The organism is Gluconacetobacter diazotrophicus PA1 5, from assembly GCF_000021325.1.
Classification (GTDB): Bacteria; Pseudomonadota; Alphaproteobacteria; order Acetobacterales; family Acetobacteraceae; genus Gluconacetobacter; species Gluconacetobacter diazotrophicus.
The window spans coordinates 742,837-800,223 of record NC_011365.1 but is presented as its reverse complement, the minus strand read 5'-3'; the positions used below and the strand labels follow the sequence as shown (position 1 = coordinate 800,223).

At 63.3% G+C, this 57,387-nt stretch carries 49 protein-coding genes, 4 pseudogenes and 1 riboswitch (2 of these 54 cut by a window edge); of the genes and pseudogenes, 33 read left to right on the top strand and 20 right to left on the bottom strand.

Annotated elements, in window-relative coordinates; genetic code table 11:
- The 5 genes from GDIA_RS03465 to GDIA_RS03445 all read left to right on the top strand — a co-directional run.
- A protein-coding gene (locus GDIA_RS03465; RefSeq protein ID WP_043458659.1) for a flavin monoamine oxidase family protein crosses the window boundary here: on the top strand, positions 1-1,182 show its 3' portion. It extends 420 nt beyond the left edge of the window; only the last 1,182 of its 1,602 coding nucleotides appear in the window; the start codon falls outside the window, past its left edge; the stop codon is at positions 1,180-1,182.
- A complete protein-coding gene (locus GDIA_RS03460; protein WP_012553301.1) occupies positions 1,182-1,601 on the top strand; it encodes a c-type cytochrome in 420 nt (139 codons plus the stop codon). Before GDIA_RS03465 ends, GDIA_RS03460 begins: the two co-directional genes overlap by 1 nt.
- Positions 1,602-1,612: 11 nt before the next feature.
- The gene (locus GDIA_RS03455; protein WP_012226461.1) at positions 1,613-2,113 is read left to right on the top strand and encodes a RidA family protein; all 501 of its coding nucleotides are present in this window, start codon (positions 1,613-1,615) and stop codon (positions 2,111-2,113) included.
- 557 nt (positions 2,114-2,670) lie between these two features.
- A complete protein-coding gene (locus GDIA_RS03450; RefSeq protein ID WP_244455091.1) occupies positions 2,671-3,258 on the top strand; it encodes an ABC transporter ATP-binding protein in 588 nt (195 codons plus the stop codon).
- Positions 3,255-4,049, top strand: a complete 795-nt coding sequence (locus GDIA_RS03445; protein ID WP_012226458.1) for an ABC transporter permease — start codon at positions 3,255-3,257, stop codon at positions 4,047-4,049. Before GDIA_RS03450 ends, GDIA_RS03445 begins: the two co-directional genes overlap by 4 nt.
- 31 nt (positions 4,050-4,080) lie before the next feature.
- On the opposite strand, the gene GDIA_RS03440 is transcribed toward GDIA_RS03445, so the two are convergent.
- Both GDIA_RS03440 and aceA read right to left on the bottom strand, forming a co-directional pair.
- Complete coding sequence (locus GDIA_RS03440; protein WP_012553298.1) at positions 4,081-6,294, bottom strand: malate synthase G; 2,214 nt, start codon at positions 6,292-6,294, stop codon at positions 4,081-4,083.
- A 120-nt stretch (positions 6,295-6,414) separates the two neighbouring features.
- On the bottom strand, positions 6,415-7,722 hold the full coding sequence (aceA, locus tag GDIA_RS03435; RefSeq protein WP_012553297.1) for an isocitrate lyase: 1,308 nt from the start codon (positions 7,720-7,722) through the stop codon (positions 6,415-6,417).
- 144 nt (positions 7,723-7,866) lie between these two features.
- On the opposite strand from aceA, the gene GDIA_RS03430 reads away from it, so the two are divergent.
- The 4 genes from GDIA_RS03430 (at position 7,867) to GDIA_RS03415 (ending at position 12,646) form a co-directional block, all read left to right on the top strand.
- Positions 7,867-9,294: a helix-turn-helix domain-containing protein gene (locus tag GDIA_RS03430; RefSeq protein WP_012553296.1), complete on the top strand. Its 1,428-nt coding sequence runs from the start codon at positions 7,867-7,869 to the stop codon at positions 9,292-9,294.
- A 125-nt stretch (positions 9,295-9,419) separates the two neighbouring features.
- The gene (gene acs / locus GDIA_RS03425; RefSeq protein WP_012553294.1) at positions 9,420-11,357 is read left to right on the top strand and encodes an acetate--CoA ligase; all 1,938 of its coding nucleotides are present in this window, start codon (positions 9,420-9,422) and stop codon (positions 11,355-11,357) included.
- A gap of 23 nt (positions 11,358-11,380) precedes the next feature.
- Positions 11,381-12,196 carry a dienelactone hydrolase family protein gene (locus GDIA_RS03420; RefSeq protein ID WP_012553293.1) on the top strand — a complete coding sequence of 272 codons (816 nt, stop codon included), beginning with the start codon at positions 11,381-11,383 and terminating at the stop codon, positions 12,194-12,196.
- Between the two features lie 3 nt (positions 12,197-12,199).
- The gene (locus tag GDIA_RS03415) at positions 12,200-12,646 is read left to right on the top strand and encodes a hypothetical protein (RefSeq protein WP_012226445.1); all 447 of its coding nucleotides are present in this window, start codon (positions 12,200-12,202) and stop codon (positions 12,644-12,646) included.
- Here the strand turns inward: GDIA_RS03415 and GDIA_RS03410 are convergent.
- The 7 genes from GDIA_RS03410 to GDIA_RS03380 form a co-directional block, all read right to left on the bottom strand.
- Positions 12,643-13,635: an IS481-like element ISGdi9 family transposase gene (locus tag GDIA_RS03410; protein ID WP_012553292.1), complete on the bottom strand. Its 993-nt coding sequence runs from the start codon at positions 13,633-13,635 to the stop codon at positions 12,643-12,645. The two genes, GDIA_RS03415 and GDIA_RS03410, sit on opposite strands and share 4 nt — an antisense overlap.
- Positions 13,636-13,705: 70 nt before the next feature.
- Positions 13,706-14,665: a substrate-binding domain-containing protein gene (locus tag GDIA_RS03405; protein ID WP_173363376.1), complete on the bottom strand. Its 960-nt coding sequence runs from the start codon at positions 14,663-14,665 to the stop codon at positions 13,706-13,708.
- Positions 14,666-14,709: 44 nt separating this feature from the next.
- Complete coding sequence (locus GDIA_RS03400; protein WP_012226437.1) at positions 14,710-15,756, bottom strand: ABC transporter permease; 1,047 nt, start codon at positions 15,754-15,756, stop codon at positions 14,710-14,712.
- The gene (locus tag GDIA_RS03395; RefSeq protein ID WP_012553291.1) at positions 15,753-17,276 is read right to left on the bottom strand and encodes a sugar ABC transporter ATP-binding protein; all 1,524 of its coding nucleotides are present in this window, start codon (positions 17,274-17,276) and stop codon (positions 15,753-15,755) included. Before GDIA_RS03395 ends, GDIA_RS03400 begins: the two co-directional genes overlap by 4 nt.
- 117 nt (positions 17,277-17,393) lie before the next feature.
- Positions 17,394-18,911 carry an efflux transporter outer membrane subunit gene (locus tag GDIA_RS03390; protein ID WP_012226435.1) on the bottom strand — a complete coding sequence of 506 codons (1,518 nt, stop codon included), beginning with the start codon at positions 18,909-18,911 and terminating at the stop codon, positions 17,394-17,396.
- The gene (locus GDIA_RS03385; RefSeq protein WP_012226434.1) at positions 18,908-22,009 is read right to left on the bottom strand and encodes an efflux RND transporter permease subunit; all 3,102 of its coding nucleotides are present in this window, start codon (positions 22,007-22,009) and stop codon (positions 18,908-18,910) included. The genes GDIA_RS03390 and GDIA_RS03385 overlap by 4 nt, the downstream gene beginning before the upstream one ends.
- Positions 22,002-23,144 carry an efflux RND transporter periplasmic adaptor subunit gene (locus GDIA_RS03380; RefSeq protein WP_012226433.1) on the bottom strand — a complete coding sequence of 381 codons (1,143 nt, stop codon included), beginning with the start codon at positions 23,142-23,144 and terminating at the stop codon, positions 22,002-22,004. The genes GDIA_RS03385 and GDIA_RS03380 overlap by 8 nt, the downstream gene beginning before the upstream one ends.
- An 816-nt stretch (positions 23,145-23,960) precedes the next feature.
- Between GDIA_RS03380 and GDIA_RS03375 the strand changes: the two genes are divergently transcribed.
- Genes GDIA_RS03375 through GDIA_RS03365 form a run of 3 tightly spaced genes read left to right on the top strand, consistent with a single transcriptional unit; the run spans position 23,961 to position 27,733 of the window.
- Positions 23,961-25,880, top strand: a complete 1,920-nt coding sequence (locus GDIA_RS03375) for a M61 family metallopeptidase (protein ID WP_049762991.1) — start codon at positions 23,961-23,963, stop codon at positions 25,878-25,880.
- A gap of 31 nt (positions 25,881-25,911) precedes the next feature.
- On the top strand, positions 25,912-27,099 hold the full coding sequence (locus GDIA_RS03370; RefSeq protein WP_012553289.1) for a low temperature requirement protein A: 1,188 nt from the start codon (positions 25,912-25,914) through the stop codon (positions 27,097-27,099).
- A gap of 7 nt (positions 27,100-27,106) precedes the next feature.
- Positions 27,107-27,733 (top strand): trimeric intracellular cation channel family protein, encoded by a 627-nt coding sequence (locus GDIA_RS03365; protein WP_012226426.1) that lies wholly within the window; start codon positions 27,107-27,109, stop codon positions 27,731-27,733.
- A 28-nt stretch (positions 27,734-27,761) separates the two neighbouring features.
- Here GDIA_RS03365 and GDIA_RS03360 read toward each other — a convergent pair whose 3' ends face one another.
- The gene (locus GDIA_RS03360) at positions 27,762-29,186 is read right to left on the bottom strand and encodes an aminotransferase-like domain-containing protein (RefSeq protein WP_012226425.1); all 1,425 of its coding nucleotides are present in this window, start codon (positions 29,184-29,186) and stop codon (positions 27,762-27,764) included.
- A gap of 147 nt (positions 29,187-29,333) precedes the next feature.
- On the opposite strand from GDIA_RS03360, the gene GDIA_RS03355 reads away from it, so the two are divergent.
- Positions 29,334-29,765, top strand: a complete 432-nt coding sequence (locus tag GDIA_RS03355; protein WP_012553288.1) for a UrcA family protein — start codon at positions 29,334-29,336, stop codon at positions 29,763-29,765.
- 47 nt (positions 29,766-29,812) lie between these two features.
- Positions 29,813-30,664 (top strand): PhzF family phenazine biosynthesis protein, encoded by an 852-nt coding sequence (locus GDIA_RS03350; protein WP_012553287.1) that lies wholly within the window; start codon positions 29,813-29,815, stop codon positions 30,662-30,664.
- 10 nt (positions 30,665-30,674) lie between these two features.
- On the opposite strand, the gene GDIA_RS03345 is transcribed toward GDIA_RS03350, so the two are convergent.
- The 4 genes and pseudogenes from GDIA_RS03345 to GDIA_RS18315 all read right to left on the bottom strand — a co-directional run.
- Positions 30,675-31,298, bottom strand: coding sequence for a LysE family translocator (locus tag GDIA_RS03345; RefSeq protein WP_012226422.1), 624 nt, complete (start codon positions 31,296-31,298; stop codon positions 30,675-30,677).
- Positions 31,295-32,335: a threonine aldolase family protein gene (locus GDIA_RS03340; protein ID WP_012226421.1), complete on the bottom strand. Its 1,041-nt coding sequence runs from the start codon at positions 32,333-32,335 to the stop codon at positions 31,295-31,297. Before GDIA_RS03340 ends, GDIA_RS03345 begins: the two co-directional genes overlap by 4 nt.
- A gap of 57 nt (positions 32,336-32,392) precedes the next feature.
- A riboswitch (SAM-I-IV-variant riboswitch) is annotated at positions 32,393-32,499 on the bottom strand.
- Between the two features lie 58 nt (positions 32,500-32,557).
- Positions 32,558-33,022 (bottom strand): hypothetical protein, encoded by a 465-nt coding sequence (locus GDIA_RS03335; RefSeq protein WP_012226420.1) that lies wholly within the window; start codon positions 33,020-33,022, stop codon positions 32,558-32,560.
- A pseudogene (locus GDIA_RS18315) lies at positions 32,943-33,970 on the bottom strand (IS481 family transposase); the annotation flags it as partial. The pseudogene GDIA_RS18315 and the gene GDIA_RS03335, both read right to left, overlap by 80 nt.
- Before the next feature lie 215 nt (positions 33,971-34,185).
- Between GDIA_RS18315 and istA the strand changes: the two are divergent.
- Both istA and istB read left to right on the top strand, forming a co-directional pair.
- Positions 34,186-35,709 (top strand): IS21-like element ISGdi17 family transposase, encoded by a 1,524-nt coding sequence (istA, locus tag GDIA_RS03325; RefSeq protein ID WP_012226833.1) that lies wholly within the window; start codon positions 34,186-34,188, stop codon positions 35,707-35,709.
- The gene (gene istB / locus GDIA_RS03320) at positions 35,699-36,469 is read left to right on the top strand and encodes an IS21-like element ISGdi17 family helper ATPase IstB (protein WP_012553061.1); all 771 of its coding nucleotides are present in this window, start codon (positions 35,699-35,701) and stop codon (positions 36,467-36,469) included. The genes istA and istB overlap by 11 nt, the downstream gene beginning before the upstream one ends.
- Positions 36,470-36,605: 136 nt before the next feature.
- Here the strand turns inward: istB and GDIA_RS03315 are convergent, their stop codons facing one another.
- Together GDIA_RS03315 and alr are read right to left on the bottom strand one after the other, a co-directional pair.
- Positions 36,606-37,859 (bottom strand): D-amino acid dehydrogenase, encoded by a 1,254-nt coding sequence (locus GDIA_RS03315; protein WP_012553284.1) that lies wholly within the window; start codon positions 37,857-37,859, stop codon positions 36,606-36,608.
- A gap of 19 nt (positions 37,860-37,878) precedes the next feature.
- Positions 37,879-39,030, bottom strand: a complete 1,152-nt coding sequence (gene alr, locus GDIA_RS03310; RefSeq protein ID WP_012226415.1) for an alanine racemase — start codon at positions 39,028-39,030, stop codon at positions 37,879-37,881.
- A gap of 187 nt (positions 39,031-39,217) precedes the next feature.
- Here alr and GDIA_RS03305 point away from each other — a divergent pair, with 187 nt between their 5' ends.
- The 3 genes from GDIA_RS03305 to GDIA_RS03295 all read left to right on the top strand — a co-directional run bounded on the left by GDIA_RS03305 (position 39,218) and on the right by GDIA_RS03295 (position 41,010).
- On the top strand, positions 39,218-39,661 hold the full coding sequence (locus GDIA_RS03305; RefSeq protein WP_041249417.1) for an Lrp/AsnC family transcriptional regulator: 444 nt from the start codon (positions 39,218-39,220) through the stop codon (positions 39,659-39,661).
- Positions 39,662-39,798: 137 nt separating this feature from the next.
- Entirely contained in the window at positions 39,799-40,665 is an 867-nt protein-coding gene (locus GDIA_RS03300) for a CHAD domain-containing protein (protein WP_157864129.1), read from the top strand.
- Positions 40,666-40,800: 135 nt separating this feature from the next.
- Positions 40,801-41,010: a hypothetical protein gene (locus GDIA_RS03295; RefSeq protein WP_012226409.1), complete on the top strand. Its 210-nt coding sequence runs from the start codon at positions 40,801-40,803 to the stop codon at positions 41,008-41,010.
- A gap of 22 nt (positions 41,011-41,032) precedes the next feature.
- Here the strand turns inward: GDIA_RS03295 and GDIA_RS03290 are convergent, their stop codons facing one another.
- A complete protein-coding gene (locus tag GDIA_RS03290) occupies positions 41,033-41,320 on the bottom strand; it encodes a DUF1330 domain-containing protein (protein WP_012226408.1) in 288 nt (95 codons plus the stop codon).
- Between the two features lie 23 nt (positions 41,321-41,343).
- A complete protein-coding gene (gene gloA2 / locus GDIA_RS03285) occupies positions 41,344-41,760 on the bottom strand; it encodes an SMU1112c/YaeR family gloxylase I-like metalloprotein (protein ID WP_012226407.1) in 417 nt (138 codons plus the stop codon).
- Positions 41,761-41,862: 102 nt separating this feature from the next.
- Between gloA2 and GDIA_RS03280 the strand changes: the two genes are divergently transcribed.
- Positions 41,863-42,057, top strand: a complete 195-nt coding sequence (locus GDIA_RS03280; RefSeq protein ID WP_041249416.1) for a hypothetical protein — start codon at positions 41,863-41,865, stop codon at positions 42,055-42,057.
- A gap of 64 nt (positions 42,058-42,121) precedes the next feature.
- Complete coding sequence (locus GDIA_RS03275) at positions 42,122-43,162, top strand: ion channel (RefSeq protein WP_012226405.1); 1,041 nt, start codon at positions 42,122-42,124, stop codon at positions 43,160-43,162.
- A 76-nt stretch (positions 43,163-43,238) separates the two neighbouring features.
- On the opposite strand, the gene GDIA_RS03270 is transcribed toward GDIA_RS03275, so the two are convergent.
- Positions 43,239-44,399 (bottom strand): polysaccharide biosynthesis/export family protein, encoded by a 1,161-nt coding sequence (locus GDIA_RS03270; protein ID WP_012553279.1) that lies wholly within the window; start codon positions 44,397-44,399, stop codon positions 43,239-43,241.
- Positions 44,400-44,607: 208 nt separating this feature from the next.
- On the opposite strand from GDIA_RS03270, the gene GDIA_RS03265 reads away from it, so the two are divergent.
- The 5 genes and pseudogenes from GDIA_RS03265 to GDIA_RS19865 form a co-directional block, all read left to right on the top strand.
- A complete protein-coding gene (locus tag GDIA_RS03265) occupies positions 44,608-45,909 on the top strand; it encodes a glycosyltransferase family 4 protein (protein WP_012553278.1) in 1,302 nt (433 codons plus the stop codon).
- A 103-nt stretch (positions 45,910-46,012) separates the two neighbouring features.
- Positions 46,013-47,263 carry a KpsE/RkpR family capsule polysaccharide export protein gene (locus GDIA_RS03260; RefSeq protein ID WP_244455090.1) on the top strand — a complete coding sequence of 417 codons (1,251 nt, stop codon included), beginning with the start codon at positions 46,013-46,015 and terminating at the stop codon, positions 47,261-47,263.
- Between the two features lie 8 nt (positions 47,264-47,271).
- On the top strand, positions 47,272-48,060 hold the full coding sequence (locus tag GDIA_RS03255) for an ABC transporter permease (RefSeq protein WP_012553276.1): 789 nt from the start codon (positions 47,272-47,274) through the stop codon (positions 48,058-48,060).
- Entirely contained in the window at positions 48,057-48,704 is a 648-nt protein-coding gene (locus tag GDIA_RS18310; RefSeq protein WP_012553275.1) for an ABC transporter ATP-binding protein, read from the top strand. Before GDIA_RS03255 ends, GDIA_RS18310 begins: the two co-directional genes overlap by 4 nt.
- 109 nt (positions 48,705-48,813) lie before the next feature.
- Positions 48,814-48,940, top strand: a pseudogene (locus tag GDIA_RS19865) (IS256 family transposase); the annotation flags it as partial.
- A gap of 50 nt (positions 48,941-48,990) precedes the next feature.
- On the opposite strand, the pseudogene GDIA_RS03245 reads toward GDIA_RS19865, so the two are convergent.
- A pseudogene (locus GDIA_RS03245) lies at positions 48,991-49,140 on the bottom strand (transposase); the annotation flags it as partial.
- A gap of 356 nt (positions 49,141-49,496) precedes the next feature.
- On the opposite strand from GDIA_RS03245, the gene GDIA_RS18305 reads away from it, so the two are divergent.
- The 7 genes and pseudogenes from GDIA_RS18305 to GDIA_RS18290 all read left to right on the top strand — a co-directional run.
- A complete protein-coding gene (locus GDIA_RS18305) occupies positions 49,497-51,056 on the top strand; it encodes a glycosyltransferase family 32 protein (RefSeq protein ID WP_012553273.1) in 1,560 nt (519 codons plus the stop codon).
- A gap of 36 nt (positions 51,057-51,092) precedes the next feature.
- Positions 51,093-52,700: a glycosyltransferase family 32 protein gene (locus tag GDIA_RS18300; protein ID WP_012553272.1), complete on the top strand. Its 1,608-nt coding sequence runs from the start codon at positions 51,093-51,095 to the stop codon at positions 52,698-52,700.
- Positions 52,701-52,844: 144 nt separating this feature from the next.
- A pseudogene (locus GDIA_RS03235) lies at positions 52,845-53,078 on the top strand (transposase); the annotation flags it as partial.
- Between the two features lie 80 nt (positions 53,079-53,158).
- Positions 53,159-54,100, top strand: coding sequence for an IS5 family transposase (locus GDIA_RS03230; RefSeq protein ID WP_244455089.1), 942 nt, complete (start codon positions 53,159-53,161; stop codon positions 54,098-54,100).
- A 141-nt stretch (positions 54,101-54,241) separates the two neighbouring features.
- Positions 54,242-54,463, top strand: a complete 222-nt coding sequence (locus GDIA_RS19350; RefSeq protein WP_012553269.1) for a hypothetical protein — start codon at positions 54,242-54,244, stop codon at positions 54,461-54,463.
- Positions 54,447-56,402 carry a glycoside hydrolase family 66 protein gene (locus tag GDIA_RS03220; RefSeq protein WP_012553268.1) on the top strand — a complete coding sequence of 652 codons (1,956 nt, stop codon included), beginning with the start codon at positions 54,447-54,449 and terminating at the stop codon, positions 56,400-56,402. Before GDIA_RS19350 ends, GDIA_RS03220 begins: the two co-directional genes overlap by 17 nt.
- Before the next feature lie 268 nt (positions 56,403-56,670).
- Positions 56,671-57,387, top strand: a protein-coding gene (locus tag GDIA_RS18290) for an IS630-like element ISGdi4 family transposase (protein WP_157864088.1) whose coding sequence is annotated in 2 segments (ribosomal slippage) — positions 56,671-57,163 and positions 57,163-57,387 — 1,059 coding nt in all; it runs 341 nt beyond the window's last position. Because the reading frame shifts where the segments join, the coding sequence is not laid out codon by codon here.

The following is a 57,387-nucleotide window of genomic DNA, read 5'->3' as shown; positions in this document are numbered from 1 at the left end:
GCGTTCGGTGTCGAACTGGAACCGTTCGTCGAACTGAACCATAATTCCTGGCTGCATACCTCGGACGCCTTCGGCGGCAAGGCCGTGCGCTATCGTGAATTCGCGTCCGACTTCAACGGCTTCACTGCCGAACTGCTGTCCAAGGCGATCGAGCAGCACAAACTGGACGATGTCGTTTCGGCCGACGAACGCGCCCATGTCGCCACGGCGATGCGCGAATGGGGCGGGCTGGACGCCAGCGGGGCCTATCGCAAGGGGGTGACCAGTTCGCTGCGGCGCGGCTTCGCGAAGCCGCAGGGCGGCGGCGTCGACGGCGCGCCGATCCCTTCGGATACGTTCGCGCGCGGCGACGTGATGCGGTCGGGCCTGTGGCAGTGGATGGCCTTCCACGAACGGCTGGACATGCAGACGACGATGTTCCAGCCCGTCGGCGGCATGGACCAGATCGGCAAGGGCTTCACCCGCCAGGTGCATGACCTGATCACCCTGAACTGCAAGGTCTCGTCGATCCACCAGGACGACCACGGGGTGACCGTGACCTATGACGACATGGCCCATGGCGGCGCCGTCCGGCAGGCCCAGGCCGATTATTGCGTCTGCACCATTCCGCTGTCGGTGCTCTCGCAGCTCGACATCCAGGTCAGCGGCCCGCTGAAGGCGGCGATCGCGGCGGTTCCCTATGCGTCGTCCGTCAAGCTGGGCCTGGAATTCAACCGCCGCTTCTGGGAGGAAGACGACCAGATCTATGGCGGCATCAGCTTCACCGACCAGCCGATCAGCCAGATCTCGTATCCCAGCCACGGCTATTTCAGCAACGGTCCGGCCGTCCTGCTGGGCGGCTACATGTTCGGGCCGGCGGCCTACGATTTCGCGGGCATGAGTCCGGCGGAGCGGATCGAGCGCGGGCTGGCGCAGGGTCAGGTCATCCATCCGAACTATCGCAAGGAATTCCGCTCGGGCGTCGCCGTGGCCTGGAGCCGCATGCCCTGGACCCTGGGGTGCTGTTCCATGTGGTCCGAGCAGGCACGCAAGACCCATTACAAGACGTTGTGCGAGGTCGATAACCGGATCGTCCTGGCCGGGGAGCATGCGTCCTATATCGGCTGCTGGCAGGAAGGCGCGATCCTGTCGTCGCTGGATGCCATCACGCGTCTGCACAAGCGTGCGCAGGGGGCTGTCTGATGCGTTCCGTATTCCTGCTCCTCGCCGGCCTGGCGGCCGGCGCGTTCCTCGCCCCGCAGGCCCATGCCGACAGCGCCAGCGCCGTCGTGGGCAAGATGCAGCCGCTGACGGACGGCGCCGCAGTCTACCAGCATGTGTGCCAGGGCTGCCATATGCCCGACGGCAAGGGCGCCCTGGGGTCGGGCGCCCGCTTTCCGGCCCTGGCCGGGAATGCCAAGCTGGCCAACGGCGACTACCCGATCTATGTCGTGCTGAACGGTTACGGCGGCATGCCGTGGTTTTCCGGCATGCTGACCGACAAGCAGGTGTCGGACGTGGTGAACTATGTCCGCAGCCATTTCGGCAATCATTACACCGACATCGTGAAGCCGGAAGACGTTGCCGGCCAGCGCCCGGCCATTAATCCCGAACAGGAATGACAGACATGACGATGGTCAAGACAATGGCGGGCGCCGCCGCGCTGGCGGCTGTCCTGGGCGTGGGGATGGCATCCCCGACGCGGGCGGCGGATATCGTGCGCTACCCCGCCGATCATTTTCCGATCGCCACGGCGATCGAGGTCCCCCCCGGCGCCAGCACGATCTATCTGAGCGGCACGGGCGCGCAGCCGGTGAACAAGTCGGCGAAGCCGATGACGCTGGCCGCCTACGGTGACACCGAGACCCAGGTCCGTGGCGCGCTGACGCAGATTCAGGGCCAACTGGCCAAGCTGAAGCTGACGATGGGCGACGTGGTGCAGATGCACATCTACATGGTCGCCGATCCGAAGCTGGGCAAGATCGACTTCCCGGGAATGATGAAGGCCTATACCGAGTTTTTCGGAACGAAGGCGCAGCCGAACCTGCCGACGCGCTCGGCGTTCGAGGTCGCGCACCTGGCCAACCCCGGCTGGCTGGTCGAAATCGAGGTCACGGCCGTTCGCGCGCACTGATCGCGGTTCCGATATCGTCACGAAATCGTCACAATTGGCCGGCATCGTGGTCTTGCGATGTCCGGCTGTTTCGATCCGGGGCGGCGGAAAGCCGCCACGGTAGCGGAACTTTTGCCGCCGGGCATGGTTGAATCAGGCATTTCCACGGGAGATCCAGCCATGCAGCCAGAGAACAGAGTCGATTCTGACCGGTCCTCCTCCGCGCAGGATCAGGTTAAATCCGCACCGTCCCGCGGTTATCCCCCCGTCGCGGATTCCCTGTGTTTCGAAACCGTGCCGCTCGGCACGCCCAGGGCGCATCGGCCGCCTGCCGAATCATAAGATCTCGTAACGGTTTTTTCCTGTCGTGTGGTTGGGTCCCACGGCAGGAAAATGACCCGATCGCGATCCGCTCCTGGGCAATCGACTGAATCCGGCTTCCAGACGGCCTCTTTTCGTCTATCTGGTATTCTGGTCCGTCCAGAAAACAGGTCGATTGCATTACAGTGTTTGAACCGTCTTCTTTCCCGCCATGTGGCGGTACCCTCCCTCGTGGGATCGCCCCACGCGGGTTGTCGGTGCGCGGGTTATGTAATCCGCATGCGGGGCCGGTCGATTTCGATGTGCCGGGCGGTGCCTGCCTGGTCCTGACCGGCATGTCGGGCGCCGGCAAGACGGTGCTGTTGCGCATGATCGCAGACCTGGACCCCCATCAGGGCGACGTCGCGCTGGACGGCAGGCTGTGCCGTGCGATGCCGGCCCATCTGTGGCGCCGGCAGGTCGTATATTGTCCGGCCGAACCGGGATGGTGGTCGGATTCGGTTCTGGATCACCTGCCCGACGATGCGCGCACGCGCGACCTGCTGGCGCGGGCCGGGCTGCGCGACGGCCTGCTGCGCGATCCGCTGCACCGCCTGTCCACCGGCGAGCGGCAGCGCCTGGCCCTGGTGCGCGGCCTGCGCCAGGACCCGCGCGTGCTGCTGCTGGACGAACCCTGTTCGGCGCTGGACGAGGCGACGACGCGCAAGGTGGAAACCATCCTGCACGCCGAGAAGGCCAGGGGGGTGGCGATCGTCCTGATATCGCACGATCCGCGACAGGCCGACCGGATGGCCGACCTTCGGTGCCATATGGAGCATGGCCGCTTCGCCCGGGTGGGTTCGTGACGCCGATCCTGCTGACGACCGGGGACCTGGTCCTGGCGGGTGGCCTGATCGCCGGCTGCATCGTGGTGTCGGTCATGCTGTCGCTGGGTATTCATCGCACGCTGGCGATCGCGGCGGTGCGCATGGCCGCCCAACTGATCCTGACCGGCAGCGTGCTGGTGTTCGTGTTCGGAAAATCGTCGATCTGGCTGACCCTGCTGGTGGTGGCGTTCATGTTCGCCGCCGCGTCCTGCGAGGTCGGGTCCCGCCAACTTGTCCGCCTGACGCCGGGCTGGCATTTCGGTATCGGCGGGGTCAGTACGGCGGCCGGGACAAGTGTTGTGGTGCTGGTGGGGCTGCTGACGGCGTTGCAGCCGCACCCCTGGTACCAGGCGCGCACGGCCATCCCCATGACCGGGCTGCTGCTGGGCAATGTGATGAACGCGACCAGCCTGTCGATGAACACGCTGCTGTCCTCGGTCGTGGGCGAGCGCGCGGCGATCGAGGCCCGGATCATCCTGGGCGCGACGCGGGCCGCGGCGATGAACAGCCTGATCCGCCGGGCGATCCGCACCGCGCTGATCCCCACGCTGAACCAGATGGCGGCGGCCGGGATCGTGACCCTGCCCGGGATCATGACCGGCCAGATCCTGGCCGGCATGAATCCGCTGGAGGCATCGAAATACCAGATCGTGCTGATGAGCCTGATCGTCACCGGCAATATGATCGGCGCCGTCCTGTCGGCCGGACTGACGGCGGCACGGCTGAGCGACGCCCGCGGGCGGCTGCGGCTGGAGCATCTGCGCGCCTGACCGGCCGCCCGCCGCCCGTTCGATCACCCCGTTACGGAACGGCCCGGTCCAGTTCCGGCACCGTCCGGTTCGCCGCGGCGGCGCCGTTCTTGGCCACCCGGCGCCAGCGATGCAGCGTGGACTCGGTATAGCCGTTGGGCTGGGTCACGCCCTTGAACACCAGGTCCGACGCGGCGCGGAAGGCCGGGCCGCCTGCGTTGTCGGCCAGCGGGCGATAGCCGGGCTCGTCGCGATTCTGCCCGTCCACGATGGCGGCCATGCGGATCATGGACGCCCGGACCTCGTCTTGCGACACCACGCCGTGATGCAGCCAGTTCGCGACGTGCTGCGAGGAAATGCGCAGCGTCGCGCGGTCCTCCATCAGGCCGACATCGTCCAGGTCCGGCACCTTGGAACAGCCGATGCCCATATCCACCCACCGGACGACATAACCCAGGATGCCCTGCAGGTTGTTGTCCAGTTCGGCCCGGCGCTCCGCCGCCGACCACGCCGCCGGATCGGCCAGCGGCAGGGTCATCAGCCCCTTGATGGCGGCCGGCGGCACGTTTTCCATCCGCGCCTGCACCGTCGCCACGTCGACGAAGTGATAATGCAGCGCATGCAGCGTCGCCGCGGTGGGCGAGGGCACCCAGGCCGTATTGGCGCCCGCGCGGGGGTGGGCGATCTTCTGGGTCATCATGTCGGCCATGCGGTCCGGCATCGCCCACATGCCCTTGCCGATCTGGGCATGGTCCTTCAGCCCGCAGGCCAGGCCGATCGCGACGTTGCGCTGTTCGTATGCCGCCATCCACGGCTCGGCGCGCATGTCGGCCTTGCGCACCACGGGGCCGGCCTGCATGCAGTAATGGATCTCGTCCCCCGTGCGGTCCAGGAAACCGGTATTGATGAACACCACCCGCTCGCGCGCGGCCTGGATGCACGCGGCCAGGTTGGCGCTGGTCCGCCGTTCCTCGTCCATGATGCCCATCTTGATGGTGTTCGGCCCCAGGCCCAGCACCCGTTCGACGCGCGCGAACAGGGCGTCGGACAAGGCGACCTCTTCCGGCCCGTGCATCTTGGGCTTGACGATATAGATCGATCCCGTCCGGCTGTTGGTGGTGCGCGACGTTCCGCGCAGGTCGTGCAGGGCGATGGCGGCGGTCACGGCGGCGTCCAGCACGCCCTCGGGCACCGGGTGGCCGCCAGTGTCCACGATCGCATCGGTGAACATGTGGTGGCCGACATTGCGGATCAGCATCAGGCTGCGCCCCGGCAGCACCAGCGGCGTGCCGTCGGGCGCGGTGTAATGCCGGTCGGGGGCCAGGCGCCGTTCCAGCAGGCGCCCGCCCTTGCGGAACGACGCGGTCAGGGTGCCCTGCATCAGGCCCAGCCAGTTGCGATAGACCTGGATCTTGTCCTCGACATCGACTGCCGAAACGCTGTCCTCGCAATCCATGATGGTGCTGATCGCGGATTCCGCGATCACGTCGGATATCCCGGCGCGGTCCCGGCTGCCGATCGGCGATGTCGGGTCGAAGCGCAGTTCCAGATGCAGGCCGTGATTGCGCAGCAGGACCACCCGGGGCGCGTCCGGCGGTCCCTGGAATCCGGCGAACTGTGCCGGACGGCGCAGGCCGGCCGGCGGCGCGCCGTCGTCGAGCGCCGCCGTCAACCGGCCGTCCTCGACCCGATAGCGCGCGACGTCGGCGTGGCTGCCGCGCGTCAGCGGCATGATTTCGTCCAGCAGCAGCCGTACCCGCCGGATCACCCGCTCGCCGCGCTGCGTGTCATAGCCGGCGGTGGGAACGCCTTGCATGTCGTACGGCTCGGCGTCGGTGCCGTAGAACGCGTCATACAGGCTGCCCCAGCGGGCGTTGGCGGCATTCAGCGCATAGCGGGCGTTGGTGACGGGAACCACAAGCTGGGGCCCGGCGATGCGCGCGATTTCGGCATCGACGTCACGGGTGGCGATCGACACGCTCTCCGGCTCGCGCTCCAGATAGCCGACGGTGCGCAGCAGGTCGATCTGCGCGCCGACATCGCCGGGATCGAATCCGGGTGCGGTCAGCAGATGGTCCACGGCCTGCTGCAACAGGCGGCGGCGCGCCAGGGCGTTCAGGATCTTCGGCGTGAAATGGGTGATGATGTCCGACAGGCCCATCCAGAACCGGTCGGCGGAAACGCCGGTTCCCGGCAGGACTTCGTGCGTGACGAAGGCATCGAGGGCATGATGGATGCGAAGCTGGCCGATCGTGCGACGGGACATGGTCTTTCCCCTTTTCGGGCCCTTTTTCGGGTCTGTCTTCCGGTGTCTGGTCTGTGGTCGGGTCTGCGGTCGGGTTCGGCGGCCGGGCACGCGGCCCGGCCGCCCCCGGCCGCCGGTTCATCAGACCGGCGTCTTGTTCCGGTCGAAGGACAGGTCGGCATGGAACTGCTTGGTCTCGGTCGAACCGGCCATCGCGGCGGTCGAGGTATGGCCGCCGCCGGCCACGGTCGCGACCGCGTCGAACCAGCCGGTCCCGACCTCGCGCTGGTGGCGGGTGGCGGTGTAGCCGTCGACCTCGGCGCTGAACTCGGCTTCCTGCAACTCGGAATAGGCGGCCATGCCGCGTTCCGCGTAGCCATGCGCCAGCTTGAACATCGAATAGTTCAGGCTGTGGAAGCCCGCCAGGGTGACGAACTGGAACTTGTAGCCCATCGCCCCGATCCGGCGCTGGAAGTCCGCGATGTCGCGCGCCGACAGCTTCTTCTTCCAGTTGAAGGACGGCGAGCAGTTATAGGCCAGCATCTTGCCGGGGAACTGCTTGTGGATGGCCTCGGCGAACTGCCGGGCTTCCTCCAGGTTCGGCTCGGACGTCTCCCACCACAGCAGGTCGCAATAGGGCGCATAGGCCAGCGAACGGGCGATGGCGTATTCGACGCCCAGCCCCTCGCGGATGCGGAAGAAGCCTTCCCGCGTGCGCTCGCCGGTCAGGAACGGATGGTCGCGCTCGTCGATGTCCGAGGTCAGGAGCTGCGCCGCGTGGCTGTCGGTGCGGCAGATCAGGACCGTGGGCACCCCCTCGACATCCGCCGCCAGCCGCGCCGCGTTCAGCGAGCGGATATGCTGCGCGATCGGGATCAGCACCTTGCCGCCCAGATGGCCGCATTTCTTTTCCGAGGCCAACTGGTCCTCGAAATGCACGCCCGCCGCGCCGGCCGCGATCAGGGCGCGCATCAGCTCGAAGACGTTCAGCGGGCCGCCGAACCCGGCCTCGGCATCCGCGACGATGGGGGCCATCCAGTACTGGCCGCGATCGCCCTCCTGCGTCGCGATCTCGTCACAGCGGCGCAGGGCGTTGTTGATGCGCCGCACCACGGTGGGCACCGAATTCACGGGGTACAGCGACTGGTCGGGATACATCTCGCCCGCCACGTTGGCGTCGGCCGCGACCTGCCAGCCGGACAGGTAGATGGCCTTCAGCCCCGCCTTGACCTGCTGCATCGCCTGGTTGCCCGTCAGCGCGCCCAGCGCGTTGATGTAGGGTTCGGTCTTCAGCAGGTGCCACAGGCGCGCGGCACCCATTTCAGCCAGGGTGTGGCGGATGCGGAACGAGCCGGAGAGCGTCGCCACGTCGCGCGCGTCATAATCGCGCTTGATGCCCGCGAAGCGCTCGGGGTCGGCCATGAAGGCGGCAATGGTGTCGATGGACATTGACGGATCTCCCTTTTCGATCGTCTGTTCCATCATTTAATGAGAAGGGATAATGATATGCCATGTAAAACAGGATAGCGTATCATGAATGGTGTAAAATTATTTACATACTGTTTTGAATATTTGTAAAAAGAGTAAATCGCCATGGCGCCGACCCGCATCGGTCACATCATTCGCCGGCTTCGGTCCGAGCGGTCCCTGTCGCAGCAGGGGCTGGCGACGCGGCTGGGCATTTCGCCCAGCTACCTGAACCTGATCGAACACGATCAGCGCAGCGTCACGGCCTCGCTGCTGATCAAGCTGACCCGGGCGCTGGACGTATCCATCGAAGCCCTGTCCGGCGTGGACGAACAGCGATTGCGGGGATTGCTGCACGAGGCCCTGTCCGACCCGCTGCTGGGCGCGCACGCGGTGCCGGCGCAGGAGATCGCGGTCCTGGCGGCACAACCCGAGGCCGCGCGGGCGGTGCTGACCCTGCATCAGGCCTTTCGTGCCGCCCATCATGACGCGACACGCCTGATGCTGCCGACCGGCACGCGGGTCATCCTGCCGCAGGAAGAAGCACGGCTGGTCTATGACGAGCGGCTGAACTTCTTCCCGGAACTGGAGGCGGCGGCCGAACAGGTGCGCGCCGACATGGCCCGCGCGGCGCGGCTGCCGGACGGCGAGGCCCTGCCGCCGTCGGAAAGCAACCACATGATCGCGACCCGGCTGCGCCAGCACCACGGCATCGTGGTGCGGATCGCGGCCCTGGACGGCGCGTTCCGCCGTTACGATCCCGACAGCCGGCTTCTGCAGCTTTCCGATCTGCTGCCGCGTGAAAGCCGGGGGTTCCAGCTGGCCTTCCAACTGATGCTGATCGAGGGACGCGACGCGATCGAGCATCTGCTGCAGGATATCGCACCCAGCACGCAGGAGGCGCGGATCGTCATCCAGATCGGGCTGGTGAACTACGCGGCGGCGGCATTGCTGATGCCCTATTCGCCCTTCCTGGCCGCGGCAACGGCCCTGCGCCACGATCTGGACATCCTGTCCGCGCGGTTCGGCGTATCCTACCAGCAGGCGGCGCAGCGCCTGTCCACATTGCAGAAACCCGGCGAACGCGGGGTGCCGTTCTTCTTCGTGCGGACCGATCCGGCGGGGAACATGACGAAGAGCTTTTCCGCCTGCGGCTTTCCGGTGCCGCGCCAGGGCCATTCCTGCCCGCAATGGAATGCCAATACCTGCTTTTCCACCCCCGGCGTGATCCAGGCGCAGGTGGCGCAGTTCACCGACGGCCGGACCTTTCTGTGTTTCGCGCGGACCGTGACGGGCATTTCCACCGGCTGGAACGACGTGCAGCCCGTTCATGCCGTGGCCATGGGCTGCGACATCACCCGCGCTGCCGAAATCGTGTATTCCGATCGCCTGAATTTACAGGCGCCGGCGATTCCTGTCGGTATATCCTGCCATTTATGTGATTGGACCGAATGTCGTTCGCGGGCCTTTCCTCCCCTGCATCACCGGTTGGCGCCCGACGTCAACCAGCGGGATTCGCTGCCGTTCACATTCGCACCCGAACCGCCGGGGTGATCTGCCATGAAGGGGGCGGGAATGGGCTCGTCTCCCAAGGGTGAAACCGTTATATTCACCGTCTATACCCTCCCATTCAAGAAGCCGGATTCCCTACCGGCCATGACAGGCGAATAGAATAAACCGTGATACACGCAGAGACCTTTCCCGTTCCACCCTCGTTCGCGGCACAGGCTGCCGTCGATGCCCCCCGCCTGCGCCAGATGACCGATGCCGCGTCGCAGCATCCCGATCAGTTCTGGCTGGACCAGGCCGGGCGCATCGACTGGGCGGTCCGGCCGACGACCGCGTCGTCCTCGACCTTCGGGGGCGACGTGGCGATACGCTGGTTCGCCGACGGCACGCTGAACGCCAGCGCCAATTGCCTGGACCGCCACCTGGCGACGCGGGGCGATCAGGTCGCGCTGATCTGGCAGGGGCAGGATCAGGGACAGGTCGAACGCCTGACCTACCGGGCGCTGCACCAGCGCGTGTGCCGGATGGCCAACGTCCTGCGCGGGCTGGGCGTCGGGCGGGGCGACCGGGTGGCGATCCACCTGCCGATGGTGATCGAGGGCGTGGTCGCGATGCTGGCCTGCGCGCGGATCGGCGCGGTGCATGTCGTGCTGTTCGGCGGGTTCTCGGCGGAAGGGCTGGCCGACCGCCTGGTCAACAGCGGGGCGGCGGTGGTGATCACCGCCGACGAGGGACGGCGCGGCGCCAAGCGCATTCCGCTGAAGGCCACGATGGACGACGCCGTGGCCCGTGACGGCGTGCAGGTGCGCCACGTGCTGGTCCTGGCCGTGACCGGGGCGGCGGTACCGATGCACGCGGGCCGCGACCTGCCGCTGAACCCGCTGCTGGCGCAGGCTGCGGAGGACTGCCCGGCCGAAATCATGGGGGCCGAGGACCCGCTGTTCGTCCTCTATACCTCGGGCAGCACCGGCAAGCCGAAGGGCATGGTCCACACCACCGGCGGCTACATGGTCTGGGCGTCCTATACCCACGAACTGGTCTTCGACCACCGGGCGGGCGACGTGTTCTGGTGTACGGCGGACATCAGCTGGATCACCGGCCACACCTATGTCGTCTACGGCCCGCTGGCCAATGGCAGCACCGTCGTGCTGTTCGAGGGGCTGCCGTCCCACCCCGCTCCGGGCCGGTGGTGGGAGGTGATCGACACCCACAAGGTCACGACCTTCTACACCGCGCCGACCGCGATCCGCGCGCTGATGCGCGACGGCGACGACGTGGTGGACCGCTACGCGCTGGACAGCCTGCGCCTGCTGGGCAGCGTGGGCGAACCGATCAGTGCCGATGCGTGGCTGTGGTTTCACGAGAAGGTCGGGCGCGGACGCTGCCCGGTGGTCGATACCTGGTGGCAAACCGAAACCGGCGGCATCCTGATCGCCCCGGTGCCCGGCGCGGTGCCGCAGAAGCCCGGGGCGGCGACCCTGCCGCTGCCGGGCGTAGCCTGCGTCCTGCTGACGGACAAGGGCGCGGTGATCGAGGGCGAGGGCGAGGGCTGCCTGTGCGTGGCACGATCCTGGCCCGGGCAGGCCCGGACGATCTGGGCCGACCATGCGCGGTTCCGCCAGACCTATTTCACCTTCAGCCCCGGCTATTATTTCTCGGGCGACGGGGCGCGGCGCGACGCCGACGGCTATTACTGGATCACCGGGCGGATCGACGACGTCATCAACGTGTCCGGCCACCGTATCGGCACGGCCGAAATCGAGGACGTGGTGGCCACCGACCATCGCTTCGTGGAATGCGCGGCGGTAGGCATCCCCCATGACCTGAAGGGGCAGGGACTGGTGGTGTTCGCGGTCGCGCGCGACATGGCCGAGCCCGGCCTGGCCGAGGCCGCGGCGCTGGCCGTCACCAGGGGCGTGGGGCGCTACGCGGTGCCGGAGCGCGTCTATCTGGTGCCCGACCTGCCGAAGACCCGGTCGGGCAAGATCGTGCGGCGGCTGCTGCGCAAGATCGCCTGCCACGAACTGGACGGGCTGGGCGACCTGTCGACGCTGGCCGATCCCACGATCGTGGACCGGCTGATCGCCGAGGTTGCGCGGGTGGCGTAATGGCGGCCTGGGGGAGGGGCGGAATGATGCGATCCGTGCGGTTTTTCGCCGTGCTGGGCCTGGTCGTGGCGGCAGTATGTGCCCCCTCCGGCGGGGCGTGGGCGCGCATGGTGACGCGCCCCGTCGCCTGGACCCTGGACGGCACGCGGTTCGAAAGCGTGCTGATCTATGACGATGCGGTCTCGGCCCGGCGGCCGGGGCTGGTCATGGTGCCCAACTGGCACGGGGTGAACGCCATCGCCATCGACAAGGCGCGGATGATCGCGGGGCGGGATTACGTGATCCTGCTGACGGACATGTACGGTGCCTCGGTCCGGCCCACCGACGATGCGCAGTCGATGGCGGCGGTGAAGCCGCTGATGGGCGATCGGGTCCTGATGCGGCGGCGTGCGGCGCAGGCGCTGGCGGTGCTGAAGTCGCTGGCCGGCACGGCGCCGATCGACCTGTCGCGGCTGGCGGCCATAGGCTTCTGCTTCGGCGGTACGGCGGTGCTGGACCTGGCGCGCAGCGGGGCGGATGTGCGCGCCGTCGTCTCTTTCCACGGCAACCTGACGACCGACGATCCGGGGCTGGCGCGCGGCATCCACGCCGCGGTCCTGGCGATGAACGGGGCCGACGACCGGACGACGTCACCCGATTTCGCATCCTTCCTGGCCGAGATGGGCCAGACGCCGACACCATGGCAGTTCGTGGTCATCGGCCACGCCGTGCATTGCTTCACGGAAACCGAGGCCACGGCGCCCACCGGCCTGTGCCGCTACAACCCCGCCGCGGCCCGGCAGTCCTACGACCTGATGCATCGCTGGCTGGCCGCGCGCTTCGCCGCACCGGGCCCGTAAGCCGTGTCCCGGCGCGCGCTGGTGCTGGCCGGGCTGCTGGGCATCGTTCTGTCAGGCATCCCGGCGGCGCGCGCGCAGGTGGGGTGCGCAGCCGGGCCGTTCGGGTGCGGGGTCAATCCCGCCGAACAGGCGCAGCGGCGCATGCAATTGCAGACGGAAATCCAGCGGCAGGAATTCACCGCCCGGCAGCAGGGGCTGCGGGCGATCGAACGCGACCGCGCGCAACTGGATGCCCTGCGCCGGCAGCAGGAAACTGCGCCCGATGCTACCACGCCCCCGGACAGACAGCGCCAGAAGCAGGCCCTGCAGGCCGATATCGACCGGCAGACCGCCGCGATGCGCGGGCACTTCACCGCCCAGCGGACCGGACCCGGGTCGTGGACCATTCAAAACGGGCAGGGCGCCCCACAGGCCGCCTGCCGTGAGGTCGGCAGCGTGCTGGTCTGTTAGATGTTTTGTCCCGGGATTTGGTGGTGCGGATTATGTATGAACCGTGATGGTTCTTTTTCCCACTGCTGACAAATGAATTCATATGGAGTGAGGCCGCGCAGGGTCTTGAGCCTGCGGGCGAAATTGTAGGCGGTAACGAAGTCGGCGAGGTGTTGACGCAACTGGTCATGTGTTTCGTAGTAGAAGCGCTTGACGGTGGCGTCCTTGATCGTGCGGTTCATCCTCTCGACCTGGCCATTCGTCCAGGGATGTCGCGGCTTTGTCAGTCGATGCTCGATATCGAGATCAGCACAGGCCAGTTCAAAAGAGTGGCACCGGAACAGGACACCATCCGCCCGCATGGCCTTGATGTCTTCGGGTGTCCATCCATTGCCGGCCGGATCGGTAAAATGCGTGCCGTTATCGGTCAGCACGGTATGGATGCGGTAGGGAACCGCAGCGGCCAGAGCACGCAGGAAGTCACCGGCAACGCGACGTGTCGCTTTCTCGTGCAATTGGACAAAAGCGAATTTCGAGGTCCGGTCGATCGCCACCAGAAGATAAAGGCGCCCCATTTCAGTGCGGACTTCAGCAATGTCGATGTGAAAATAGCCGATCGGATAACTCTTGAACTTCGACCGTTTTGGTTTGTCGCCTTCGGTCTCGGGCAGGCGGCTGATCCCATGGCGCTGAAAACAACGGTGCAGGGAAGATCGCGTCAGATGCGGGATCGTCGCCTGAAGCGCATAAAGGCAATCATCAAGAGGCAGCAGGGTATGGCGACGGAAGGCCACAACGATCGCTTCTTCTTCGGTCGACAGGATGGTTGAGGATGCGACCTTCGGACCGGTGCGTCGATCCGACGTATCGGTCCGCCCCTTCCATTTGGCGACCGTCTTCGGGTTGATCCCGTAGCGTTTCGCCAGAACCCTCAGGCTCTCTTGACTATGTTGTATCGCTCGACGGACTGCCGCTGTCGTCGTGGCGCTTCCGTGGTGAACCTGGCCCATAGCGCATCCTTCCACTCATGTGAAAATAATGCACCACCAAATCCCGGGACCAAACAGTTAGAGCAATCGGTCATTCCCCCTTGGCGTAGAGTTCCTTGGCGTTGCTCGCATCGATGCGCTGCGTCGGCACCGTGACCAGGCGCGGGACGGACGATGCGCAGTCGATCAGGATCTTCTTGGCCAGGTCCAGGGCTTCGGCGGCACCGGTGGGGTACACGTAGGTCGCCGTCCATTGACCCTCGGCCACCGCGCGGATGCCGCCGGATGGTCCCGGCAGTCCGTCGGTCCCGATGATCTTGACCTGGCCGAGCTTGCCGGCCTGCTTCACCGCGATATAGGCGCCTGCCGCGGCCAGATCGTTGCTGGTATAGACCAGCTTGATGTCCGGATGGGCCTGCAGCATCGCGGAAAACACTTCCACCGCCTTGTCCTGCATCCAGTCGACCGGCTGGACCGCGATGATCTTCACCTTGGGGTTGGTGGAAATCCCGGCCTTGAAGCCCTCCAGCCGTTCGATCGCCGGCGAGGAACTGGGCAGCCCCTCCAGAATCGCGACGTCGCCGCCATCGGGCAGCAGGCTTGCCGCATACAGGCCCGCTTCATGCGCGATGGCGCGATTATCGCCGCTGACGAAGCTGGTGAATTTTTCGCCCGTCGTCCTGCGGTCCAGTTCGATGACCGGGATACCCTTGTCGTAGACGGCACTGACGGCCGGGGTCAGCGGCGCGGCCTCGAACGCCGAGACGAACAGGATATCGACCTGCTGCGTCAGGAAATTCTCGACCTGCGAGACCTGGGTATTGTCGTTGGCCTGGCCGTCGGCGATGACGAGCTTGAATTGCGGATAATTCTTCACCAGGCGCTGAAGTTCATGATCCACGTGCGCCCGGTACGGTTCCTTGAAGTTGGCCTGCGAGAACCCGATGACATAGCTCTTGTTCGGCCCGCACTCCTTCGCCAGCGGGGCGGCCGCCGCCGCCAGCGGGAAGAGGAGCGCCAGGCCGACGACAGGGGCAATCCTGACAATCATCGTTTTGTCTTTCTTGTTCTTGTTTTTGGTTTCAACGGATGATTTCACGCGCGCGTGCCGTTTCCGGCGCCGACGAACGTCTGCAGTCCGGCCGCGCCGACGATGATCAGGCCGGTTGCCAGAAGCTGCATCGCGGCACTGACGTCGTTCAGTTGCAGGATATTGGCCAGCGCGCCCAGCATGACGGCCCCGGCGATGGTGCCGACCATGCTGCCGGCGCCCCCGAACAGGTCGGTCCCGCCGATGACAACGGCGGCGATCGCATTCAGTTCGTAGCCGGTACCGTCATTGGGACTCCCGAAGCTGAACTGCCCGGCATGCACGATCCCCGCGACCGCCGCGCAGAAGCCGCTCAGGCCATAGACCGTGACCTTGATCCATCGCAGCGGGATGCCGGACAGCCGGGCGGCGCGTTCATTGCCGCCCACGGCAAAGACATAGCGTCCATACCGCGTTTCATCGAGCAGCAGCGACGCGATGACCGCCAGCACGACAAACACCAGCGTCGCCACGGGAAAGATGTTGCCGAACACGCGCTGGCCCAGAATCGCGAAGGCCGGGGGGGCGTCGCCGGGGCCGGTGCCGTAATTGATGTTGATGAAGTTGTTGTCCGAAGCGATCAGCGCCAGGCCGCGCGCGGCCTGAAGCCCGGCAAGCGTGACGATGAAGGCCTGGATCCGCAGGCGATTGGACAGCACGCCCTGGACCAGCCCGAACGCCGTTCCGATCAGCAGCACCAGCGGCAGGGTGGTGGCGATCCCCCATCCGTGATTGACCATCAGGGACGCGGTCAGCACGCTGGACAGGCCCAGCAGCGCACCGACGGAAAGGTCGATCCCGCCCGAGATGATCACGAAGGTCATGCCCAGCGCCAGGATACCGGTTTCCGAGATCGAACGGACGATGTTGGCGATATTGTCGGGTGCCAGGAACAGGATGTGCCCGTGCCGCCGGGGGGAGAATATGATTCCCCCCGCCGCGACAAGGACCAGGCCCAGAAGGCTCTGGAACCGGACCAGCCACGCCAGCCGCGCACGGAGCGGGCGCGGTGCCGAACGGGGCGGGCCGGATGCCGCGTCGGTCACGCTCATGCGGCGACCCCGCCTTCCAGGGCCGCGCCACGAAGCGCATCCTCGCCTGTGTCGGCCGCGAAATCGGCAACCGTGACGCCGTGATTCATGACCACGATCCGATCGCACAGCCCGATCAGTTCCGGCAGTTCCGACGAGGCGACCAGCACGCCCAGACCCTGCGCCGTCAGCGCCCGCAACTGGAAATAGATGTCGCTCTTGGCCCCGACATCCACGCCGCGCGTCGGTTCGTCCAGCAGCAGGATCTTCGGTGTCGTCAGCAATTCCTTCGCGAAGACGATCTTCTGCTGGTTGCCGCCGGACAGGTTGACGACCTTCGCGTCCGGCCGTCGTGGCCGGATGTCGAAGCGGTCGATCGCGCCCTTGACCACCATCCGTTCGCGCACGGGGGCGGCCATGCCCCAGGGTGTGACCCGTGCCAGGGTGGACATGACGACATTGCGTCCGACGCTCTGGCCCAGCATCAGGCCCGCACCCCGGCGATCGTCCGTGACGTAGGCCAGGCCCGCGCGCCGCGCCCGGGCGACCGAACCCAGCCGGGCGGCGCGGCCGGCGATTTCGACGGTGCCCTCCCACGTGCCGCGTGCCTCGAAGCCATAGAGCGCGGAGAGAAGTTCCGTCCGCCCTGCGCCCGTCCGGCCCGACAGGCCCACGATCTCGCCGGCATGCACGCACAGCGAAACGTCCTGCGGTGCCTGCCATCCCGCCCGTGGAACGGTGGGCACGAATCGCGCATGGTCCAGGCGCAGCAGCGGCGGGCCGACCTGCGTTGCCCTGGGCGGAAAAAGATCCTTGAAGTCGCGTCCCACCAGCATGTGCACCAGCGTCGCCTGCGGCGCATCGGGCGCGGCCTCGCCCACGACCGCGCCGTCGCGCATGACCGTCACGCGGTCGGCGATCTGCGGCACTTCCTCCAGGCGATGGGAAATATAGATGATGCCGACGCCGCGCCCGCGCAGTTCGCGAATGGTGGCGAACAGATGCTCGGCTTCCCCGGCAGAGAGCGCGGCTGTCGGTTCGTCCAGGATCAGCACCCGTGCCTCCGCACCCAGTGCCTTGGCGATCGAGACCAGTTGTCGCTCCCCCATGCGCAGCGAGGACATGCGCAGCGCGGGGTCCAGGTCGACCCCCGCGCGCGCCAGAAGGGCGCGCGCATCGCGCCGCATGCGGGCATGGGCCAGTGTATGCATTCCCGTGACGGGCTCGTGCCCCAGGAACAGGTTGGCGGCGATGTCGAGACCGGGCACGAGGTCCAGTTCCTGCGGGATCATGACGATGCCCGCCGCCTGCGCGTCACGCGGCGTGTGGAAATGAACCGGTTCGCCATTCAGCAGGAAGCGGCCGTCGTCGGGGCGGGTGGCGCCGCTGACGACGCCCATCAGCGTACTCTTGCCCGCGCCATTCTCGCCCAGCAGCACGTGGACCTCGCCCGCAAGCAGGGTGAAATCGACACCCCGCAATGCATGGACGCCGCCGAAATGCTTCTCGATACCGACAAGCTGCAACAGCGGCGTTGTCATGGGGCGGTGCCCTCGCATGCCGGCCGTTGATCGGCCGTGCTTTTTGTTCGCTCCCTATAGCGCTGGAGACGGGGTTTTTTTGCCCGTCTTCCGGATCACCATGCCGCGATCAGCGAATCAGCCCGACCGTTTCTTGCCGCTCGGGATATCCTGCCGGTTCCACCAGCCACCGCCCAGGGCCTGGAACAGGCCGGCAGTGTCGGACAGGCGGGCGGCGCGGGCCTGGACCAGGGCCAGGCGGGCCTGCAATTCGGTCTGCTGGGCGGTCAGCAGCGCGACCTGGCTGACATCGCCCAGGCCCAGGCGCGCGTGGGTGATGCCCAGGCTGCGCGCTGCCGCCTTTTCGGCATTGGCATTGGCCGCCAGGGCCGAGGCATCGGCTCGGACGGCGTTCAGGCTGTCGGTGACGTCCTGCACGGCGGTCACGACCGCCGCACGGTATTGCGCGGCACTTTCCTTGTAGGCCGCGCGGGCGGCGCGTTCCTCATGCAGCAACTGTCCGCCCTGGAACAGGGGCTGGCTCAGCATGCCGGCCAGCATCCACTGGCCGTATCCGGGGGTGAACAATTGCGCGATGGTCGCGGCGGCCACGCCGGGCTGCGCGCTCAACTGGATGTTGGGCAGGCGGTTGGCCACGGCCACGCCCACCTGGGCACAGGCGGCGTGCCAGTTCGCCTCGGCCACCTTGATGTCGGGGCGCTGGTCGATCAGGCGCACCGGCAGGCTGACCGGCAGGTCCTGGGGCAGGGTGAAGGCGTCCAGCGTGAAATCCGGCGTCGGGTCGTCCGGCATGTCGCCGGTCAGGGCGGCGATATGGTCGTGCTGCTGCTGCAATTGCTGCTGCAGGGGCACCAGCATGGCCTGGTCCTGGGCCAACTGGGCGCGCTGCATGGCCACGTCGGCATCCGCCAACTGGCCCAGTGCCTGCTGGCGGATACTGGAATCCAGAATCCGTTGCTGGGCGGCGGTCAGGTCCTTCACGGCGTCGATCTGCGCCCGCAGCGAGGCATAGCCGACCGCCGCCTGCACCACTTCGCCCGTCAGGGTCAGGTACGCGGCCTCAAGCTGGTAGCGCAGGGCATCGCGCTGGGCGGACGATGACTCGATCCCGCGCCGTATGCCGCCCCAGATATCCGGCTGGTAGGAAATGTTCAACTGCGCTGTGTGGACGGTATACAGCCAGCTATTGTTGTTGGGCACCGGCGAGTAGACGCGCGACGTCTTGAACCGGGCCGGGTTGAAACTGGCCGAGATGCTGGGAAACAGGGCGCCCACCGCTGCCGAGCGGTTTTCCTGAGCCACCCGCAGGGCCAGGCTGGCGGCTTCCAGCGTCGGGCTGTGGTCCAGCGCGTGGCGGACCAGGCGGTCCAGGGCCGGGGAATGAAACAAGGTCCACCATTGCCCCGGAATGTCCTGGCCGGGGTTGAAGGTCTGGGCCATGCCGTCCGCGTCGGCCGTGCTGTCGGTATGGGCGGGGCGCCCCGCCTGGGCGAAATGGGTGGACGGTGCGGCGGGGTGCCGGAAGTCCGGCCCCACGGAGCAGCCGCCCAGGACCGGCAGGCCGGCCAGCAGGCCGGCACCGCACATCAGGGTTGCCCCCCGGGCCGGCCAACGCCGGGCGGTACGGGCGGTCATGTCACGCCTCCCTTGCGGGCTTCGCGGCGCGGGTCGCGGCGGGCACACCATTCTTCCAACTCGCAATAATAGGTGGGCAGGATGAACAGGGTCAGCAGGGTGGCGATGCCCAGCCCCCCCACCACCACGGTGGCCAGCCCGCGCTGCACGTCGGTGCCGATGCCGGTGGCCAGCGCCGCGGGCAGCATGCCCATGCTGGCGACGGTCGCGGTCATCAGCACGGGGCGGAACCGTTCGCTCGCCCCCTCCAGCACCGCGTCGCGCAGGGGCATGCCCTCGTCGCGCAGGCGGTTGATGGCCGACACCATGATGATGCCGTTCTGGATGGCGACGCCGAACAGCGCGATGAATCCGACCGCGGTGGCGATGTTCAGCGTCTCGCCGCGCAGGTTCAGTGCCACCAGCCCGCCCAGGGTGGCCATGGGCACCACCGCCAGCACAAGCACTGCCTGCCGGATACGCCCGAACTGGCCGAACAGCAGCACCAGCATCACCGCGAACATGATCCCCAGCGCCACCGTCAGGCGGGCCTGCGCGCGCTGTTCCTGCTGGAAGGTGCCAGCCCATTCCAGATGGTAACGCGCGGCGTCGAAATGGACCTGGCTGTTGATGCGGGCCTGCGCGTCGGCCAGGTACTGCGACAGCGGGCGCTGGCCGTTATCGACGCGGATGGTGATCTGGCGATGGTTCATCTCGTGCGCGATATTGGCCTCGCCGGTCTGCAGCGAGACATGGGCGACCAGCCCCAGCGGGATGCGTGCGCCGTTCAGCCCCGTCAGCGGAATCTGGTTGATGGCGGGCAGGTTGTTGTTCAACTGCCGTTCCATGTGCGCCGTCATGGAATAGATCCGGTCGGCCACATAGACCTGCCCGACCGGGGCGTCGCCGACCATGTTCTGCACGACGTTCATCACGTCGGTCCCGGTGATTCCGTAGCGCGCGGCCGCGGCCCGGTCGACGGTGATGTCCATCTGCGGGATTTCGGGTTCCTGGAAGATCGAGGCGTCGGCGGTCCCGGGAACCTGTTTCAGGATATCGACGACCTGGTTGCCGATCCGACGCAGTTCCTTGAAATCGTCGCCATAGACGCGCAGCACCAGCGGGCTGTGCGCCCCGCCGACCAGGTCGTTCATGTTATCGGCGATCGGCTGGCTGATGCCGAAGCTGATACCCGGGATCTGCGCCAGCCGGTCATGCAGGCGCTTGACGAACTGCACCCGGTTCTCGCCGTGCGGCCAGGTCGCATAGGGCGTCAGGCCGACCGGTGCCTCGATGTGCGAGGGGCTCCAGGGGTCGGTGCCGGAATCGTTGCGGCCAAGCTGGGTCGCCACATAGCTGGTTTCGGGAAAGGCATGGATCGCGGCCCGGATTTCGTCCGCCATGGAACCCGCCTTGTCCAGGGACAGGCCGGAGGGAAGCTGGATCTGCAGCCACAGCGCACCCTCGTCCAGGTCGGGCAGGAATTCGCGGCCGGTGCGCCCGCCCAGCCACAGCACCAGGGCGAAGGCGATCGCCCCGGCCAGATAGGCCGCCCAGGGCCGGTCCACCATATGGCCCAGCCAGCGGCGATAGGCATGGTGCAGCTTTTCCAGCGGGACGTTGTGGAACATGCGGTGCGGCTTGCGCATGGCCAGGTAGGCCAGGGCCGGCGTCAGCGTGATGGCGCACAACAGCGCCCCCAGCAGGGCGAAGCTGACGGTGAAGGCCATCGGCTCGAACAGCTTTCCCTCGGCGCCCTCGAACGCGAACAGCGGGCCATAGGCGACGATGATGATCAGCGTCGCGAAGAAGATCGCCTTGCCGATATGTTTGGTAACCGCAAGGATATCCTCCTCGTCCATCGTGTGGGTCGGGTGTTCCTCGCGGATGCGCAGGATGGCCTCGGTCACGACGATGGCGCCGTCCACGATCACGCCGAAATCGATGGCGCCGAGCGAGAACAGGTTGGCCGGCATTCCCAGCAGGTGCATCACCACGAACACGGTCGCCAGCGCCAGCGGAATGGTGACGGCGGCGACGATGGCGCTGCGCGGGCTGCCCAGGAACAGGACCAGGATCAGGAATACCAGCCCCACGCCCTTGACCACCGTGTCGGTGACCTTGTCGGTCGTGGTCTGCACCAGGCGGTCGCGGTCGATATAGGGGACGATCCGCACGCCCATCGGGGCCAGCCGGGCCTGCAACTGGTCGATGACCCCGTGCAGGTCGTGCAGCACCAGCGACGGATTCTGCTTGCTCAGCATCGTCACGATGCCTTCGATCGTGTCCGAATTGCCGTTCATGCCCAGGATGCCCTCGCGCACCTGGTGGCCGAGCTGCAACTGGCCCAGATCGCGGATCAGGACCGGCACGCCGTTGCGCTGCGTCACCGCGATGGCGCCCATGTCGGCCATGGTGTGGACCATGCCGACGCCACGCACGATATAGGACTGCTCGCCCCGGGTGATGCGGCCGCCGCCGGCATTGGCGTTGTTGGCCTGCAATGCGGTGATGACGTCGTTGACCCCCACCCCGTAGCGGAACAGCGTGGAGGGATTCAGGACGATCTGGTACTCGATGGTGAAGCCGCCGAAATTATTGACGGCGGCCACGCCCTGGACCTGCATCAGGGCCGGGATGACGATCCATTTCTGGATGTCCGACAATTGCATCAGGTTCTTGCTGTCGGATTGCAGCGTATAGCGGTAGATCTCGCCCGACGGTCCGGTGACCGGACCCAGCGAGGGCGTGGCGCCCATCGGCAGCGTGGCCTGCGCCATCTGTTCCGCGACCTGCTGGCGCACGAAATAGACGTCGGTACCGTCACGGAAGATCAGGGTGATCAGCGACAGGCCGAAGGTGGAACTGGATCGGCTGTCCACCAGCCCCGGCGTATTCGCCACCAGGCGTTCCAGCGGAATGGTGATCTGCTGCTCGATCTCCTCCGCCGCCAGGCCGGGAACCTGGGTCGTGATCTGGACGTTGACCGCGCCCAGGTCCGGATAGGCCTCGACCGGGATCTGGTGCCACGCCAGGGCACCCAGAGCGACCAGCACGGCCATGGCGGCAAAGACGATGCGCCGCTGCCGCAGGCAGATCGCGATGAACTGGTTAATCATCGTTCAGCAGCACCGCGCCCTGGGTGACGATCCGCTCGCCCGCCGACAGGCCGGAATCGACCTCGCACAGGTCGCCGTCGTCATAGATGATATCGATATTCCGACGCATGTAGGTGTGTGGGGCGACCTCGACGAACACCGTGACCGTGTCGTTGTTCATCAGCAGCGCCGATTGCGGGACCATGATGCGGGGGGATTGCGGGGCTTCCACCGTCACGGTCGCGAACATGTTGGGCTTCAGCGCGCCGTCCGCGTTGGGCAGTACCACGCGGGCCTGCAGGGTGCGCGTATCCGCGTGCAGCGTCGGTTCGATCGCCGCGATGGCGCCATGCAGCACCTCGCCCGGCAGGCCGGGAACGTAGATGTCGGCCTGCTGGCCGGCCTGGATGGTCGCGACCTCGTTTTCCGGCACGTTGGCCACGGCCCAGACTTCCCGCGTGTCCGCGATCGTCAGCAGCGGCGCGGTCGGGTCCGTGACGTTGGCGCCGGCGGCGGTATTGACCGTCGAAACCACGCCATCGACCGGCGAGACCAGCTTCATCGTGCCGCCGCCGCCCGGCTGGCCGCCCAATGCCGCCAGACGGGCGGTGGCGCGGTCGTCCTCGGCCACGGCCTGCAGGTACGTGCTGCGGGCGGCTTCGATGTCGCGCACGGCACCGCCGCCGGCCTGCGCCACGCCCTGGGCACGGGTCAGCGCGCGGCGGGCGAGGTCGAGCGCCGCCCGGGCCTTGACCTCGTCGGTCGTGGCCTGCGCCATGTCGCCCGAAAGCAGTTCGGCCACGACCTGCCCGCGCGTCACGTGATCACCCGGGGCCACCGGCAGGCTAACGATATGCCCTGCCAGCGGTGCCTGCACGGAAATCGAGCGCGCGGGTTCGGCCATGATCGCGCCGGGGACGGGAATAGCGCGGCTGGGTTTCGTCAGCGTGACCGGGGCGACGGCCAGGCGGGCCGCCATGGGGGAATTTTCCGGAACCGTCAGGCGGCCGTGATCGTCCCGGATCATGGTGGTATTCTCGGCCCGGGCGGCCGACGGCGCGGCCACGGTCGCGGCCAGGAGGAGGGCCGCCAGGCCCCAGGCGGCGATTGACCCGGTGGCTGGCCCGGAAATGGTCGGGGGCATGATGTGGAGCATGGTCTGGTGTCTGGTTGTCCCGGCCGTCTGGCACCCCCGTGTCGTGCGGGTGCCGGCGCATCTGATGGAGAAAAGGATCGGGGCCCCAGGCTTCGGGACCGGTGGTGTGCTCCATGCCTCGACAGCCAGGCCGGCGGACATCGGGTCGTGTGGTGTACAGTCAGGGGCGCGAACCGCCGCACCCGGTTTTCCAGCCATGGCGATAGCGGTCAAGCCCCAGCGGCGCGCGAGGCCAGTAGCCGTGATCACGGGCCTTGTCCATGGCCGCGACAGGCCGGCGCGGCAGTGGGACGATCGCTCACGCCGCCCGTTCCGGGGCAGGCGGAAGGGCAATCGTTACGCCACGAGGAAAATCCCAGGGAATTCCCATGTAAGTCCTGGATTTTCCGTGAAAAAGAGATGGAGGTCCGGACAGGAACACGGCATGGCGCGACAGGCTGGAAAATGGCATGAGTCGAACACGGGGCAAGTTTATTTTCGCCAACGCTGACTACAGAGTATTGCGAAATGTTTCAATGAGGTGACCCCCAAATTGTGATAATTTAATAATCATCGATTATCGGCGACGACCGTCGGCCGGTCGTCGATTTTACCGCCGATATGTCATGAAAATTTCATCATTATGCTGCAAGGGCGCAATCCGGCGAGGCGGGTCATGGTAGCGGGGCGGACCATTCCATGTCATTGCGATAGGTGATCGTTGCGGCCTCCGGGTCGCGTCTTCTACCGCCTGCCTCGAAAGGGTATGTCCTCTTGCGTCCGCTTTCCAAACGCTTCCTCGCCCTGTCCCTGACCACCGCCCTGGTGGCCGCCGGCATGGCGGGCCGTCCGTATTCCGTGCGCGCGGCCGACAGCCAGCCGCAACCCCAGCCCCTGGCGCTTCCAGATTCCGTGCCGGTGCCGCGTGACGTGCCGTTCGGCGGAACCATTCATCTGACGGTCGATGCCACCGACCTGGCCCGGCGCGTCATGACGGTGCGTGAAAGCGTGCCGGTCCCTGCTGCGCTGGCGGAAACGGGCGGCGACATGACCCTGCTCTACCCGATGTGGGTGCCGGGCGACCATTCGCCGACCGGCACGATCGAGCAGTTCGGCGGCCTGGTGGTCAAGGCCGGCGTCGCCCCGCTGGAATGGGTGCGCGACACGGTGATGGTCAGCGCCTTCCATGTCCGGGTGCCCAAGGGCGTGCATGCGCTGAACCTGTCGTTCCAGATTCTGTCGCCCGTGTCGCCCGAGGAAGGGCGCGTGGTCATGACGCCGGAGATGCTGAACGTCCAGTGGAATGCGGTGGCGCTGTACCCGGCGGGGTATTTCACGCGCCAGATCCCGGTGCAGGCGGAACTGCGTCTGCCCCACGGATGGCAGTACGGCACCGCGCTGCGCGCCCATGGCCCGGCGGGCGACGTCGTCACGTTCGACCCGGTGCCGTTCAACACGCTGGTGGATTCCCCGCTGTTCGCCGGGCGATATTTCCGCCGGTTCGACCTCGCCCCCGGGGCTGCGGCGCCGGTAACGCTGAACGTGATGGCGGACAAGCCGGCGGAACTGGCGGCCACCGACGCCCAGGTCAAGGCGCACCAGGATCTGGTGACGCAGGCAGGGCTGCTCTTCGGCTCGCACCATTACGACCATTACGATTTCCTGCTGGCCCTGACCAATGAACTGGGGCGGATCGGGCTGGAACATCACCGCTCCAGCGAGAACAGCGGTCCGCGCGGCTACTTCACCGAGTGGGACAAGACCTTCGCCGTCCGTGACCTGCTGGCCCACGAATACACCCATTCCTGGAACGGCAAGTATCGCCGCCCCGCCGACCTGTGGGCGCCGAACTTCAACACCCCGCAGCGCGGGTCCGGCCTGTGGGTGTATGAAGGACAGACCCAGTACTGGGGCTATGTCCTTTCCGCCCGGTCGGGCCTGATGACCGAACCGCAGGTGATCGACGCGCTGGCCGAGGTGGGCGCGATGTACGACACCCGCCAGGGACGCACCTGGCGTCCGCTGCAGGACACGACCAACGATCCGGTGATCGCCCAGCGTTCGCCCCTGTCCTGGCGGAGCTGGCAGCGCAGCGAGGATTATTATTCCGAAGGCCAGCTGGTCTGGCTGGACGCCGATACGCTGATCCGCAAGCTGTCGGACGGCAAGCACTCGCTGGACGATGTCGCGCGCCATTTCTTCGGCACCAATGACGGCAGCTTCGTCACCAGCACCTACCAGTTCGCCGACGTGGTGAAGGCGCTGAACGACATCCAGCCTTATGACTGGGCCACCTTCCTGCGCCAGCGGCTGGACCGCACATCGACCCATGCGCCGCTGGACGGCTTCACGCGCGGGGGATACCGCCTGGTCTATACCGACCAGCCGAACGACTGGGTCAAATCCTTCGCCGCCATGCGGCACGTGACGGATTTCAGCTTCTCGCTGGGCTTCCTGGTCGGCAAGGGCGGTACGCTGGCCAACGTCGAATGGGGCAGCCCGGCCTGGCAGGCCGGCGTGACCCGCGACGCGCAACTGGTCGCGGTGAATGGCGAGGCCTACGATCCCGACGTGCTGCAGGACGCGATCACGGCGGCACGGGACCCGCACGCGGCCCCGATCGCACTGCTGCTGCACATGGGGGACCACTACGTCACGATCGCCATCCCGTATCACGGCGGCCTGCGCTATCCGCATCTGCAGCGGATACCGGGCACGCCCGACATGCTGGCTGACATCCTTGCACCGCGCCACTGACGTAAAAGGCCGCGCCCCAGCGGGCGCGGCCATGGACAAGGGGGCGGCCGGGGGGCCGCCCCGCCTGCTGCGCCGGCGGGACGGGCACGAGGCCCGGGTGACGTTCGAGGAACTGTTCTTCGACCTGGTCTACGCCTTCGCCGTCACGCAATTGTCGCACCTGCTTCTGCATCATCAGACCACCCAGGGGGCGATCCAGGCGCTGATCCTGTGGTTCGCGGTCTGGCTGGGCTGGCAATATACCTGCTGGATCACCAACTGGTTCGACCCCGAACGCCCCGCGGTGCGCGGGCTGCTGTTCGGCATCACCCTGCTGGCGCTGCTGCTGGCGGCGGCGCTGCCCGAGGCCTTCGGCGAACGCGGCATGCTGTTCGGCGTGACCTATGCCGTCATGCAGGTGGGGCGCACGGTCTTCGCCCTGTGCGCCGTGGGTGCCGATCATCCCCTGGCCGCCAATTTCCGGCGCATGATGGTCTGGGTCGGTGCCGCTGCCCTGTTCTGGATCGCCGGCGGACTGGCCGGCGAGGGGCCGCGTCCCTGGCTGTGGGCCTGCGGCGTGGCATGCGAATATATATCGCCCATGTTCGGCTTTCCCGTGCCCGGACTGGGCCGGTCGCGGACGAGCGAATGGACCGTCGAGGGCGCGCACATGGCCGAGCGCTGCCAGGCGTTCGTCCTGGTGGCGCTGGGCGAAACCGTGATCATGACCGGCGATACCCTGGCCGAAAACGGGGTGTGGAGCGCGCCGGTCATCCTGGCCTTCCTGACTGCGTTCGTGACCTCGCTGGCAACGTGGTGGCTCTATTTCGGCACCAGCGGCAAGGATGGCAGCGCCGCGATCCGCCATTCCGGCGATCCGGGACGGATGGCGGCCTATTTCCATTATATCCACGTGATCCTGATCGCCGGCATCATCGTCATGGCGGTGGGCAGCGACCTGGTCCTGGCACACCCGCATGGCCCGGCCCGCCCGGTGCCCGCCGCGATCATGGCGGCGGGGCCGGTGATCTTCCTGCTGGGCAGCCTTTTGTACAAGCGCGTGGTCTATGGCTGCATCGCGCCGTCGCACCTGACGGCCATCGCGGCCCTGGTCGCCGGTTATCCGCTGGTGATTCACATGGACGTCCTGGACGCGGGCATGACCATGACCGCGATCATGCTGCTGGCGGGATTCTGGGAAAGCCGGATCCTGCGCCATTTCCCCGCCGCCGGGGCCTGACGGCAACATGCGCGCGACGCTGGGCCGGATCATCCTGTTCGCCGACCTGGCCGGCACGGTGGTATTCGCGGCCGAGGGCGCGATGGTGGCGGCCGCGCGCGGGCTGGACCTGTTCGGGGTCATGGTCCTGGCATTCGTGGTCGCGCTGGGCGGCGGGATGATCCGCGACGTGCTGATCGGCACGGTGCCCCCCAGCGCCATCCAGGACTGGCGCTATCCCGTCCTGGCTTTCCTGACCGGGCTGGCCGTGTTCGCCGGGCGATGGGCGGTGCCCACGGTGCCGGGGTGGTACCCGCTTTCGGTCCTGGATGCCGCCGGCCTGTCGCTGTTCGCCGTCGCGGGGGCGGAAAAGGCGCTGTCCCGCGGCATCGGGCCGCTGGCCGCCGCCATGATGGGCATGCTGACCGGCGTGGGCGGCGGGGTGATGCGCGACGTCCTGCTGGCGCGGGTGCCGCTGGTGCTGGTGTCCGACATCTACGCCACCGCCGCGCTGGCCGGGGCCGCATTGGTCGTCGTGGGGCGGCGGCTGGCGCTGCCTACCGCGCCGGTCGCCGTTGCGGGCGGGCTGCTCTGTTTCGGACTGCGGCTGCTGGCATTGCGATATGGCTGGCGGCTGCCGGCCGCCGCGCCCTGACAGCCCGTGTCCCTGGCGGACGCCGTCGTCAGACGATGCCTTCGGTTTGGCTGACCTCGCTGTCATGGAGCGCCGTGCGCAGGACATGCAGCGCCTGTTCCAGCGTCGCGCGGTCTGCCGGGGCGCCCAGGCAGACCCGCACGCCCGGATCGGCATCGCGCGACACGCTGGATGCCTCCTGCGGCGTCAGTTCCACGCCGGCGCGCAGGGCCCGTCCGATGACCCGCTGGGTCTGCACCGGCGACAAGGGCAGCCAGATATGGGGCGAGCGCACGGCGCCCGGCTGTTCCATCGCATCGCCCAGGATTCGCCGTGCCAGGTCCAGCCGAGTGGCGGCCTCGGCCTGGACCGCGTCGGCGACGGCGTCGGCGGTGCCGTCCGCCACCCAGCGGGTAAAGACCAGTCCGCCCAGCGCCGGGGGGCAATAGCCCAGGGCGCGGATGCCGCGCAGGATCCGCTCGCGCGGCATGGCGGGCGGCAGCGCGACGAAAGCCAGGCGGAGCCCCGGACAGATCCCCTTGGAAATACTGGCCAGATAGAGCGTGCGTTCGGGCGCGAGGGATGCGATCGGCGGAGGACGGTCGCCCGGGTCGGCGTAGGCGGAATAGGCGTCGTCCTCGACGATCGTCAGGTCGTGCCGCCGGGCGATCCGCACGATCTCCTCGCGCCGCGCGGCGCCCATCGTGCGGGCGGTGGGGTTGTGCAGCGTCGGCACCGTGAACAGCACCCGGGCGCGGGTTTCTGCAACGATGCGGTCCAGCGCCGCCGGCACCAGCCCTTCATGGTCCATCGTGACCCCGCGCAGGGACAGGCCCAGATGCTCCGCAGCGATCTTGGCGCCATAGAAGGTCGAGGATTCGCACAGCACCGTATCGCCCGGACGACAGAGCGCCGACAGGGTCAGCGCGATCGCATGCTGCCCGCCATTGCACTGGATCAGGTCGCCCGGATCGCGCTCCAGCCCGTAGCGCCGCGCCAGCCACGCCGACCCGGCCTCGCGCACCGGGCGCAGGCCGCTGCCCTGGATATACTGCACGGCGGGCTCCAGGTGCCCGGCCGCCGCCAGTTGCGTGACGGCGCGTTCCAGCGCCTGTGACAATGCGACCGCGGGCGGGGTGTTGCAGCGCAGGTCGATCATCGTCCCCCGCGGTGCGGGAGTCGGCGCGATGTCGAAGGTGGGCAGGATTGCCACGTCGGGCGTCGGCGCGCGGATGAACGACCCCCGGCCGACATGGGCCTGCAGCAGGCCGCGCCGCTCGGCCTCGGCATAGGCCTTGGTCACGGTGCCGATGCTGATTCCCAGCGCATGGGCCAGGTCGCGATGCGGGGGCAGCCGCGTGCCGTTATCCAGCGTCCCGGCCGCGATATCGCGTTCCATGGCGTCGGCCAGCCGATGATAGAGCGGGCCGGGCGCAGGTGGGATATCGGGGCGCCACATGCTGTCTCGGTCCATTTGTGCGGCTCCGGCTTGATTGAACTATGACAATATAGCCGTTGACCAACGAATGTCATAGATGAAAACTCAAGAAATGAAGAGAACGACGAAATTGTACTAATACAATTGAAGCGGAGGCCTCTTCATCATCCAGGAGGATAGTCGATGATGTCCATCACAGGAAAAAACAGGCAGGGCGCCGGCTCTCCGGCCCGGACCGCCGGAAACGGAGCGGCGGATCGCTTCTGGCCGTATGTCGAGGCGGCGGGGATCGGTCTGATCATCGTTCTGGGACTGCTGGTTCTGCTGGTCCTTCACGGACCGGCACACGGGCAGGACGATGACGGCGCCCCGGTGGCGATCCGGGTGGCATACAGCGCGGCCGATATCCGGGATGTAGCACATGCGCGTCTGCTGCTGGCACGGCTGGACCGGACCGCGCTGGCGGCCTGCGGTGCCGACTCCACCAGCCTGGACGGGCTGCGCGCCGCCGCCGAGCAGTCCGATTGCCGGCGGCAGGGCGTGCTGCGCGCGGTGGCGCGCATCCACGCACCGGCGCTGGACCAGGCTCTGCGACAGGACGGCCTGCCGTCCTGACAGCCGGGCGTAAACGGATGGATGGTATGGGAATCGGGAACAGCAACATGACAGAATTAGCATTTCGCCAGGTCGATGTCTTCGCGGCACGGCCGCTGAAGGGCAATCCGCTGGCGGTCGTCATCGGGGCTGACGGGCTGAGCGACGGGCAGATGGCCGCCTTCGCGAACTGGATGAATCTCAGCGAGACGACGTTCCTGCTGAAGCCCACCCGGCCGGACGCGGATTATCGCGTGCGGATCTTCACGCCGCACCAGGAACTGCCCTTCGCCGGACATCCCACCCTGGGGTCCTGCCATGTCTGGCTGTCCATGGGCGGCGTGCCGCAGGGCAGGGACGTGGTGCAGGACTGCGCCGCCGGGCTGGTGCGCATTCGCCGCGATGGCGACAGGCTGGCCTTCGCGGCCCCCACGTTGCGCCGTGCCGGACCGGTCGGGGCGGAGGTGCTGGCGGCGGTGACGCGCGGGCTGAACCTGCCGCCCGATGCGGTCGTGGCGTCGAACTGGGTGGATAACGGCCCCGGCTGGGTGGCCGTCATGCTGCGCGGCCGGGCGGACGTGCTGGCGGTCCGGCCGGATTTCCGCGCGCTGGGGGACCTGCAGGTCGGCATCGTGGCCCCGTGGGACAAGGCGGTGGACGGTGACGGCGCGCAGTTCGAGGTCCGGGGGATCTGCGGCGGCGTGGACGGGTTCGAGGACCCCGTGACCGGCAGCCTGAATGCCGGCCTCGCGATCTGGATGATCGGCAGCGGACTGGCGCCGCCGGCCTATGTCGCCAGCCAGGGGGCCGCGCTGGGCCGTATGGGGCGTGTTACGGTGACCCGGATCGGGTCCGATATCTGGATCGGCGGCGAAACGGTGACTCGTATCGAAGGGCGGGTGACGATCCCGGATCTATGACGGGCCCGTTCTATTTCGGATCGTGCAGCAGCAGCGCGAAGCCGAACAGGATGAACAGCGCGCCACTGAACCGCTGCACGCGCCGCCGCCACACGGCGCGGGTCAGCACGACGGCCAGGCGTGCGCCGCTGCTGGCATAGATCAGATACCACAGCGTCTCGACCACGGCCGAGGTCGCGACCAGCAGCCCGTATTGCGGGGCCTGCGGCGCCGTGGGGTTGATGAATTGCGGCAGGAACGATGCCGCGAAGATGATGGCCTTGGGGTTGCTGGCCCCGACCAGGAAGGACGTGCCCAGCGTGGAATGCCACGCCAGGGGAACGGCCGCGTCCGGCCCCGCCGGGGCCGACCCGCGATCCAGCCAGGCCCGCACGCCCATCTGGACCAGATAGAACGCGCCGGCGAATTTCAGGACCCTGAACAGGGTGGGCGACGCCGTCAGCACGGCGCTGAGTCCCAATGCCGATGCGCCCATCAGCGCGACCAGCGCCAGCAGGCATCCGACCATGCCCGGCACGGTCCGCCAGATGCCGTTTCGGACGCTGACGGTCATGATGTGCGTCATGTTCGGCCCGGGAATGGCCGACAGCAGGAACACTGCGTTCAGGTAGAGCAGCCAGGATTGCAGCGTCATGCCGGCGTGCGGGTGATGGCGCGCAGGTCCGCCGCCAGCGCGTCGATGCGCGCACGCTCCGAATCCCAGGCGAACATGAAGCGGGCACTGTCACCGATGAAGGTATAGAACAGCCAGCCGCGCGCCCGCAGCGCCGCGGTCGTCTCGGGGGGCAGCTTCAGGAATACCGCGTTCGCCTCGACGGGAAACTGCACCTCCACCCCCGGCAGGTCCGCGACCTGATCGGCGAAGTGACGGGCGCAGGCATTGGCATGGGCGGCATTCGCGCGCCATGCGCCGGTTTCGAACATCACGGCCCAGGGCGCGGACAGGAAGCGCATCTTGGATGCCAGTTGGCCGGCCTGCTTGCAGCGATAATCGAACCCTTCGGCCAGGGAGCGGTTGAAGAAGATCACCGCCTCGCCGATCGCCATGCCGTTCTTGGTGCCGCCGAAGCTCAGCACGTCCACCCCGGAACGCCACGTCATGTCGGCCGGGGTGCAGCCCAGGCTTTCGACGGCATTGGCGAATCGCGCGCCATCCATATGCAGCTTCAGCCCCAGTTCGCGGCAGGTGGCGGCGACGGCGCGGATTTCCTCCAGGCTGTAGACCTGGCCGGTCTCGGTGGGCTGGGTGATGGTGACGGCGCGCGGACGCGGGAAATGGATGTCGGTGCGTCCCCGCGCGAAGCCGCGGATCGTCTCCGGCGTCAGCTTGCCGTTTTCGGTCCGCCCGACCAGGATCTTGGCGCCGTTGGAAAAGAATTCCGGCGCCCCGCATTCGTCGGTTTCGACATGGGCGATGTCGGCGGCGATGATGCTTTCGTACGACTGGCACAGCGCGGCCAGGGCCAGCGAATTGGCGGCCGTGCCGTTGAAGACGAAGAACAGCTCGCAATCGGTCTCGAAGGTCGCGCGAAACGCATCGGCCGCGCGGACCGTCCAGGGATCGTCACCATAGGCCTGGGCGGACCCGCGATTGGCGTCTTCCATCGCACGCAGGGCTTCGGGACAGATACCGGCGTAATTGTCGCTGGCGAACTGCTGCGTCTGGGGCATTGCGGTAAAGGCCTTTCCTCGTCCGATGTCGCGCATCGCGAGGATCATGGCGTGCGGCTGGGGTCCGTTTTTTGCCGGATCGGCCACATCTTCCCGTCACGGGAACGCCACCTTGCTCGGATGCAGGTTGGTGCCGGGGCGTGACCCGACTCTGGATGCGGGCCGGACGATATCGCAGGGTCCCGCCGCCCGCAAGTCGTGTGCCAGGAGGCTGGCGGAACCTTAAAAGCCGGCTTCCCCCATCAGCAGCGAGACCGTCTTGCGATAGACGCGTGCCAGCAATGACACGGGCCGGCACTGGATGATCGCGACGCCGGGCTGGCGCAGGGCCGCGCCGCCGGCCCCGTGTCCCGGCGTTTCCTGATCCGGCACCAGGATGACGCGATAGATCGCGCTGTCGGGAATCAGGCGCCCCGCCTCGTCCTTGCGGGCCTGGACATGGCCGCCATAGACCGACGCGGCCTCGGGCGAATCCAGTTCCCGGATCGAGGCCGCCGAGATCGACGCCACCCGCGCGTCCGTCGCCGGGACGTCCGATCCCGGCGCCCGGAACCAGGCCCGTGCGCCGACGCGCAACTGGTCGATGTCGGCCTCGTCGACATAGGGTGTTTTGTCCCGGGATTTGGTGGTGCGGATTATGTATGAACCGTGATGGTTCTTTTTCCCACTGCTGACAAATGAATTCATATGGAGTGAGGCCGCGCAGGGTCTTGAGCCTGCGGGCGAAATTGTAGGCGGTAACGAAGTCGGCGAGGTGTTGACGCAACTGGTCATGTGTTTCGTAGTAGAAGCGCTTGACGGTGGCGTCCTTGATCGTGCGGTTCATCCTCTCGACCTGGCCATTCGTCCAGGGATGTCGCGGCTTTGTCAGTCGATGCTCGATATCGAGATCAGCACAGGCCAGTTCAAAAGAGTGGCACCGGAACAGGACACCATCCGCCCGCATGGCCTTGATGTCTTCGGGTGTCCATCCATTGCCGGCCGGATCGGTAAAATGCGTGCCGTTATCGGTCAGCACGGTATGGATGCGGTAGGGAACCGCAGCGGCCAGAGCACGCAGGAAGTCACCGGCAACGCGACGTGTCGCTTTCTCGTGCAATTGGACAAAAGCGAATTTCGAGGTCCGGTCGATCGCCACCAGAAGATAAAGGCGCCCCATTTCAGTGCGGACTTCAGCAATGTCGATGTGAAAATAGCCGATCGGATAACTCTTGAACTTCGACCGTTTTGGTTTGTCGCCTTCGGTCTCGGGCAGGCGGCTGATCCCATGGCGCTGAAAACAACGGTGCAGGGAAGGCGGCTGATCCCATGGCGCTGAAAACAACGGTGCAGGGAAGATCGCGTCAGATGCGGGATCGTCGCCTGAAGCGCATAAAGGCAATCATCAAGAGGCAGCAGGGTATGGCGACGGAAGGCCACAACGATCGCTTCTTCTTCGGTCGACAGGATGGTTGAGGATGCGACCTTCGGACCGGTGCGTCGATCCGACGTATCGGTCCGCCCCTTCCATTTGGCGACCGTCTTCGGGTTGATCCCGTAGCGTTTCGCCAGAACCCTCAGGCTCTCTTGACTATGTTGTATCGCTCGACGGACTGCCGCTGTCGTCGTGGCGCTTCCGTGGTGAACCTGGCCCATAGCGCATCCTTCCACTCATGTGAAAATAATGCACCACCAAATCCCGGGACCAAACACATAGGCCTCGATCACCCCGCGCGTATCGGTCACCAGGGTCCCGATCTGTTGATTTCCAGCGAGAACTGACCCTGTAGGGGCGGAAATTTTCATTGAGAATTGACCCGTGTCTGACACTTCCCCGGAGCAACTGTCCGGGGGTTAAAGGAGTGATCAGCATGGAATTGTTGAGTGTGATCCGGCGGTGGCATTACCGGGATCATGTACCGATCCGCGAGATTGAGCGTCGGACGCGATTGTCGCGCAACACGATCCGCAAGTATCTCCGGGCGGAGACGGTTGAGCCGCAGTTCAAGGTTGCCGAGCGTCCGAGCCGGCTGGACCCGTTTGCGGAGAAACTGGCGACCTGGCTTGCTCTGGAGACGTCAAAGTCGCGCAAGCAGCGCCGCACGGGGCGGCGCCTGCATGTGGATCTTGTAGCGCTGGGTTATGACGGATCGTATGGACGGGTTGCGGCCTTTATCCGGAACTGGAAGGCGGAACAGCAAAGGGCGCGGCAGACGACGGGACGCGGCGTGTTCGTTCCGTTGCGCTTTCAACCCGGAGAGGCCTTCCAGTTCGACTGGGGAGAGGACTGGGCGGTGATCGGGGGGCGGCGCGTCAAGCTGCAGGTCGCCCACACCAAGCTGTCCTACAGCCGGGCCTTCATTCTGCGGGCGTATCCGCTCCAGACTCACGAGATGCTGTTCGACGCGCTGACGGAAGCCTTTCGCGTTTTGGGCGGGGTGCCGCGTCGAGGTATTTTTGACAATATGAAAACCGCCGTGGACCGGGTTGGGCCCGGCAAGGTCCGCCAGGTCAATCTGCGTTTTTCGGCCCTGGTGAGCCATTATCTGTTCGAGGCGGAGTTCTGCAATCCGGCAGCGGGTTGGGAGAAAGGTCAAATCGAGAAGACCGTCCAGGACGCCCGGCGGCAGATCTGGCAGGAGATGCCGCATTTTCCTGATCTGGCCTCCCTGAACGTCTGGCTCGAGGCGCGTTGCCGGGAACGTTGGACTATCTTGAGGCATGTCGAATTGCCCGGCAGCCTCGCCGAGGCCCATGCGGCGGAAGTGCCTCACCTGATGGTTCCAGGGCGCCCGTTCGACGGGTTCGTCGAACATACCAAACGGGTTTCGCCGACTTGCCTCGTGCAGTTCGAAAGCAACCGCTACAGTGTGCCCGCCTCTTTTGCCAATCGGCCGGTCAGCCTGCGCGTCTATCCCGACCGGTTGGTGATCGCGGCCGAGGGGCGGATCCTATGCGAACATCCCCGGATCGTCGAGCGGTCCCACGGCGTGCCCGGTCGCACGATCTATGACTGGCGGCATTACTTGGCGGTGCTCCAGCGCAAACCCGGGGCCTTGCGCAATGGCGCGCCCTTCTCTGAATTGCCCGAGGCGTTCCGGACGCTGCAGACGCACCTCCTCCGGCGCACGGGCGGCGACCGGGAAATGGTCGAGATCCTCGCCCTGGTGCTGCAGCATGATGAGCAGGCCGTGCTTTGCGCGGTTGAACTCGCGCTCGAGGAGGGAGTAGCCACCAAGACACACGTCCTCAATACGTTGCATCGTCTGACGGACGCCAAGAAAACAGGAGCACCCAGGCTCGACGCGCCGCAGGCATTGGTGCTCGAACGCGAGCCTCAGGCCGATACCGGACGGTATGACGCCCTGCGCGGGGAGGCCCGTCATGCGTCATGATCCCGCGGCCGGTGCCCTCGTCGTCATGCTGCGCGGCCTGCGGATGTATGGCATGGCCCAGGCCACGGCCGAACTGACCGAACAGGGTGCGCCGGCATTCGAGGCCGCCATCCCCGTCCTCTCCCAGCTTTTGAAGGCGGAACTCGCCGAGCGAGAGGTGCGCTCCATCGCCTATCAAACCAAGACTGCCAGGTTCCCGGCCTACAAAGATTTGGCAGGGTTCGATTTCTCGGCCGCCGAGGTCAACGAGGCCATGGTCCGTCAACTCCATGCCGGGGATTTCATCGACCGTGCCGACAACGTCGTCCTCATTGGTGGACCAGGAACCGGCAAGACCCATCTGGCCACCGCACTTGCCGTGCAGGCGATCGAACATCACCGCAAGAAGATACGGTTCTGGTCCACGGTCGACCTCGTCAACGCCCTCGAACAGGAAAAAACCGCCAATCGCGCAGGACAGATCGCGGAACGTCTCCTGCGCCTCGATCTCGTGATCCTGGACGAACTTGGCTATTTGCCGTTCAGCGCATCAGGCGGTGCCCTGCTGTTCCATCTCCTCAGCCGTCTCTACGAGCGCACCAGCGTCATCAATCTGAGCTTCAGCGAATGGGGCGAAGTCTTCGGTGATCCCAAAATGACGACAGCCCTGCTCGATCGCCTTACCCACCACTGTCATATCCTCGAAACCGGAAATGACAGCTACCGGTTCCGCGCAAGCTCCGCCGCCCCCAGGAACCGGAAGGAAAAGGCAACCGCTTGACCAGCCCATAAAACATAGCAGAGATAACCAAAGGCCGGGTCAGTTCTCGATGAAAACCCAGGGTCAAATCTCAGCAGAAATTAACAGTTCAGGGGCGCGTGGCCTCGGCGTAACCGCCCCTGAACGATCGGGCTCTTCAGCGATACCGGGCCAGCGCCAGGTCTTCATGCGCGATGTCGGGCGTGCGGCCCGACATGATGTCGGCCAGGACCCGGCCCGACCCGCACGCCATGGTCCAACCCAGCGTGCCGTGCCCGGTATTCAGGTACAGGTTGCCGATCTCCGTCCGGCCGACGATGGGCGTGCCGTCGGGGGTCATCGGGCGCAGGCCGGTCCAGAAGGTGGCGGCCGGCACGTCGCCCGCGCCCGCGAACAGGTCGGTCAGGGAATGCTCCAGCGTGGCCCGGCGGGGCGCGCGCAGGCTGGTGCTGAATCCGGCCAGTTCCGCCGTGCCGCCCACGCGGATGCGGTCGCCCAGCCGGGTGATGCCGATCTTGAATGTCTCGTCCATCACCGTGGATACCGGCGCGCGCGCGGCATCCAGGATCGGGGCGGTGATGGAATAGCCCTTGACCGGATAGATCGGCAGGTCCAGCCCCAGCGCCCGCACCATGGCCGGCGAGAAACTGCCCAGCGACAGCACATAGGCATCGGCTTCCAGCATGCCCCGGCTGGTGTCCACGCCGGTGATGCGCCCGCCCTCGCGCCGCAGGGCGCGGATGGTCGTGTCGTACAGGAAGGTCACGCCCCGCTCCGCCGCCATCGCGGCCAGGCGCTGGGTGAACTGGAAGGCGTCGCCGGTTTCATCCCCGGGCAGGCGCAGGCCGCCCACGATCTTCTCCCGCGCCCCGCTCAAGCCGGGTTCGGCATGGATACAGCCGGCGGTGTCCAGCACCTCGTACGGGACCTGGTACTGGTCGAGGACCCGCAGATCGTCGCCGATATGGTCCAGTTGCTTCTGCGTGCGAAAGACCTGCAGCGTTCCCTGCTGGCGGTCGTCGTAGGTGATGCCCGTCGCGGCGCGCAGATCGCCCAGGACGTCGCGGCTGTATTCAGCCAGGCGGACCATCCTTCCCTTGTTGCGGTCATAGGCGGCGGTCGTGCAGTTTTGCAGCATCTGCGCCAGCCAGCGCCATTGGCCGATGTCCGGCATCGGCCAGAAGACGAAGGGCCGGTTCTTCATCATCAGCCAGCGCACGGCTTTCAGCGGCACCCCGGGGCCGGCCCAGGGCGAGGAATAGCCGGGCGAAACCTGCCCGGCATTGGCAAAGCTGGTTTCCAGCCCGGCACCCGGCTGGCGGTCGATGACCGTGACCGAATGGCCAACCTGCGCCAGGTACCAGGCGGAACTCACGCCCACGACGCCGCTGCCGAGAATGATGATCTTCATGGTCCTGTGTGCCGATCTGTCAGGAGGAAAAAGCGTCGGAGCCGCCCGCGACATAGGCGCGGTGATAGCGATGCCCCAGCGATGTCAGGATTTCGTAGCCGATGGTGCCGGCCGCCCGGGCCACGTCGTCGACGCCACGGCGCGGCCCCAGCAGGTCTACCATGGTGCCGGGCCGGGTCAGCGTTTCGGGGGCATCGGTGACGTCGACCGTCATCGAATCCATCGAAATCCGGCCCAGCACCGGCAGTTGCATGTCGCCCAGCCAGGCGCAGCCCCGGGCGGCACCGCTGCGCATGAAACCGTCGGCATAGCCCGTGGCGATCGTCGCGATTCGCCGCATCGCACTGGGGCGGTAGGTCAGGCCGTAACCCACCCCGTCATTCGGGCTGACATGGCGCGTTTGCAGGATTCGTGCCTGCAGGCGTACGACCGGACGCATCGGGTTCGGGGTAGCGGCGTTGGGGGCCACGCCGTACAGCGCCGCACCGGGACGGACCAGATCGAAATGAAAGTCCCGCCCCAGGAAGACACCCGACGAGGCGGCCAGGCTGACCGGCGCGGGGGGCAGCAGGGCGCGCATTCGTACCAGGCGCGCACGCTGACGGGTACTGGCTGGATCGTCCGGGTCGTCCGCGCAGGCCAGGTGGCTGATGACCAGGCGCAGGTCGATCCCGCGCAGGCCGTCCGGGTCCGCCACGATCGCGCGGATCTCGTTCTCGGACAGCCCGAAGCGCGACATCCCGGTATCCAGTTGCAGGATCGACGGCAATGCGCGGCCCGCCTCATGGGCCAACCCGCGCCAGCGCTGGATCTGGTCGACACTGTTCAGGACCGGGATCAGGTCATCATGCAGACAGTCCTTCTCGGCCCCCGGCACGGCGCCATGCAGGACGATGATGCGCGCATCGGCGCTGACATGGCGTCGCAGCGCCATGCCCTCGTCCAGATGCGCGACGAAGAATGTCCGCGCTCCTTCCTCCTGCAGCGCCGGAGCGACCCGGGCCGCCCCCAGCCCATAGGCGTCGGCCTTGACCACCGCAGCGCATTCCGCGCCGGCGGCCAGGTTCCGTACCGTGCGGTAATTGGCCCGGATGGCATCAAGATCGATGGTCAGGGTCGCGCCGGCCCGGGCATGGGGCCATGCGGTATCGGCAATGGGGGGAACAGGCATGAATAGTGCGGGCTCCGCCAGGGAGAGGGAGGGATGGCGTCTGGCCCGACTCTAGGTCAGGATGGCCGGCATTTCCTGCCGAAGGATCGCATGATATGTCGCGGGCGGCCGGACCGCGCATCATCATGCGGCGGAATGGCGAAACATGCCGATTTGGTTGCCGAACCATGATGAACACAGACCCGGAATGATCATGGACAAGACGACCGAGGCGATTCTGCGTTATCTCGGCCAGGACGGACGCATGACCAACGCGGAACTGGCCCAGCGGGTCGGCCTGTCGCCGTCCGCCTGCCTGCGCCGGGTGCGACAACTGGAACAGGACGGTGTGATCCGGGGGTATCGTGCGATCATCGACGACAGGGCGCGCGAGGGCGCCACGACGGTGATCGTCCGCATCAGGCTGGAACGCCAGACCGAGGAATGCCTGCGCCGGTTCGAGGCCCGGGTACGGACCTGCCCGGACGTGCGCGAATGCTACCTGATGACCGGCGACGCCGATTACCTGCTGCACGTCGCGGCCCGCGACGCCGCGGATTACGAGCGTATCCATAACGAGGAACTCTCGCGCCTGCCTGGCGTCGCACAGATCCAGAGCAATTTCACCATCCGGCCGGTGATCCGGAAATAGGGGCTGCCGCCCGAGGGTAGGCGCCGGCGAAGCGGAATGGAGTGCATGATCGTGTCTGACCGGGCGACCGCCACCGTTCCCGACAGCCGCCGCGCCGCGCCGATCGTGCTGGGCCAGGGGATACGGTGCGGGTGGCGGTGCGGCGGATCGTTGCCACCATCCACGATCACCTGGCTGCCAACCTGCCGGTCGCGATCGACGGGCGCAACGCCGAAGGCGTGCATCAGGTCCGGGTCGCGCTGCGGCGGTTCCGCGCCCTGGCGGGCCTGCTGCGACGCGACACGCCCAATGTGGTACTGGAAGGGGCATCGGCCCATGCGCGGTCGCTGGCCGGGGCGGTGGGCGACGCGCGGAACTGGGACGTGTTCCTGCTGACCACGGTACCTGGATTGGCGGCGCTGACGCAGGTCGATGTCGACGTGGCAGGGGTGGTGACGCCGCTGGCGCAACCTCTGCGCCATGCCGCGTACGGCCAGGTGCAATCAGTCCTGGGCGGCGAGGAAGCCCGGCAATTCCTGCGTCTGCTGGGCCAGATGGGGGACGGAGATGTCTGGCTGGCATCGCTGTCGGCAGCCGGGCAGGAGACGCTGGAAGAGCCCGCCATTGATTTCGCCGTCCGGCACCTGACGCGACTGCACCGCAAGGCACTGCGCAAGGGCCGGGATTTCGCGCTGCTGACGCCCAAAGAGCGGCACGAGGTCAGGCTGGTCCTGAAGAAACTGCGCTATACGGCTGAATTCTTCAACGCGCTGCATATGCCAGGAGGGAAAGCCAAGCCCTATATTCGGCGCCTGGCTGCATTGCAGGACGTGCTGGGAATGGACAGCGACGTGCTGACGACGCGCAGCCTGCTGGCCCGGCTGGGCGAGCATGGCGGGGACGCACTTCAACATACCGTGGGGGCGGTGACGGGTTTCCTCTGCTGCCGCCAGCTTGGCGTACATGGGACGGCCCATAAGAAATGGCGCAAATTCTGCCGCCGTCCCGTGTTCTGGCAGCCCTGACCGCGAACCCAATCCGCCACCGTCATCGAACTGTCATCAGGACTTCACGCATTCGTCGTTGTCACAGGACGGACTGCATGCTCTTGCACGGCTGTTCTCAGCCGTCCCGTCGCTTCAAGCGAAGGAGATCATGTCATGTTCAAATCCGAGATCATCGAAATCGACGGTGTGTTCGTCGGGGTCGTCATTCAGTCCCGTCGCGACGGCGCACGGGTGTTCCGCGCCATCCACGAATGGCTGCGGCCGTTGAACGGTCAGATCATGTCATCCCTGCAGGAAGCCCGGAACGTCGCGACAGGCCTTTTCCGCCGCCAGCGCGTGGGGCTTGCGCCGGTCCTGACCTGACGGTCCGGCTAGGGGCGGCCGATCACCGCCCCTGAACGATCACCGCGCGATAGGACGCGCCCCGCCAGCGGTGCTGTGCGACGGCCTGATAGGGTGGGCTGTCGTACCACGCGCGGGCATCCGCCATGGTCGGAAATTCCACGATCACGACGCCTTCGGGCGCCAGCCCCTCCAGCACGTCCTGAGTGCCATAGGCGGCCAGGATCTTGACGGGATGCCCCTCGAAGGTCGTACCGACTGCCTGCATATAGGTGTCGAGTTCGGCGGCATCGTGGGTCGATTCACGGGTGAAGACGATATAGGCGGCCATGGCCTCTACTCCTTCAGGGGCAGCTACGTTGCCATGGTGCCGGGCGGCGGACCAGCGGGATCTACTTCATACAATTCCAGCGGCAGGTCGTCGGGGTCGGCGAAGAAGGTGAAATCGCGCCCGGTCAGGGCGTCGGTGCGAATCGGCTCGACCACGATTCCGGCCTGCTGCAGGTGTTCGACCGCCGCGTGCAGGTCCCGCACGGCGAAGGCCAGATGCCGCAGGCCGCGCGCCTCGGGACGCGAGGGACGTGGCGGCGGGTCCGGGAAGGAAAACAGTTCGATCTGCGCATGGCCGACGGCCAGGTCGCATTTCCAGGATCGGCGTTCGGCCCGATAGGTCTCGCGAATGATCGGCAGGCCGAGGATGCGCGTATAAAAATCCTTCGACCGGTCGTAATCCGCACAGATAATAGCCACGTGATGAAGGGCGTCGATCAAGGAACTGTCCTTCCGGCAAGCGTGTTGAGGCACCAGGGCAGAGGACGAAACGCCCGAACACGGGATTTGTCCCGGATGAACAAGCGGGAGGAGCAGACGACTATGACACCCGAAGCCACCGCGATCGACCTCTTTGCGCGCCACGGTGCCGAAGCCTTGGCCATTGCCCAGACCCATCTGGACGAGGCCCGCCTCGACGGCGACGCTGAAAAGGCACGCTACTGGATCGCGTCATGCGAGGAAATCAGGCGCCTGCATGCCGGCCAGGAATCGATGGAAATCGATCTGTCCCGATAGGCGGGGACCGTCCTTCCGGCCGGATCTCCTGCATTCGTGATCCCGTTGCCGCCTCGTCCACTGCATGAGACCCGCGCGGTTACCCCCATACGCAAACGTACCGTTTCGCGCCATCCTGCGTCGAATAGGCGTCGCGAAAAGGTGCGGGGGAATGAAACGGGAGTCGGGATCGTCCAAATCAGCCGGAGGACATGCGAGACGTACGCCTTTTGCGGCACAGGTGCCCCAGGCCCTTTCGCGTCTGCTCAATCACCATGCGCTTGAAGATCGGGGCCATGACAACATCGTCCGCATCGGCGATGCCGATCGGGCGTGGTCCGACCTCTATCATCATGCCCTCACGGTGCGCTGGCGCACTTTTTTCTGGTCTTCGCTGGCGTTCTACGTCCTGATCAATGTCGGGTTTGCCTTGCTATATATGATGGCGCCGGGGCAGGTGACGGGGACGCATCCAGGGGCGTTCTGGGATTACTTCTTCTTCAGCATCCAGACCCTGTCGACGGTCGGCTACGGCGTGATGGCCCCCGTCGGGCCGGTGGCGCATGTCATTTCGTCATTCGAATTGCTGGCCGGCATGATCTTGAACGCGGTCGCCACCGGCCTGGTCTTCGCCCGCTTCGCACGCCCCAAGGCGCGGATCATGTTCAGCGACCGCGCCCTGATTCGGGTTGAAAACGGAATCTCTCACCTTAGCGTGCGAATCGCGAACCGGCGCCTCAGCCCGATTCTGTCGGTCGGCGTGGAAATGTTCCTGGCCCGCCTGATCGTCCAGCCAAACGGACGCCTGGCCCGCCAGTTCGACCCGCTACCGCTGGTCCAGTCCCACATTCCCGTCCTGCGCTTCGCGTTCCCACTGATGCACGTCATCGACGAGCACAGCCCCCTGAACGGCCTGACAGTCGATGAACTGCGTCTGGAGGAGGCAGAAATCGTCGTGACCATGACCGGCACCGACGAGGTATCTGGACAAAGCGTCTTCGCCCGCAACGCCTACGGATTCGATCGGGTGCTCTACAACCACCGCTTCGTCGACATCATCGATTCTGGCCCCGACGGGCGCATTACGGTCGATTACACCCGCTTCCATGCGACGGAAGGGCATTGAGGTCCGTATTTGCTGATCCTGGAGATGCTCCATACGGACCGGACCTGCCGCGGAACGGCGGCAGGGTGAAAGTCGCCTACCTCGCCACGTAGGCAGCGGTAATAGCCGGGCTGGTCACGGCGCCAATCAAGGTCAGGAACTTGTACAGCTTGTTGACCTTCGCATTCGAGACAAAGATCAGATCCTTGTCTTTCATGACGAATTTCTGGGAAAGAAAGTAGTTCGTCGGGTTCATCAAATCGATATTGTAGATAATTGGCGTGCCACCGGGTTTCGGGGTCAGCCCGAGCTTCTGTGCCACCTCGTCGCTTTCATAGCGGAACAGGTAGATTGCGTTGGCGTCGGCACGATCGTCAGCCGGTCCGCCAATGCGCGCGATGGCCTGGTCAAGTGTGAGTACCGGTGTATTGAACGGCGTTTGCATTACGCGTGTTGCGCCGAAAACCGTATAGGTCCGGGGCAGGTAGATAACCTGGACCCGGTCGCCCGGCATAAGCGGGATGTTCTGCTCCGGATGGGTTTCGAGCGTACGCAGGGGAATGCTCCCCGTCACCCCATGGCGGGTCAGGAGTACCACGCTGTCCTCGGACGAGTGGCTCGGGCCACCTCCCATGGCGATGATGTCCAGAAGCCCCTCATGGGCGAGGGTGAGCATCTGACGTCCAGGGTGAAGAATGTCGCCCGATACGATGATGGAGTTATGCAGGTCGGTCATGATCCGCACAATGACCTGGGGATTCTGCGACTTCGCGGCCAGTTGGTCCTCGATCGTCTTGGCAAGCTGGGTCGGCGTTTCTCCCGCGACGAAAACGCGGCCGATATAGGGAAAGGGAATATAGCCCTGATCATCGACCTCGACGGGGGGGAGGGCTTCAATACTGGCTGCCCCTGATGCCGCCGCCCTTCCTCCTGTCAGGCCGCCGCCCGAAAACAGGCTGCTGCCAATCTCGAAGACGGAGATTGCAAGAACGTCGCCGGGGCCGATGGCCCCGTGTTCGCCCTGACCCGGCCCTTCTTTCTCCAGGGTGGAAAGAAGCGGAGGCGTTTCGTTTTGAAGCACGTCGAGTGTCTTCGGCGTGAACGGGACTATGCTGAAACCGATCGGGTTCAGTTTCGGGTCTTTTGCGGCTTGCAGGATCTGTGAACTGACCGGCCCGCTGCTAGGCAACGTACTGCATCCGGCCAGCAAGGCGGAGATGGCCAGGACACGAGCAACTGATGCGTAGCGATCGATCATGTAATCCGTACGGGCTAATGCGATATGGAGGCTCTTATGCAACGTCAGAAAATGTTATGCAAGAACGCAGGAGCCTTGTAGCTTGTCGTTCTGCGCGACCAGGGATAAAGTATTAAATTTCAAATTGGATGGACAAATAAAAATATAAAATACTATTATTGTCAATTGTTCGGTTTAATAAATTATGTCTTCTTTTTGTGAGGTGCCGTTGCTTCGTGATTCTCCCCCCCGTATTGGCGTCGATGGTTTCAATCTCGCGCTTCCGCGCGGAACGGGCGTTGCCACCTATGCGCGCACGCTGACTCATTGTCTCAAGGCAATGGGGTGCGCCGTGGATGTCCTCTACGGCATGAACATTCCCCGGCAAACACCGACGGCGCTTCGGGAAGTCATGTTTTTTGACAGTCTGGACCAGGAATCGACCGGCAAGTTGGCAAAGGCCTGGACAATGCGCTGGTGGCGGGATTGTGGGGTCGACATGATCGGTCACACGGCGGTCGATATACCAATCAGCGGCCGGGTCGAGGTGCGTGGATTTGCGCATCGCATGCCGGCGTTCGATCGGATTTTGAATGTACAGCATCTTTATCGCGTGGCTGCGCGGCATTTTCAGTATACTGGCCGCTTCCTGACAGTCACTATCCCCGATCCGCCAGCAATCATGCACTGGACCTATCCGTTACCTATTCGGTTGAAGGATGCGCGGAATATTTATACCATTCACGACTTGGTTCCGTTAAGGTTGCCACAAACGACGCTTGATGATAAAAAATATTATTTCAGCTTGATTCGTAAGTTGGCGCTGCAGGCGGACGCCATCTGCACTGTATCAGAGGCGTCGCGGGCCGAAATTCTATCGTTTTTTCCAGAGGTGAAGGAGCGATTGTATAACACTTACCAGTCGTTCCAGCCGAGTATGTCGATGGAGAAGTCTCAGAAGGACGATTTCACCCAGAAAAGCGAAGGGCTATTCGATCTGCGGCCTGGGGAATTTTTCCTGTTTTTCGGATCGCTGGAGCCCAAAAAAAACCTCGGTCGCCTTATTGAATCGTTTCTCATGGCGCAGACGGACCGCCCGCTCGTCATCGTGGGGGCGATGGCTTGGAAATCGGAAGCCGAATTGCGCTTTCTGGCACGGGGTGTTTCGACTGGACGAATCCGGCAGTTGGAATATCTGCCGACACCGTTGCTGATGGCGTTGATTCGGGGCGCCCGTGCGGTCCTCTTCCCGTCGCTGTCCGAGGGCTTTGGCTTGCCGGTGCTGGAGGCGTTGTCGTTCGGCACGCCGGTACTGACCTCAAGGGAAGGAGCCCTGCCGGAGGTCGCGGGAGAGGCGGCGCTATTCGTGGATGCGTACGATACCTCTTCCATCACGGCCCGGATCGAAGAACTCGACAGGGACGACGCGTTGCGCGCCAAACTGCGAGATCGGGGACCTCATCAAGCCGCGTGCTTCAACATGAAAAAATATGAAGATCGAGTGCGGGAAATGTACGAAGCCGTTCTGTAGCGCGTTGTGGTCTTTCCAGAAAATCAGGATTGGTTACAACCTCTTGCGCCATGGATAGGTGCCATCCGCTCGCGCAAGGGGTGAGCTTGTTGACGGAAAAGTGATGTATCATCTCTCGCTTCTGGCCGGTCGGTATTCCGCAGTTGATTTCCGGCTCCCGATGATGCACCTGTTTGCCATGGACGGGTTTGAAATTCCGAGCGGGACAATCGCCTCGGCTGGTTCGGCGCTTCTCGCGATTCCGCGGGGCTTTCACCGCGGACGTGGGGTCCGAAAGGCTTGGCCATTTCTGCTGGTGGTGATGCTGCCGACCTTCATCGCGGCAATTTACTATTTTTTGATCGCCGCGCCGCAATATGTCTCGCAGGCCGAATTCGTCGTGCGGGGGGCTTCATCCCAGCCCATGGGAATGCTGAGCAGCCTGCTGACGGGGGAGGGCGGATCGTCGGCCGACGAAGATGCCTACGTCGTGCAGGACTACCTGACGTCGCGGGATGCGGCCAGAACGATGCTTCGCACGCAAGGGGGCGCGGCGATGTTCAATCGCCCCGAAGGCGATTGGCCTGCCCGGTTCCCCAATATCTTTACGGGCGCGACCTTCGAGCATTTTTATCGCTATTATAAGCGGCATATCACCGTTGATCTCGATACATCGACGTCCATAACGACCCTTCAGGTCCGTACCTTCCGCGCGCAGGATTCCCAAGCCGTTGCACAGGCTCTTCTTGTCGCGGCGGAACAACTCGTCAATCAGATGAATGCGCGGAAGCGGGCCAACATGATCGGCAGCGCGGCGAAGGAACTTGCGGAAGCGCAGGATCAACTGCGGGACGTAGAGGAGCAGATGGCCGCCTATCGCAATCGGGAGGCACTCTTGGACCCACTCAAGCAAGCGGCCCCGATGTTGTCGAATATCAATGAACTGCAGGTGGCGCTGACGTCGACGCGGATACAGCTTGCCCAGGTTCAGACAGAATCGCCGAATAGTCCTTCGATTCCGGTGTATCAGCATCGGATCGCGGTGCTGGAAGATCAGATTGCCAGGTCGAACAAGGAGGTTACGGGGTCGAAGACCTCGCTGGTCCCCAAGATCACGGATTACGACGCCTTGGTGATTAAACAGGAAATTGTCGAGAAAGGGTTGGCTGCGGCGGCGTCCGCCTTGATCAGCGCCAAAGGGCAGGCGGATCGGCAGCAGGTCTATCTGGAGGAGATTTCGCAGCCGGATTTGGCGGATTATGCCACATATCCGCAGCGGATTGCCGACGTGCTGATTGTCTTTGCGACGTTCTTGATGGTCTACCTGATGGGTAAGCTGATCATTAATGGCGCGCGTGAACACCAGATCGTGTGAGTGACACGATGAACACACCATCGCTTCTTACGCTGTTCCGGGTGCAGATGCGGGTGATCGGCGCGCTTCTAATACGCGAATTGCATACGCGGTTCGGGCGCGAGAATCTTGGTTATCTCTGGATAGTGGGAGAGCCGATCTTATTCTGCGCGGGTGTTGCTATCGCCTGGACGGCCATACGGCCCGCGCATGAACATGGTCTGCAGACGACTGCTATTGTCATAACGGGCTATGTCCCCCTGACAATGTGGCGTCATTGCCTTGCTCAATCCGTCCACGCCTTCAACGCGAACGGCAGTCTTCTATTCCACCGGCAGGTGACGCCCCTGGATTTAATTCTTACGCGGGTTATCCTTGAAGTTATGGGTGCCTTAATCGCCGGTCTGATCGTCACTGTCGGGGCAATTATACTGGGGTTCATGAAGCCTCCAGCAGATTATGGACTGCTTTATCTGGGAATTTTTTATCACGTTTTATTTTGCCTCGGGACGGCACTTGTGGTTGCACCGCTGTCGGAGATGTCAGAACTTTTAGAAAAAACGATTTCAGTCATATCCTATCTGTCGTTGCCGGTATCCGGCGCGTTTATGATGGTTGATTGGATACCGCAACATTACCGCTGGATTCTTCTGCTTTCGCCTAGCGTGAACAGTATCGAAATGGTACGTGGTGGGCAGTTTGGTTACTCCGCGCATGCGCATTATGACTTGGTCTATGATAGTTGGGCTACGGTTACTATGATTCTTTTGGGCTTGTCGCTGACACTTCGGGTTCGTCGTCATATATTAGTTCAATGATTCGTTGTATCGACCTTGTGAAAGAGTATCACGTACCCGGTGGACGCCGGCGTGTACTGGACCATGTAAATTTTCAGCTTGATCGCGGGCGGCGGCTTGGTGTTCTAGGCCGAAATGGTGCTGGGAAATCGACGCTTATCCGTATCATCGGGGGAGTGGAATTTGCGACATCTGGACGTATTGAGCGCACAATGTCTGTGTCCTGGCCCCTGGCATTTGGTGGTGCGTTTCAGGGAAGTCTAAGTGGTCTAGACAACCTTCGCTTTATTTGCAGGATCTATAATCTCGATTACCCGTCTACCCGAGCATTCGTGGATGATTTTGCCGAACTCGGGCGGCAATTGGGGGAACCTGTCAAGACCTACTCATCAGGAATGCGTGCGCGCCTTGCATTTGCGCTATCGATTATCATCGAATTTGAATGCTATCTTATCGACGAAGTTATCATGGTCGGAGATGCACGTTTTTTGGCGCGATGCCAAGACGAATTGTTTGGGAAACGTCAGGACAGGGCGCTCATTATCGTTTCTCACGACATGGGTTTTATCCGTGAACATTGTGATCAGGCGGCTATCATCCATGGGGGTAAATTTGTACCTTATGGTAGTGTCCATGATGCGATCGAAAGTTACGATAAGTTATAATTATTGCTTTTTTAGGAGGTAAATAAAGTGAGATATCTTTATAAGATCTACGCGGAGTAGTCGATTTCGTTTATAATGGTTGCCTTTGCGACGAGTGCGGACGCCCCTCAAGCTCCTCTTCCTGGCCTTGAACCGGGCCGAGAAAGAATGGGATCATGCCCCCAAGGGAATGGTCCATGGCAAAGGCCCAGTTCGCCATTCTCTTCGGTGACCGCTTCGCGCGGGCCACCGTCTGATCAACAACGTGAACAACACCTCACACACGAAATTCCTGACAGTCCCGCCCTGGCGTCATACCGCCATAGCGCTTGCGCCAGTTGTAAAAGGTCGCGTCGCTGATACCGGCCTTGCGGCACACCTCCGCAACCGGGGTTCCTTCATCTGCCTGGCGCCAGATGAATGCGATCTGCGCCTCAGAAAACTTCGACTTCTTCATGGAACTCTCCTTCTCCCGTCGCCAGGATCATAAGTGGAAAATTCCTGCTCAAAGTGGTCTGAATATCGGGAGGCACGTCCTCTCCTCATAAGCCGCATCGACGAGAGTATCGTGTCGATCGGTTCCCATTTGATCAAGGTTGTGATCTCGTTCAGCAATGACGAAACCTGTTCCACAAGGTGAAACTCAGTGCAATCTTGATTAATCGAACGATTCGAGGTCGTAATTCATACTACTTCAAGTTGAACACCAGAGAACTATCAACATGGTTTGGGGAGTTGTCCAATTGACGAACTAGCCAGGTTTTTATAAGATAAAAAATCAATCCACACAAATTCATCAACGATAGAGATATAATGAAAAAGTATCACGATATAAATAAAGTACATCAAATAACAATTTTGGGAAACGGAAAGCTGCCAGACAATCTTCCAAAAATTATTGAAAATAATATTAGTTGCATAAAAGAATTTTATCCAGACTCGGAATATAAAATGTGGAGCGGAGAAGATATTCGTCAATTTTTATTGAAAAACTTCTCAGAAGAAGTCTTGTGGGCTTATGATAAAATAAAACCATATGCCTATAAGTGCGATTTGGCCAGATTGTGCGTTCTATACATACATGGAGGAATGTATATTGACCTTGGTGTAAGATTAATGAACAAATGGGATATACCATCCGCAAAGGGCCTCGCAGCATTTCGGGATGTTCCATTTATTACTCCCAGTTGGACTGCCCTTCAGAATGGCCTGATCTGGTCACTGCCCGGTCGCCCGGAATTAAAGAAAGCTATAGACTGGATTGTTGAAAATTGTCGTACACGCTACTATGGCAGCCAGCCTCTTTATCCTACTGGTCCAGTTTTGTTTGGACGGGCCTGCGTAGCAACAATGGTTGAGAGGGGCCAGAATAAATCGGCAGATGATCAGCATGTTGGGAATTGTCGTTGTATCACACCAGACGCAAAAATGCTGAATGTGGCTTATGTTTCTAAAGAAGGTGTTGTTGTCGCTCTCCGGGCAAAAAAAACAGGGGGCGATTTAAGAGATATTGGGATATCCGGCTCCAATAATTACAACGACATCTGGCGTGCGCGGCAGATGTATTCTGAGGAAAATCATGTTTGGGATTTTGATGATCTGAATGTAATTGTCGAGGGACGAGCAACTCGAACTAAAACAGGTATAGCTGTTGCTTCGGGTGCAGAAGGGCGCGTATTCTATGGTCCTTTCGCAACGTTAGAAGGTGGGTCCTATCGTCTAAAAATAGAATTCAGTCCTGAAACAAAATTTTCAAGGTTTTTTGTAGATATATGCGCTGGCAATGGAAATAATGTAATTAATTGTTTTAATTTTCAAGATAAATCAATTAAAAATCATGATTCGATAGATCTTGATTTTGTTCTTTCTGAATTTAGCGAGAATGTTGAGTTCAGAGCCTCCGTATTTGGAGAGTTTTCTGGGGAAATCCGTCGTTTAACGGTGACCAAAAGTGATCGAAAGGAGATTGGAGATAGAAAAGAAATCGACAATTATCGACAAATCTGGGATTTTCGCTCAAAGCAGATTCAGTTGATTGGCGTTTCTCGCACATCTACTGGAATTCTTATTCCCAAAGGTACGAAAGGTCGAGTCATGTTCGGTCCTTATTGTGATTTAAAATCTGGGGAATACACATTAAAAATATTTTTTGGAGACAAGACTAGGTTTTCAAAAATTATGATTGATATATCAGGTGGGAACACTCATGAGAGTGTTTATAAGTTCAATTATAAAAAATTGTTTCCTTCTTATCATTCTGAAATAGAATTCCCATTCTCTTTGGCCTATGACCAAACAGGTGTTGAATTTAGACTTCACGTGGATAGGGATTTTTCCGGAGAATTCGTGAAATACGATCTTATTTCAAAATAAGTCGTTGGCTTACTATATAAAAGGTAGAGATAGGCTATGTCTGAATTTCATTCCATTTCATATCTGCATCAGGTTTTGATTGTAGATGGGCTTGGTCTTCCCGAAAAAATTCCTCTCGCTGTACAAAAAAATATAGATGCTGCCAGAAAAATTTACCCAGAGGCGGAATATATTTTGTGGAGTGGTGAATCATTACGTGACTTTATACGCTCCAATTTTGATGGAGAGGTTCTGGCCGCTTTTGATCTGTTGGTGCCCTACGCTTATAAATGTGACTTGGCACGTTTTTGCTTAATGTATATATATGGGGGAATATATTTTGACTTATCGAACAAACTATTAAATTATTGGAAGATTCCAAAGCATTTTGGTGTTGCGGCGTTTACGGAAATGTACCCTGGGATGGAAAGTTGGACTTGTGTCCAGACGAATCTTTTGTGGTCTTTGCCGGGCCGTCCAGAATGGGAACGTGCCATCAATGGAATTGTCCGAAATTGTAAAGAACGTTTCTATGGAATCCATGATCATTATCCAACGGCAGGTGCCTTGCTGGGTCGTTCATTTGCTGCCGCTATGGCTGACAAGGGACAACGGTTTGAAGCTGATGACCAGTTTATGGGCGAAGTACGATATGTTACCCCTGAGCGTCAGCCTCAAAACGTAACCTTCATTACGCCGGATAGAAATCTGGTGTGTATTCGTAATAAAGCCGTTGCTGGAGATATTTCGGAACTTGGTCTTTCTGGTGTTAATAGCTATGTCAGATTGTGGGCTAGCAAATGCGTTTATGGGGAGACTGATCATTGGAAGTGGTATCCAGGCGAGATTAAGATTCATGCTGAAGATTGTGCTATTTTAACTTCCACCGGGTTGACTGCGAAGAAAGGTGCTCATGGTAGATTTATGTATGGGCCTTTTGCTGATCTAGAAGCTGGTAGCTATGAAGTTATGTTTAAATTCAGTGACGATACAAAATTCTCTCGTGTATTTCTTGATGTGTCAGCTAATTATGGCTCTAAAATTATTAAGGAATATGACGAACGACATGATGATATTATAAATAAAAATAGTGTAAAATTCTCATTTGATATTAGTTCTCCTCATCAATACGTCGAATTTAGGATGAGTGTATTCGGGGATTTTTCGGGAGAGTTGCATCATATTTCTCTCGACAGGACAGACAGAGTTTTTGATTTTTCTGACCCGAATATACAAACTATCAATGTGAAACGCGAAAAACATGGGATTGTTATCCCTGTAGGGAGTGAAGGGCGAATTATGTATGGCCCCTATATTGGGCTAGAGGCTGGATACTATAAACTTGAAGCTTATTTTGATTCAGACTTATTCGCCGACTATATAGAAATAGAAATTTGTGCGGGAGGGGGGAATAACGTCATTTCAAAAATCGTGAAAAAAAATATAAAAAATTATATTGAGTTTAATTTTGAGTTGGCGTGCTCATATTTAGACATTGAGTTTAGAGTGTCAGTTGGTCCGATGTTTAATGGAATTTTTCATAAATTTGTGTTGTATAAACATGATAATAATGTAGAATTGAACACATATAATATAAGCGATAAGGAAAATGAGGTGCCCGGGATTCTCCGGAAGCTGTTTGGTTTAAGGCACGCGGTTACATAGGCCCTGTTGACTTACTCTGTATTTTTATCCGGCCCAGATAGAGTCCCGCTGGAGATTATACGCCGAGGGCGTGGGGCGTGCAACGGGGGCGGGCCTATCCTGAATTTCGTGTGTTTGGTGTGATGCTGAGGAAGGAGACGCATCATGGCCCGACGCAAGAAGCCCGTGATCCCTGACGATGTTCTGGACCAGGTTCTGGCTGGTCGCGTGGTCCGCACGATGTCGGACGCGGACGCCCTTCTGGGGGATATGAAGAAGGCGCTGGCGGAGCGGTTGCTCAACGCCGAACTGGACCACCATCTGGACGGCGAGGCTGTGGCCGGCCGCCCGAACTGCCGCAATGGCTACGGGCAGAAGACCGTGCTGACGGATGGGGGCCGGGTAATGAGACCTGTGCGCGGGTGGTGGACGTTGTGCCTGAACAGTGATTCTGTTGTCGCTGGTATTGAGCGTGGAGCATGGCGATGGCGCACCGATTGATTGGTCAGGACTGTCTTGTGTTTTCACGGCCCGATCGAAAGCCCTCGTCATTGGATGAGATCGTGAAGCTGATCGACTGGCGACCGGTGGCGGCCCTGCTGGTGCAGGTTTATCCCGCGCCGAAAGGCGAAGCAGCATGGCCGCCGCTTACGATGTTCCGGGCGATGCTGCTTGCGGTCTGGCATGACCTCTCGGACGTCAGGTTGGCAGAGGCGCTGGACGACCGGGCATCCTTTCGCCGGTTCTGCGGATTTTCTGCACAGGAACCGACACCCGAGCGCACAGCGTTTGTACGGTTCCGACGCGAACTGGCCGCCCGCTCGCTCGACAGGGCCTTGTTCGAAGCGGTGACGGGTCAGTTGAAAACGCAGGCGATCCGGATCAAGACCGGCACGATCGTCGATGCGACGATCATTACGTCGCAAACGGAACATGATGGCGAGGCCCGCTGGGTCAAGCACAAGGGCCGCAAGGCCGTGCATGGCTACAACGCCCATGTTGGCGCGGACGCGACGACGGCTTTGGTCGAGCAGATCGCAATTACCCCGGCCAATATCAATGATGGACGCGCCGGTCCGGACGCCGTGCCCGACGATCCTGGCGAGGTTTTTGCAGACGGTGCCTATCGTGGCAATCATTTCCGCGATGCCGTCCGGTCGAAAGGTGGCACGCTCCGCGTTGCCGCAACGTCGATGTGGGGACACGACGAACAGGAAACGCTTGCCAGGTTGAAGGCCTGGAACGACGCCGTCCACCGGACCCGGGGCCGGATCGAAAAGATCTTCGGCACATGGAAACGAAGTTACGGCCTGCGCCGCATGCGATGGCGGGGTCTCGCCAAGGCCGCCATCCAGATCCACGTTACAGCCATTGCCTACAATCTCAGACGGACCCTCACGATCCTCGCATTAGTCGCATAACGGGTTGGCGACCACATCAGTTCTGAAACGCGTCGTGAAGCATTTTAAACAATAAAGACGCAGGCCAGTGCAGCGTCTTCTGTCTTAAATACAGGTGGCCCCAGTAATAACCACCATTCGCGCACAGGTCTCATCATTACCGTGTGGCAGGACACCTCTGGCAACGGGTATCTGTCGCCGAATGCCGCGAATGCATCCATCAGTTTCTACGCCAAGGGCACCGGCGCGATCGGACTTTACGGCAACATCGCGTTTTCGGGCTATGTCGCGACGCCCGCCAGTTGCGGCTCGCTGGCGGGATCGACCGGCTGCTTCACGTTCAAGGATCAAAACGGGAGCACGCATTATGTTCCGGCTTGGTAAGCTGCTGGCGCTCTGCGCGTTCGTCCTGGCTGGGGCGGCTCACGCGGGGGCGCCGACCCTGACGGGATCGCTGATCCAGACGGTCGACAGCGACCGTGCGACCTATACGAGCGGGGACGTGGCACGGTTGTTCGTTGGGCTCGCTAACGGCACCGGCGGCGCGTTCAGCGGCACCCTGACCGCGACCGTGAGCGGTCGCGGCGTGCCGGTGGGCCAGCCGGTGGTGGCGGCCGTGAGCAGCCTCGCGGCATCCGCGTCCGCCACGGTGGAGATCGATATCCCGACCGTGGGCATGGCCGATCATCAGGGCTATTACGTCCAGATCGTCGCGGCCAACGCGGCCGGCACCGCCGTCGATACCCAGGCCGCCGCGATCGATTACTCGCCTGACTGGTGGGTCTATCCGCGCCAGTGCTGGTTCACCGGCACCTTCACGGCCGGGGGCGGCTGGAACCCTGCCGGGATCTACGGGACGCCCGAGGCCGACATCGCCGGACTCAATGCCTATCACTGCAACAATCTCCAGTTCTACAACCAGCTGTATCGCTGGCATAAGCCCTGGACGGACGCGGAAAACTGGGTGAACGGGGACAACCTGACCCAGTCCGCGCAGCTGATCCGGCGCGGCATCGCCACGGCCAGGCGATACCGGATGGGAACGCTGTCCTACTTCCCGCTTTACGGTGCGAATGTCGGGATCTCGCCAGATTTCACCCAGGACGGCTCCGGCGCGAGCCTGCAGTGGGCGATGTTCAGCGATAACTGTGGCGCGACCTCGTCCTGCAAGCTGAGCGATGTCTGGCATTTCGATGCCAACGTCGGCTACATGAACCCGAACAATGTGAACTGGCAGTATTACTGGGCGCAGCAGGCCCGGCAGGTCATCCAGCATTTCGGGTTCGACGGCATCTTCGTCGACACCTACGGCACGATCAGCACACCGCTTTGGGACTGGTCCGGCAACCGGATCACTCTGGACACGGCCTATTCCTCGTTCCTCAAGACGGTGACGGGCCTGGTGGGCGCTCCGATGACGCTGAACCCAGCCAGTTCCTATAACGAGCAGGATCTGGTGCAGTCGGGTCAGGAACTCTACCACTTCGTGGAGCGGTGGGACCATGGCGACGATATCAGCGGCTATGGCGCGTTCTGGAACAAATCCGCGCAGGTCTGGGGGTGGGCGAACCGGACGCCGATCAATATCGGGCTCGACTGGGACATGGGGCTGGACAAGACCGTGGCTGCGTCGTCGTCATGCTCCACCAACGGCGGCTCGACGGCCTGTAGCTTCAGCCTGCCCGGAATCCTCTACCAGGAGGCGACGATCCTGGCGACTGGCGCGCATCACGCCTGGATCGTGGGCGGTCAGCAAAATGCCGGCGACGGCGCGCGCTTCATTTCCAACGATGACTTCCCAATTGGCAACATGCTGTCGCTGCCGGCCGGGATGGCGCAGGCGGAATACGACTACCAGAATTTCGGCGTGGCCTATGAAAAGCTGCTGCGGAACAACGTCGCGGTCACCGGCAATGCCTACCCCTCCATCATCTCCGGCGCGACAGGGAATGCGACGGCGACGGCCGGGGCGGTCTATCTGCTGCCGCTGCATCGCGCCGGCTTCGACATCCTGCACTTGCTCAACTTCCAGCAGATGCCGGCAGCGGGGATGAGCGACGTGTCGGACCCCAACGGGACCTATCCGGCGCCGACCAAGACCGGTGCGCTGGCGGTCAAGATGTATGTGACCTCGGGGGGCACCCTGGGCAACCTCTACTGGGCCAGTCCCGATGCGGCGCACGGAAAGGCCCGGCAACTCGTCTACACAACAGGCGCCGACACTAGCGGTAATTACATCACCTTCACCCTGCCCAACTTGACCTATTGGGACATGGTGTGGATTGAGAATGGCGTGGCCGCCAGTGACTATGTTGCGCCGTGAGTAATGAGACCGGTGCGCGGGTAGTGTGATCTGCTCCCGACAAACTGGATCGTTTTTGGGTAGAGTTTTCCGTGCGCCTTTTCTCTGGCTGGGATGAGCGGAAAACGATGAAGGCATCGAAATTTTCGGACGCACAGAAGGCGTTCATTCTGAAGCAAGGGGCTGATACCAACTCCGGTCGGCCCTGACTCATATGTGATTGCCTGACGGTATCGTTCTGGAACGAGCTGTGATTCACAGGATGCCGAACCGGGCGGGAGGCATCCGAATGGGCGGGGCGTTAGCGTTGCGTGAGGATTATGATGCGGCGGGACTGCGTGCTCTGGCGCGGACAACGAGGCATGCGGGCCAGGCGCGTCGGCTTCTGGCGCTGGCGGCGATCTACGATGGTGCGTCACGCGGAGACGCGGCACGACTGGCTGGGACGGATCGGCAGATTGTGCGGGACTGGGTGGTGCGTTTCAACGCCGAGGGCCCGGATGGCGTGCGGGATCATCATGGGGGCGGTGTCGTTCCCCGCCTGACACCAGCCATGTTGGAAGCGCTGATGCGCCGGATCGAGGACGGCCCGATCGCTGCCGTGCATGGGGTGGTGCGCTGGCGGCAGGCTGATCTGGGGCAATGGCTTTATGAGGAATTCGGCGTCTCTCTTTCGCGCAGCCGGCTGAGCGCCGTTATCCGGGGCCTCGACTTCCGCCTTCTGACGGGACGCCCCCGGCACCATGCCCAGGATCCCGAGGCCCAGGACGTTTTTAAAAAAGCTTCCCCGACGTCATGGCCGGGATCCGGGCCCGGCATCCCGGCAAGGCCATCGAACTCTGGTGGGGCGACGAGGCGAGGGTCGGCCAGAAAACGAAGCTGACGCGCCGCTGGGCCAGACGCGGCACCCGTCCACGCGCGCCTGCCGATCAGCGCACACGTTCGGCCTGGATCTTCGGAGCGATCTGTCCGGCGCTAGGCAAGGGAGCGGCCCTCGTCCTGCCCT

Excerpts from the sequence above, each read along its gene's own strand:
- GDIA_RS03375 (WP_049762991.1), top strand. The coding sequence starts at position 23,961 with ATGGCGGGCCGTCCGTATTCCGTGCGCGCGGCCGACAGCCAGCCGCAA.
- GDIA_RS18310 (WP_012553275.1), top strand. The coding sequence starts at position 48,057 with ATGATTCGTTGTATCGACCTTGTGAAAGAGTATCACGTACCCGGTGGA.
- GDIA_RS03275 (WP_012226405.1), top strand. The coding sequence starts at position 42,122 with ATGAGACCCGCGCGGTTACCCCCATACGCAAACGTACCGTTTCGCGCC.
- GDIA_RS03260 (WP_244455090.1), top strand. The coding sequence starts at position 46,013 with ATGTATCATCTCTCGCTTCTGGCCGGTCGGTATTCCGCAGTTGATTTC.
- alr (WP_012226415.1), bottom strand. The coding sequence starts at position 39,030 with ATGCCTGTTCCCCCCATTGCCGATACCGCATGGCCCCATGCCCGGGCC.
- GDIA_RS18300 (WP_012553272.1), top strand. The coding sequence starts at position 51,093 with ATGTCTGAATTTCATTCCATTTCATATCTGCATCAGGTTTTGATTGTA.
- GDIA_RS03220 (WP_012553268.1), top strand. The coding sequence starts at position 54,447 with ATGTTCCGGCTTGGTAAGCTGCTGGCGCTCTGCGCGTTCGTCCTGGCT.
- GDIA_RS03305 (WP_041249417.1), top strand. The coding sequence starts at position 39,218 with ATGATCATGGACAAGACGACCGAGGCGATTCTGCGTTATCTCGGCCAG.
- GDIA_RS03360 (WP_012226425.1), bottom strand. The coding sequence starts at position 29,186 with ATGGACCGAGACAGCATGTGGCGCCCCGATATCCCACCTGCGCCCGGC.
- istA (WP_012226833.1), top strand. The coding sequence starts at position 34,186 with ATGGAATTGTTGAGTGTGATCCGGCGGTGGCATTACCGGGATCATGTA.
- GDIA_RS03335 (WP_012226420.1), bottom strand. The coding sequence starts at position 33,022 with ATGAATTCATTTGTCAGCAGTGGGAAAAAGAACCATCACGGTTCATAC.
- GDIA_RS03405 (WP_173363376.1), bottom strand. The coding sequence starts at position 14,665 with ATGATTGTCAGGATTGCCCCTGTCGTCGGCCTGGCGCTCCTCTTCCCG.
- GDIA_RS03340 (WP_012226421.1), bottom strand. The coding sequence starts at position 32,335 with ATGCCCCAGACGCAGCAGTTCGCCAGCGACAATTACGCCGGTATCTGT.
- GDIA_RS03390 (WP_012226435.1), bottom strand. The coding sequence starts at position 18,911 with ATGACCGCCCGTACCGCCCGGCGTTGGCCGGCCCGGGGGGCAACCCTG.
- GDIA_RS03315 (WP_012553284.1), bottom strand. The coding sequence starts at position 37,859 with ATGAAGATCATCATTCTCGGCAGCGGCGTCGTGGGCGTGAGTTCCGCC.
- GDIA_RS18305 (WP_012553273.1), top strand. The coding sequence starts at position 49,497 with ATGAAAAAGTATCACGATATAAATAAAGTACATCAAATAACAATTTTG.
- GDIA_RS03345 (WP_012226422.1), bottom strand. The coding sequence starts at position 31,298 with ATGACGCTGCAATCCTGGCTGCTCTACCTGAACGCAGTGTTCCTGCTG.
- GDIA_RS03420 (WP_012553293.1), top strand. The coding sequence starts at position 11,381 with ATGATGCGATCCGTGCGGTTTTTCGCCGTGCTGGGCCTGGTCGTGGCG.
- GDIA_RS03430 (WP_012553296.1), top strand. The coding sequence starts at position 7,867 with ATGGCGCCGACCCGCATCGGTCACATCATTCGCCGGCTTCGGTCCGAG.
- GDIA_RS03270 (WP_012553279.1), bottom strand. The coding sequence starts at position 44,399 with ATGATCGATCGCTACGCATCAGTTGCTCGTGTCCTGGCCATCTCCGCC.
- GDIA_RS03460 (WP_012553301.1), top strand. The coding sequence starts at position 1,182 with ATGCGTTCCGTATTCCTGCTCCTCGCCGGCCTGGCGGCCGGCGCGTTC.
- GDIA_RS03395 (WP_012553291.1), bottom strand. The coding sequence starts at position 17,276 with ATGACAACGCCGCTGTTGCAGCTTGTCGGTATCGAGAAGCATTTCGGC.
- GDIA_RS03365 (WP_012226426.1), top strand. The coding sequence starts at position 27,107 with ATGCGCGCGACGCTGGGCCGGATCATCCTGTTCGCCGACCTGGCCGGC.
- GDIA_RS03380 (WP_012226433.1), bottom strand. The coding sequence starts at position 23,144 with ATGCTCCACATCATGCCCCCGACCATTTCCGGGCCAGCCACCGGGTCA.
- GDIA_RS03385 (WP_012226434.1), bottom strand. The coding sequence starts at position 22,009 with ATGATTAACCAGTTCATCGCGATCTGCCTGCGGCAGCGGCGCATCGTC.
- GDIA_RS03355 (WP_012553288.1), top strand. The coding sequence starts at position 29,334 with ATGATGTCCATCACAGGAAAAAACAGGCAGGGCGCCGGCTCTCCGGCC.
- GDIA_RS03410 (WP_012553292.1), bottom strand. The coding sequence starts at position 13,635 with ATGGGCCAGGTTCACCACGGAAGCGCCACGACGACAGCGGCAGTCCGT.
- istB (WP_012553061.1), top strand. The coding sequence starts at position 35,699 with ATGCGTCATGATCCCGCGGCCGGTGCCCTCGTCGTCATGCTGCGCGGC.
- GDIA_RS03350 (WP_012553287.1), top strand. The coding sequence starts at position 29,813 with ATGACAGAATTAGCATTTCGCCAGGTCGATGTCTTCGCGGCACGGCCG.
- GDIA_RS03295 (WP_012226409.1), top strand. The coding sequence starts at position 40,801 with ATGTTCAAATCCGAGATCATCGAAATCGACGGTGTGTTCGTCGGGGTC.
- GDIA_RS03455 (WP_012226461.1), top strand. The coding sequence starts at position 1,613 with ATGGTCAAGACAATGGCGGGCGCCGCCGCGCTGGCGGCTGTCCTGGGC.
- GDIA_RS03370 (WP_012553289.1), top strand. The coding sequence starts at position 25,912 with ATGGACAAGGGGGCGGCCGGGGGGCCGCCCCGCCTGCTGCGCCGGCGG.
- GDIA_RS03400 (WP_012226437.1), bottom strand. The coding sequence starts at position 15,756 with ATGAGCGTGACCGACGCGGCATCCGGCCCGCCCCGTTCGGCACCGCGC.
- aceA (WP_012553297.1), bottom strand. The coding sequence starts at position 7,722 with ATGTCCATCGACACCATTGCCGCCTTCATGGCCGACCCCGAGCGCTTC.
- GDIA_RS03280 (WP_041249416.1), top strand. The coding sequence starts at position 41,863 with ATGACACCCGAAGCCACCGCGATCGACCTCTTTGCGCGCCACGGTGCC.
- GDIA_RS03255 (WP_012553276.1), top strand. The coding sequence starts at position 47,272 with ATGAACACACCATCGCTTCTTACGCTGTTCCGGGTGCAGATGCGGGTG.
- GDIA_RS03290 (WP_012226408.1), bottom strand. The coding sequence starts at position 41,320 with ATGGCCGCCTATATCGTCTTCACCCGTGAATCGACCCACGATGCCGCC.
- GDIA_RS03440 (WP_012553298.1), bottom strand. The coding sequence starts at position 6,294 with ATGTCCCGTCGCACGATCGGCCAGCTTCGCATCCATCATGCCCTCGAT.
- GDIA_RS03230 (WP_244455089.1), top strand. The coding sequence starts at position 53,159 with ATGGCGATGGCGCACCGATTGATTGGTCAGGACTGTCTTGTGTTTTCA.